The organism is Paenibacillus sp. CCS19, from assembly GCF_033239625.1.
GTDB lineage: Bacteria > Bacillota > Bacilli > Paenibacillales > Paenibacillaceae > Paenibacillus_T.
Genome location: NZ_BTCK01000034.1, coordinates 1 through 57,671 on the forward strand (window position 1 = coordinate 1; position 57,671 = coordinate 57,671).

The 57,671-nt window shown below is 48.7% G+C and carries 51 protein-coding genes (1 of these 51 running past the window's edge); 10 read left to right on the top strand and 41 right to left on the bottom strand.

Annotated elements, in window-relative coordinates; genetic code table 11:
• Nucleotides 1-300 (top strand): hypothetical protein (locus SBI19_RS20630; protein WP_317971404.1); only part of this gene is annotated, 300 nt, incomplete at its 5' end.
• On the opposite strand, the gene SBI19_RS20635 is transcribed toward SBI19_RS20630, so the two are convergent.
• The 3 genes from SBI19_RS20635 to SBI19_RS20645 are packed head-to-tail and all read right to left on the bottom strand — an operon-like array spanning nt 268 to nt 5,409.
• On the bottom strand, nt 268-1,881 hold the full coding sequence (locus tag SBI19_RS20635) for a GTPase (protein ID WP_317971405.1): 1,614 nt from the start codon (nt 1,879-1,881) through the stop codon (nt 268-270). The two genes, SBI19_RS20630 and SBI19_RS20635, sit on opposite strands and share 33 nt — an antisense overlap.
• Nucleotides 1,878-3,668: a dynamin family protein gene (locus SBI19_RS20640; RefSeq protein ID WP_317971406.1), complete on the bottom strand. Its 1,791-nt coding sequence runs from the start codon at nt 3,666-3,668 to the stop codon at nt 1,878-1,880. Before SBI19_RS20640 ends, SBI19_RS20635 begins: the two co-directional genes overlap by 4 nt.
• A 13-nt stretch (nt 3,669-3,681) precedes the next feature.
• Nucleotides 3,682-5,409 (bottom strand): GTPase, encoded by a 1,728-nt coding sequence (locus tag SBI19_RS20645; RefSeq protein WP_317971407.1) that lies wholly within the window; start codon nt 5,407-5,409, stop codon nt 3,682-3,684.
• 247 nt (nt 5,410-5,656) lie between these two features.
• Between SBI19_RS20645 and SBI19_RS20650 the strand changes: the two genes are divergently transcribed.
• The 4 genes from SBI19_RS20650 (at nt 5,657) to SBI19_RS20665 (ending at nt 9,461) form a co-directional block, all read left to right on the top strand.
• Entirely contained in the window at nt 5,657-6,631 is a 975-nt protein-coding gene (locus tag SBI19_RS20650; protein ID WP_317971408.1) for an ATP-dependent DNA ligase, read from the top strand.
• 284 nt (nt 6,632-6,915) lie between these two features.
• Nucleotides 6,916-7,821: a non-homologous end-joining DNA ligase gene (ligD, locus tag SBI19_RS20655; protein ID WP_317971409.1), complete on the top strand. Its 906-nt coding sequence runs from the start codon at nt 6,916-6,918 to the stop codon at nt 7,819-7,821.
• Nucleotides 7,822-7,945: 124 nt separating this feature from the next.
• Nucleotides 7,946-8,941: a M23 family metallopeptidase gene (locus tag SBI19_RS20660; RefSeq protein WP_317971410.1), complete on the top strand. Its 996-nt coding sequence runs from the start codon at nt 7,946-7,948 to the stop codon at nt 8,939-8,941.
• Between the two features lie 22 nt (nt 8,942-8,963).
• Entirely contained in the window at nt 8,964-9,461 is a 498-nt protein-coding gene (locus SBI19_RS20665; RefSeq protein ID WP_317971411.1) for a bactofilin family protein, read from the top strand.
• 107 nt (nt 9,462-9,568) lie between these two features.
• On the opposite strand, the gene SBI19_RS20670 is transcribed toward SBI19_RS20665, so the two are convergent.
• The 33 genes from SBI19_RS20670 to SBI19_RS20830 form a co-directional block, all read right to left on the bottom strand.
• Nucleotides 9,569-10,366, bottom strand: a complete 798-nt coding sequence (locus SBI19_RS20670; protein ID WP_317971412.1) for an ABC transporter permease — start codon at nt 10,364-10,366, stop codon at nt 9,569-9,571.
• Nucleotides 10,359-11,273 (bottom strand): ABC transporter ATP-binding protein, encoded by a 915-nt coding sequence (locus tag SBI19_RS20675; RefSeq protein ID WP_317971413.1) that lies wholly within the window; start codon nt 11,271-11,273, stop codon nt 10,359-10,361. The genes SBI19_RS20670 and SBI19_RS20675 overlap by 8 nt, the downstream gene beginning before the upstream one ends.
• Before the next feature lie 123 nt (nt 11,274-11,396).
• Nucleotides 11,397-11,723, bottom strand: coding sequence for a hypothetical protein (locus tag SBI19_RS20680; RefSeq protein ID WP_317971414.1), 327 nt, complete (start codon nt 11,721-11,723; stop codon nt 11,397-11,399).
• Nucleotides 11,724-11,863: 140 nt separating this feature from the next.
• Nucleotides 11,864-12,358 carry a hypothetical protein gene (locus tag SBI19_RS20685; RefSeq protein WP_317971415.1) on the bottom strand — a complete coding sequence of 165 codons (495 nt, stop codon included), beginning with the start codon at nt 12,356-12,358 and terminating at the stop codon, nt 11,864-11,866.
• Nucleotides 12,359-12,457: 99 nt separating this feature from the next.
• On the bottom strand, nt 12,458-12,865 hold the full coding sequence (locus SBI19_RS20690; RefSeq protein ID WP_317971416.1) for a hypothetical protein: 408 nt from the start codon (nt 12,863-12,865) through the stop codon (nt 12,458-12,460).
• Nucleotides 12,862-13,335, bottom strand: coding sequence for a hypothetical protein (locus SBI19_RS20695; protein ID WP_317971417.1), 474 nt, complete (start codon nt 13,333-13,335; stop codon nt 12,862-12,864). Before SBI19_RS20695 ends, SBI19_RS20690 begins: the two co-directional genes overlap by 4 nt.
• A 94-nt stretch (nt 13,336-13,429) precedes the next feature.
• Nucleotides 13,430-14,305: an LCP family glycopolymer transferase gene (locus tag SBI19_RS20700; protein WP_317971418.1), complete on the bottom strand. Its 876-nt coding sequence runs from the start codon at nt 14,303-14,305 to the stop codon at nt 13,430-13,432.
• A gap of 81 nt (nt 14,306-14,386) precedes the next feature.
• Nucleotides 14,387-16,186 (bottom strand): ABC transporter ATP-binding protein, encoded by a 1,800-nt coding sequence (locus tag SBI19_RS20705; protein ID WP_317971419.1) that lies wholly within the window; start codon nt 16,184-16,186, stop codon nt 14,387-14,389.
• A gap of 4 nt (nt 16,187-16,190) precedes the next feature.
• On the bottom strand, nt 16,191-16,634 hold the full coding sequence (locus tag SBI19_RS20710; RefSeq protein ID WP_317971464.1) for a lasso peptide biosynthesis B2 protein: 444 nt from the start codon (nt 16,632-16,634) through the stop codon (nt 16,191-16,193).
• Nucleotides 16,635-16,703: 69 nt separating this feature from the next.
• Complete coding sequence (locus tag SBI19_RS20715) at nt 16,704-16,988, bottom strand: lasso peptide biosynthesis PqqD family chaperone (protein WP_317971420.1); 285 nt, start codon at nt 16,986-16,988, stop codon at nt 16,704-16,706.
• Entirely contained in the window at nt 16,988-17,923 is a 936-nt protein-coding gene (locus SBI19_RS20720; protein ID WP_317971421.1) for a phosphoenolpyruvate carboxykinase (ATP), read from the bottom strand. Before SBI19_RS20720 ends, SBI19_RS20715 begins: the two co-directional genes overlap by 1 nt.
• Nucleotides 17,924-18,001: 78 nt before the next feature.
• Nucleotides 18,002-18,145 carry a paeninodin family lasso peptide gene (locus tag SBI19_RS20725; protein ID WP_317971422.1) on the bottom strand — a complete coding sequence of 48 codons (144 nt, stop codon included), beginning with the start codon at nt 18,143-18,145 and terminating at the stop codon, nt 18,002-18,004.
• A 32-nt stretch (nt 18,146-18,177) separates the two neighbouring features.
• The gene (locus SBI19_RS20730) at nt 18,178-20,109 is read right to left on the bottom strand and encodes an asparagine synthase-related protein (protein ID WP_317971423.1); all 1,932 of its coding nucleotides are present in this window, start codon (nt 20,107-20,109) and stop codon (nt 18,178-18,180) included.
• Between the two features lie 237 nt (nt 20,110-20,346).
• Nucleotides 20,347-21,390, bottom strand: coding sequence for a glycosyltransferase family 4 protein (locus tag SBI19_RS20735; protein WP_317971424.1), 1,044 nt, complete (start codon nt 21,388-21,390; stop codon nt 20,347-20,349).
• A gap of 49 nt (nt 21,391-21,439) precedes the next feature.
• A complete protein-coding gene (locus tag SBI19_RS20740) occupies nt 21,440-22,627 on the bottom strand; it encodes a nucleotidyltransferase domain-containing protein (RefSeq protein WP_317971425.1) in 1,188 nt (395 codons plus the stop codon).
• Nucleotides 22,628-22,659: 32 nt separating this feature from the next.
• Nucleotides 22,660-23,997, bottom strand: a complete 1,338-nt coding sequence (locus SBI19_RS20745; protein ID WP_317971426.1) for a UDP-glucose dehydrogenase family protein — start codon at nt 23,995-23,997, stop codon at nt 22,660-22,662.
• A 221-nt stretch (nt 23,998-24,218) separates the two neighbouring features.
• Nucleotides 24,219-24,770 (bottom strand): acyltransferase, encoded by a 552-nt coding sequence (locus SBI19_RS20750; RefSeq protein ID WP_317971427.1) that lies wholly within the window; start codon nt 24,768-24,770, stop codon nt 24,219-24,221.
• Between the two features lie 497 nt (nt 24,771-25,267).
• A complete protein-coding gene (locus SBI19_RS20755; RefSeq protein ID WP_317971428.1) occupies nt 25,268-26,644 on the bottom strand; it encodes a sugar phosphate nucleotidyltransferase in 1,377 nt (458 codons plus the stop codon).
• Nucleotides 26,645-26,665: 21 nt separating this feature from the next.
• On the bottom strand, nt 26,666-28,153 hold the full coding sequence (locus tag SBI19_RS20760; RefSeq protein ID WP_317971429.1) for a lipopolysaccharide biosynthesis protein: 1,488 nt from the start codon (nt 28,151-28,153) through the stop codon (nt 26,666-26,668).
• 75 nt (nt 28,154-28,228) lie between these two features.
• A complete protein-coding gene (locus SBI19_RS20765; RefSeq protein WP_317971430.1) occupies nt 28,229-29,392 on the bottom strand; it encodes a glycosyltransferase family protein in 1,164 nt (387 codons plus the stop codon).
• A 370-nt stretch (nt 29,393-29,762) separates the two neighbouring features.
• Nucleotides 29,763-30,590 carry a hypothetical protein gene (locus tag SBI19_RS20770; protein ID WP_317971431.1) on the bottom strand — a complete coding sequence of 276 codons (828 nt, stop codon included), beginning with the start codon at nt 30,588-30,590 and terminating at the stop codon, nt 29,763-29,765.
• Nucleotides 30,587-31,693, bottom strand: coding sequence for a glycosyltransferase family 4 protein (locus tag SBI19_RS20775; RefSeq protein ID WP_317971432.1), 1,107 nt, complete (start codon nt 31,691-31,693; stop codon nt 30,587-30,589). Before SBI19_RS20775 ends, SBI19_RS20770 begins: the two co-directional genes overlap by 4 nt.
• 29 nt (nt 31,694-31,722) lie before the next feature.
• On the bottom strand, nt 31,723-32,862 hold the full coding sequence (locus SBI19_RS20780) for a glycosyltransferase family 4 protein (RefSeq protein ID WP_317971433.1): 1,140 nt from the start codon (nt 32,860-32,862) through the stop codon (nt 31,723-31,725).
• 36 nt (nt 32,863-32,898) lie between these two features.
• A complete protein-coding gene (locus SBI19_RS20785) occupies nt 32,899-33,807 on the bottom strand; it encodes a glycosyltransferase family 2 protein (RefSeq protein ID WP_317971434.1) in 909 nt (302 codons plus the stop codon).
• An 18-nt stretch (nt 33,808-33,825) separates the two neighbouring features.
• Complete coding sequence (locus SBI19_RS20790) at nt 33,826-34,401, bottom strand: acyltransferase (RefSeq protein ID WP_317971435.1); 576 nt, start codon at nt 34,399-34,401, stop codon at nt 33,826-33,828.
• Nucleotides 34,402-34,414: 13 nt separating this feature from the next.
• Nucleotides 34,415-35,680, bottom strand: coding sequence for a glycosyltransferase family 4 protein (locus SBI19_RS20795; RefSeq protein ID WP_317971436.1), 1,266 nt, complete (start codon nt 35,678-35,680; stop codon nt 34,415-34,417).
• Between the two features lie 28 nt (nt 35,681-35,708).
• Complete coding sequence (gmd, locus tag SBI19_RS20800; RefSeq protein ID WP_317971437.1) at nt 35,709-36,695, bottom strand: GDP-mannose 4,6-dehydratase; 987 nt, start codon at nt 36,693-36,695, stop codon at nt 35,709-35,711.
• 21 nt (nt 36,696-36,716) lie between these two features.
• Nucleotides 36,717-37,655 carry a GDP-L-fucose synthase family protein gene (locus SBI19_RS20805; RefSeq protein WP_317971438.1) on the bottom strand — a complete coding sequence of 313 codons (939 nt, stop codon included), beginning with the start codon at nt 37,653-37,655 and terminating at the stop codon, nt 36,717-36,719.
• 20 nt (nt 37,656-37,675) lie between these two features.
• Nucleotides 37,676-38,368 carry a sugar transferase gene (locus SBI19_RS20810; RefSeq protein WP_317971439.1) on the bottom strand — a complete coding sequence of 231 codons (693 nt, stop codon included), beginning with the start codon at nt 38,366-38,368 and terminating at the stop codon, nt 37,676-37,678.
• 24 nt (nt 38,369-38,392) lie between these two features.
• Nucleotides 38,393-39,283, bottom strand: coding sequence for a UTP--glucose-1-phosphate uridylyltransferase GalU (gene galU / locus SBI19_RS20815; protein WP_317971440.1), 891 nt, complete (start codon nt 39,281-39,283; stop codon nt 38,393-38,395).
• A gap of 242 nt (nt 39,284-39,525) precedes the next feature.
• Nucleotides 39,526-40,218 carry a CpsD/CapB family tyrosine-protein kinase gene (locus tag SBI19_RS20820; protein ID WP_317971441.1) on the bottom strand — a complete coding sequence of 231 codons (693 nt, stop codon included), beginning with the start codon at nt 40,216-40,218 and terminating at the stop codon, nt 39,526-39,528.
• Nucleotides 40,199-40,948, bottom strand: a complete 750-nt coding sequence (locus SBI19_RS20825) for a YveK family protein (protein WP_317971442.1) — start codon at nt 40,946-40,948, stop codon at nt 40,199-40,201. Before SBI19_RS20825 ends, SBI19_RS20820 begins: the two co-directional genes overlap by 20 nt.
• A 33-nt stretch (nt 40,949-40,981) precedes the next feature.
• Nucleotides 40,982-41,740 carry a tyrosine-protein phosphatase gene (locus SBI19_RS20830; RefSeq protein WP_317971443.1) on the bottom strand — a complete coding sequence of 253 codons (759 nt, stop codon included), beginning with the start codon at nt 41,738-41,740 and terminating at the stop codon, nt 40,982-40,984.
• A 267-nt stretch (nt 41,741-42,007) separates the two neighbouring features.
• Here SBI19_RS20830 and SBI19_RS20835 point away from each other — a divergent pair, with 267 nt between their 5' ends.
• On the top strand, nt 42,008-42,385 hold the full coding sequence (locus SBI19_RS20835) for a helix-turn-helix domain-containing protein (protein ID WP_317971444.1): 378 nt from the start codon (nt 42,008-42,010) through the stop codon (nt 42,383-42,385).
• Nucleotides 42,386-42,783: 398 nt separating this feature from the next.
• Here SBI19_RS20835 and SBI19_RS20840 read toward each other — a convergent pair whose 3' ends face one another.
• On the bottom strand, nt 42,784-42,909 hold the full coding sequence (locus tag SBI19_RS20840; RefSeq protein WP_317971445.1) for a hypothetical protein: 126 nt from the start codon (nt 42,907-42,909) through the stop codon (nt 42,784-42,786).
• A gap of 449 nt (nt 42,910-43,358) precedes the next feature.
• Entirely contained in the window at nt 43,359-47,954 is a 4,596-nt protein-coding gene (gltB, locus tag SBI19_RS20845; protein WP_317971446.1) for a glutamate synthase large subunit, read from the bottom strand.
• A 441-nt stretch (nt 47,955-48,395) separates the two neighbouring features.
• On the opposite strand from gltB, the gene SBI19_RS20850 reads away from it, so the two are divergent.
• Nucleotides 48,396-49,703: a stalk domain-containing protein gene (locus SBI19_RS20850; protein WP_317971447.1), complete on the top strand. Its 1,308-nt coding sequence runs from the start codon at nt 48,396-48,398 to the stop codon at nt 49,701-49,703.
• 662 nt (nt 49,704-50,365) lie between these two features.
• On the opposite strand, the gene SBI19_RS20855 is transcribed toward SBI19_RS20850, so the two are convergent.
• From SBI19_RS20855 to kapB, 3 genes are all read right to left on the bottom strand, one after another.
• Nucleotides 50,366-52,441: a YhgE/Pip domain-containing protein gene (locus SBI19_RS20855; RefSeq protein ID WP_317971448.1), complete on the bottom strand. Its 2,076-nt coding sequence runs from the start codon at nt 52,439-52,441 to the stop codon at nt 50,366-50,368.
• Between the two features lie 138 nt (nt 52,442-52,579).
• Nucleotides 52,580-53,170, bottom strand: coding sequence for a TetR/AcrR family transcriptional regulator (locus SBI19_RS20860; protein WP_317971449.1), 591 nt, complete (start codon nt 53,168-53,170; stop codon nt 52,580-52,582).
• Nucleotides 53,171-53,480: 310 nt separating this feature from the next.
• A complete protein-coding gene (gene kapB / locus SBI19_RS20865; protein ID WP_317971450.1) occupies nt 53,481-53,873 on the bottom strand; it encodes a sporulation phosphorelay system protein KapB in 393 nt (130 codons plus the stop codon).
• A gap of 505 nt (nt 53,874-54,378) precedes the next feature.
• Between kapB and SBI19_RS20870 the strand changes: the two genes are divergently transcribed.
• The 3 genes from SBI19_RS20870 to SBI19_RS20880 all read left to right on the top strand — a co-directional run.
• A complete protein-coding gene (locus SBI19_RS20870) occupies nt 54,379-55,500 on the top strand; it encodes an MGDG synthase family glycosyltransferase (RefSeq protein WP_317971451.1) in 1,122 nt (373 codons plus the stop codon).
• Between the two features lie 117 nt (nt 55,501-55,617).
• Nucleotides 55,618-57,033 (top strand): NAD-dependent malic enzyme, encoded by a 1,416-nt coding sequence (locus tag SBI19_RS20875; RefSeq protein ID WP_317971452.1) that lies wholly within the window; start codon nt 55,618-55,620, stop codon nt 57,031-57,033.
• Between the two features lie 212 nt (nt 57,034-57,245).
• Nucleotides 57,246-57,671, top strand: partial view of a hypothetical protein gene (locus SBI19_RS20880; protein ID WP_317971453.1) — the start only. It continues 1,761 nt past the right edge of the window; the window shows 426 of its 2,187 coding nt (coding positions 1-426); its start codon is at nt 57,246-57,248; its stop codon lies off the right edge, out of view.

Here is a 57,671-nt window from a genome sequence, read left to right on the forward strand (position 1 = left end):
CTTCGCGGCAGCAGCGAAGCCTGCCGCGAAGCGCAGCCGCAAGGCGGCTGGCGCCGCAGACGCCGCGGCTGGCGGCCCGATCGCGAGCGATGCGGGCGTTGGCAGCGCGGCGCCCGATGCGCCAGCGCCGAAGCCGCGCAAACCGCGGGCGCCGAAGAAGGCGGCTCAGTAACCGCTTCGGTGCGAATAATATTGGACATAAACGTGAGAGGGCACTCCATTACAGGAGTGCCCTCTCACAGGTTATACGTATATTTTACTTCCTTATTAGTTGACCAGTGTTGCACGGAAGGATTCTAGCTGGTCGATTAGCCGCTTCGCCTCTGCCATATCTCGTTCCAGCTCACGTCTTTCTTTGCCCGCCTGTTGAAAGCTTGCATGCAGACTCTCTTCGATTGGACCGAATAACGCAGTAATTCCTTCCGCGATCGTGCCCATTATTTGCTCCTCTGCCTGATAAAGCCCGATTCGAATCTGTGTATGAAGCTCCTGCAGAGCTAGGAGCCGCTGCTGCATCAACTGCTGCTGATTGCGGTTAGCCTCCTCAACCTGAAGTCTGAGCCGTTCGTTCTCAAGTTCAAGCTGTTTATTCCGGGATACTAGCTGGACGACCTGCTCGACAATCGTGATGACAACAGGGAGCAATATCTTCACTGGCGGGGGTGCAACGATCATCGGAAGCACTTTAAGGGCGGACGATAAGCCTCCTGCAAGCACGGAATGATCATCCGATTGACCCCCAAGGTCTGCGAGCTTCGATGCCTTACCTTCCATTCGCTCGAGTGCAGCAATGTTGAAACTCGCGCCAGCAAGCCGAATACGAACGGGTTCATTGCTTGCTAGGTCCGATTGGAGCATATGGCTCATTTGATCAAACTCATTCGATATTAGCTTCTGCAGTTCTTCATGCATCAGCTCGAGGCGAACATTCGGATCATTCCCCACGGCAGCCAATTGATAGACCTCATCTCCTGCCGCAGCTAGACGCCGTCTTACTTTGCCTTGAAGCGATTGCCGGAACTGTGATTGGCGTTCACCAAGCTCTTTCAAATAAGCCAGCGCAGCTCGCTCCGACTGATCATCGGTCTGATTCGCCAGCCAGCTTGCCAGCTCCTTCACCGATTGGATGAGCTGATCGGTTGGAGCAGCGAGCATGCGCAGTCCATCCATCGCTTTCAACTGATTCAGCAATTCGATCTCCAAGGCTGTAATTCCACTATTGGTAATCAGCACAGGTTCATCTTTTATACGACCCTTGAATGCTTTCGCCGCATTAACCGAAACGAAGCAGTAATGCTGATCCACCTGAGCAATACCATGCTTAACTGCCTCTCTCTGAAGATTCGCATGGAACTGCGATCGAATCGCCTGATCAAGCCTTTGGTCACCTTCATCCGAGAAAGACTCCATCTTGCGATTGATGACCGTAATAAGCGGCTTGCCTTTCAGAATGATCTTAATCGCTTCTTCCGCAACTCTCTTACTGTCATGTGACTCGCTATTATCGATGACGAAACAGATGACATCATGCTTGTCCAGCTCATGAAGCGAGATGATATAATCTTGCTCCGGTCCATTAATGCCAGGTGTATCGACAATCCGATAACCATTCCATTCATACTCGGTTACCTCAGCTGTAACGGGGATATCCCCTGTCTTCGCTCTCTCTTCACCGAATATCGCGTTTAATAGCGTACTCTTACCTGCATTGTATACACCATAGAACATCAGGGAAGGCCGGAACAGCAGCAGCTTCTTGCGAATGTCTTCTTCGACACCAACAAGCTGCTCCTCCTTGCCGCGATGCGCAAACAGATTACGCGCCTCCTGGACATAGCTTTCCAGCTGCTCTTTGTAATTCAACAATACGTTACGGCTCATACCGGAACCTCCTCTTGAAATCTCATCGTGTGCAGCTCCGCTTCGAACGATTCAATGGCATCCTGCAGCTGCGTCAACATGCTGGACTGCTCAGCGACATATTGATCCGCCAATTCATGAATAACCGATTGCACATGCGGAGCCAACTGCTGTTCCATCTGTTCGAGAACCTGCTCGAGCAGCTGCGCACTGTTATTGCCAACTCTCACCTGGCGTATCTCTTTTTTCTCGTCGATTCGCAGCTCTGTGAATTTCTTATCTAAGAATAGCGATTGCAGGTTCTCGACCAGCCCACGAGGATCTCTGCTTACTTCCTTCGTCGCATATTGCGTAAATTCATGCTCTTGATAGCTCCCCTTGAATTCGGCGTTGATTTGAAGGGGCATGGATTGAATTTGCTTATGTTGAAAATCGCTTAAGCGATCGCCGACTCGCCGCGCTATTAACTGATTAAGCTCTCGGAGCGCATGTTGCTCGATCAGATTGTTGATTTGATGCGATGTAATTGACTCACCTTGGTCGAATCGGAAGCTGAGCGCGGTTAACTCAGATTCAATTCGCGCTTCGATATTCATACGCAGCTCGCGGAATAGCTCTGTGTGAAGCAACCGAAGCTGCTCGCCGGTTCGCAGTAGCTCATCCTGAACGCTCTTGAACTTTTCACCCATTTGAACAAGTCCATCCACTCGTGTACCCTTGCTTACGAATCCCTCGCGAAGCTCCCGAATTAACGTGTTCATCTCAAGCCGTGGACGCTCCGTCTTCAACTCGATCGCATGCTTGCTCAATACTCCGCCTAATTGCTCATATAGTAATGGATATCCGCTTGCCTCGAATTTGTCGACGTCATTCGTTCGCAGCGCCTCTAGTGCCAGATAAGAGGAAAGGCTTACGAATCGAGGGTCTCGCAGATTACGGTCAATGCCTCTGCCATGAATGAGCTTGTCCATATATTCCTCTTGCTGTCTGCGATCAAAGGAGCTCTTCGGCACGCGTGTTTTCACTTCGACGCCATTCACGACATCACTTTCCGTTCGATCCGATTTGGTAATCGCGACAAGCAGCTGCTTCTCTTTCTGAGTCAGCCGCTCCATCTCGGCAATCTCGTCTGCCTTAGCAGGCGAAGAGGAGGAACTGACGAACAGGATGAGATCCGCATAATTCACATATTTCTTCGCGAGATCTTCGTACTCCGCATCCAGAGAATGAATGCCTGGCGTATCTACCCAGGTGAGCCCATTATCGAGCGTAAAATATTGGATCGTGCTTGTCTCCTGCACCTCGTTCTCCCGAAATCGATTGGCCGGAAGCGGACGCTCCCCGCGGTCGCGCTGCCCGTCGCTCCAATCGTATACATAGAACTGAGGCGCTTCAGACGAGTATGGGACTTCACGATCATCTACGCCATCGCGAAATGGGACGCCGGCAATAAAGTTGCCAAGCGTGCTCTTGCCAGCATTAACCGAACCGAATACCGCCAGAATAATGGACTTTTCGAACTGGTTCATGAATTCCTTACCCTCGATTCGTTCGACGATAAGCGTCGACCACTCTCGAAGAATAAGACGATAATGGGACAGGCTCTCCTGCAGCAGCTTCTTAATTGGAGATGCTTCACTTGACGCATCGATGCCTACACACTTATCAAGTGCCTGTGTCAGCCGTTTCACGCCGCGTAATATATCTTGCTCCCTCGAAGCTACTAGATTGGAGAAATCCTCTAGCTGCTTTCCTGCTGCTTGAACCTTATGAATGAACGGGTCTACGTACTCCGCTATGGTTGTCACAATACATTCACTCCTACTGCTTATCATCATTTCGTTGCATGATTTGCTCTGCAATCATTCGCAATTCATTTAACTTGGAATCAGCGAGCTGGTTGTGCTCCTCTACCTTGTTTATTCGCTTCTTGACGTCCGCTGCCAACTGGTCCAATTGGTTTTTTACTGCGGCTATTCGTTCCGTACACCTGGCTTGCAATTGACTGATGAAATCGATTGCTGCCCTCTTATAGGAAGCATGGATGTAATACTCGGCATTCTTAATGTTGGTAGTCATCTGCTCCAGCAGCTCTCGCCTTGCATCGTAAAAGCTATATTTATATTTTCTCTTGTATTTGGCATTGCCGAGCCAGCTTTCACCCACATAATCGTCATAGTAGTCCGTGTCGATATTGGCTCTCATATACCAATCCATACCATGATGCTCGTACAGCTCACGGCTGAAATCTCCGTAGTAATCGACGTCCGCTTTCTTCAGACGAAGATCGGCCGTCTTGCCGTCGCCATTCTCCACTGTAAAAACAGTCGATATTTTGGGATAGGATGATATCGCATAACGCTGAAGCTTCTCAACAACCGCTGTATTGATATCGCCAATCCCTTTAACCGCTTTCTGAACTGCGTCATAATAGGGCATGCCCGGCTCAGCGATGTAATGATCAAGCTTGTCATAATGCATTTTGATCATGCCTTTGGCAGTGTCCAGAGAAGGATGGAATTTGTTCCAGCACTGCTTCTCAAATTGCGTACGAGCAGCCTGCTCGGCAGAATACTCAGAGGAATATACGTAGCTGGAATTGTAATCATAGCCGAAGGGCTCTACAGGTGCGTGATACCTAGCTATCGGATTGCTCTGCAAAGCGGCAAGCTCATCTTCGAGCGCCTTCGCCTTGGTCCGCACAATTGAATGACATTGCTCCATTGCCGATAACAGCTTGTCTGCTTCCGGATCGGAAGCGTAGGCTTCGCTTGCCCGCCTTGCGAGCTCCTGATCGAAGAGCCGCTGGAAATTCTCTCTACGATGCTTCCGTTTATCCTCCAGCCAGGATAGTTTCTGGTCGGCTAATTGTCTCGTTCTCGTTTCAATATGATCCAGGAGTAATGGGATGCAGCTGTTATCGATGAGTACTTGCTGCTGCCTCCCAACGCCTCGCAAATAGGTCAATGAATCCACAACGAACATGGCTGCAGGCTCCCGAGACCACCGCTTCAGAAACTGCTCTCTGATGCTGTGGGTTATACGCATCAATTCCGCGTCTTCTTTCTGCCCCGCATTGGTCAATACGAGAATAAATCGGTCCCAGAAGGAAGAATCATTGCCCGTCTGGTCCAACAATAATTGAATCCCTTCCATTTCCTGCTTTACAAGCTCGCCATCGATTGCGTTATGTACAAATAGTAAGAGATCCGCATTCGCATAGGCCGATAGCGCCTCTTCCGTATCTTCTTCATTTGCCTGGATACCTGGCGTATCGCACCAAATGAAACGGCCGTTATCCACGTTTTGTGCCTGAACGGTAGTACGTATCTCTCCAGTAGCGAACGGTTGCTGATCGAAACCGCTTAACGCATTGAATAGCGTGCTCTTCCCTGCCTTCACCATGCCGAAATTACATACGATGACTTTCGAAACAAAACCGTCCTCAAGCTGTCTAATTGACTCCGCTGCCTGCAGAACAGCCGGCGGAAATAATTCGTATTTCAACTTCGTGATGCCATTAATTCGTTCAACATTCAAGTTCCTCATGTTGCATGCTCACCTCATAAGAAGATAGATAGGCCATTACTCCTATATCGGATCCTAACATCTGGGAGTGAAGGGCTATTATTACTTCTTAATCTACAGATAGCTTCTGACAATACGTTGTCACCAAATGTTTGTTCGCTATTTTGGGGTCTGATCCTACCCGCCATTCAGGGCGTGAGTAAACGTTTGGTCCGCCTTTTATAGGTCGATAATAGCAATAGCATTGGAATGTGGAGGAGGAACCACGATGGCAAAGGCAGTACCGTGGTCGGTCGACCAGCCGATCGAGCCGTTCGAGCCGATTGCGGCGGAGCGGCCGCCTGAGGGGGATTGGTTGTATCAGATCAAATGGGATGGCGTTCGGATGCTGGTCTATGCGGATGGCGACCGATGCGAGCTATTTAATCGACACGGCAATCCTAGGTCGGCGTTATACCCCGAGCTGCTGGATTGGCGGTCGTATTGCTCGGCTTCCTCTTCCGTTCTGCTCGATGGCGAAATTATCGCGCTCGGCGCGGATGGGAAGCCATCCTTTCACGAGGTGATGCGGCGGGATGGCATTAGGCGGACCGATCGTGTGAAGCAGGCCGCGCGTGAAGTCCCTATCACTTATATGGTGTTCGACCTGCTCTACTGTGACGGAGAGTGGTGGAATAACAAGCCGCTGGCGGAGCGGATGCGCAAGCTTGAATCGCTGCTGCACCCCAGTCGTCTCGTGCAGCTTGTCCCCTCCTATCCGGATGGCTCCACCCTGTTCCAAGTAACGAAAGCGCAGAATCTTGAAGGAATCGTCGCCAAACAAGCGGACAGCACTTATTCATTCGGAGGCAAAGATGGCCGCTGGCTCAAAATCAAACATTGGGGAGACGTTATCGCAACTATTGGCGGGTATACAACCAATGCAGGCATCGTCAATGCATTGGTCGCAGGCGTGTTTGATGACAAGGGAGGGTTTCATTTTATCGGGAAGGTTGGCACGGGGCGTCTCAAACGTTCGGAGTGGGCCGCGCTGGCTGACGTATTCGCTCCGATCCGCCGCAGCACCAGCCCGTTCATCGCCTATCATCGAGATATGGCCGGCGCCAACTGGGTCGAACCCCTGCTCACCATGCGCGTCCAATATGCCGAATGGCGCTGGCAGGAAGGCCGCCAGCTTAGACAACCGATGATCGAGGCCTTACTGGGAACAACACCGGCCCCGCCGTTCTTCACAACTACCTGATTCATAAGCGCACAATTTGTGCCGCATGCGTTTTGCATCCTCCCCCACTTCGTTCTAACGGACTGAGAGGACGCTATCCATCGTAAACCATCGCTTTAAACTTCTAACGGACTCAGATGCAACTATTGACTGAAATTTACTCTAACTATGCTGCTATCCTACCCAATAGCGTCATTGTAGTCCGTTACGTCACAAACCGAGCACCTTATCAACAAATAGCATCACTATAGTCCGTTACAGCAACAAAGACAAACTTTACCCCGCTCGAACAAGGAGGGATTACCATGTCAGCAAGCTCGAAAGGCACCATCGTCATCGACGGTGAGAAGATCACGATCTCCAATCCGAACAAAGTGTTGTGGCCGGAGCCGCGCATCACGAAGGCGATGTATCTGGAGAAGCTCGTTTTGCTGGCTCCCTATATTCTCCACCATTGCAGCGGACGTTATATGACGACGATTCGATGGCCGGACGGGATTGCTGGGGAATCCTTTTATCAGAAAAATTGTCCCGCGCCCGCTCCCCCATTCGTCCACACTGCCCAGCAAGGCGATATCCACTACGTGCTGCTTGACTCACTCCCGACGCTGCTGTGGCTCGGCAACCTTGCCTGCCTTGAATTTCATATGTCCTTCGATCGAATCGGGGAAGCCGTCTATCCAACGGAGTGGATCATTGATCTTGATCCTTCGTTAGAGGAAGAGCCCCGCATCATGGAGGCGGCGGTTATCGTAGGCGATCTTCTGCGAAGCATCGGCGTGGAGTCGATGCTGAAAACTTCAGGCGCAACGGGCGTCCAGCTCATCATCCCTTCTGCCGGCGACGTTACCTTCGACGAGCTGCGAGTGATGGGTCGATTCGTCGGCAATTATCTCTCGCAAGCGCACCCGAAGTTGTTCACGATCGAACGGATGAAGGCCGACCGGGGCGATTGTATTTACGTCGATTATTTGCAGCACTATCCTGGCAAAACGATCGCGGCCCCCTACTCGCCTCGCGCACGTGCGGGAGCGACACTATCAACGCCGCTTACGTGGGAGGAGGCACGCGCTGGCGCGAGGATCGCAGATTATAATCTTCTCACAATCGGCGACCGGCTAAGCCAATTCGGCGATCTGCTCTTTCATATCAAACCGCAGCAATTGCGGCCGATTTACCATTTTGTGAGTAAAAACACATCAAATGGTTGATCCTCCAGCCTGCTCAACAGGTATGCTCACCTTCCTATTTTGCAGACATGAATTGTAGACAGCCCGAATAAATAGGATTAGAACGTTCGAATAATCACTCGCCGGCAGAAAGGAGAACAGCCCAGTGAAACGGTCACCTAAGCCGAAGTGGTCCTTCGTACTGATGCGCGGCGCTGACAAGTCGGTCCGGCAGTTCAAGGTATCCAGGCGGTCTATCGTTGCCGCTCCGGCCGTCGCCGTCCTTGCGCTGTCAGGCTGCATTGCGGCGCTCCAGATTCGCTCCGCCTACAAGATCGATACGCTGCAAGACGAAATGTCCCAACAGTCCAACTCGTTCACCCAGACGGTCAACGGGAAGGACGATTCAATCGGATCGCTCCAAGAGGAGATCGATCGATTGAATCGACAAACCGAAGATCTGAAAGGCAAGATCAGCGATCTTCGCGAGCTGGAGAGCAAGCTTAAAGTTTTTATTGAACAATACGGGCGGCTGACCGAGACGTCCTCTTCGAGCATGCCCGCAAACGCAGACTCCGCAACGGTAGAGGCATTGTCTGCCCTGCAGCAATCAAGCAATACCCCTTCCCCGGAGGAGGCTAGAAGGCTGATCGGGGTCGCCGAGCAGTCAGGGCTTGATTTTCGCCAGATTAGCTCGCTTGTCGATTCGATGGAATCAACGATGGAGCAATCGGTGAAGCAAGCGCAAGCCCGTCAAGCCATACTCGACGCGCTCCCGACGGGCTGGCCGACGAAGAGCTCATCGAAGATGACGTCGGGCTTCGGCTATCGAACGGACCCGTTCACCGGCAAATCGACGTTCCATGCCGGCATCGATATCGGAGGCAAAGTCGGCGATCCGGTATTCAGCGCGGGAGATGGAACCGTCATCGAAACGGGCTCGAGCAGCGACAAAGGGAATTATGTCATGATTGATCATCATAACGGGCTGAAGACGGTATATATGCACTTGTCGCGCATCGAAGCTCATGAAGACGAGGATGTCGTTCGGGGGGAGAAGATCGGCTTGATGGGCAGCACGGGACGAAGCACGGGGGCTCATGTTCATTTTCAGATTATGCAAAAGGATGAACCGATCAACCCGCTTCGTTATTTAAATTAAAATCCTTTTAGGAGGTTTGCCGATGTTCAAGGATTCATCGAAAAGACTCAGCTTAACGGATACGTTGATCGGTCAGGGCACACATGCCGAGGGTAAAATGGAATGCGAAGCCGGGCTTCGCATCGAAGGAGAGTTTCGCGGCGATATTGACTGTCATGGCGACGTCATTATCGGGGAATGCGGCATCGCCCGCTCGAACATTAACGCGCGCGATGTGACGGTCGCCGGCAGAGTATACGGCGATGTAACGACGAAGGGTCGGCTGACCATTACGGCAACCGGTCAAGTGCATGGCAACATAAATGCGCAGATTTTCGTTATGCAGGACGGCGGCATATTTACCGGTGCGTGCCGGATGGAACGAACGCAGGACAACAGTCGTTCACGCCCGCTTGTCGAAGCTGAGCCTACACCGCAGCAAGCACAAGGGCGCGATACCAAGCAGGAGCAGCATAATCATGGGCAGCACCCGAATCAGGGTCAGAACGGCAAAGATAAACGGCAGCAGCAAGCCGGTTAATCCTATACTTACAGCGTTATATGCGCACAACAAAGAAGCAGCCCAGTCATCAAGACTGGGCTGCTTCTTATGTGCAAGGCGAGTAATCGCCATCGATCTAGATTTGATTAAGACGTAATGTCGCGTCTCGTGAACTGCCACCAAGTGATGCCCATGAACACGACATAATAAATCGCTAGAATGCCGAGCGAGAAATAGATCGTGTGCTCATGCGTCACACCTTCGCCCGAATTGAGATATTGGGTGAGATTGCTCTGCATGAACCAGAAATAATCTACCCACGGCTTATCAACCAGAGACAATAGACCGCCTAGCGTATCGCTCATGAACATGAGGAACAACGAGAGACCGATCGACAGACCGCCGCTGCGGAACACGGTTGACAGCAAGAACGAGATTGTGACCGTCGTCAGCATCATACTGACGAACTGGAGGCCCAGCCCCGACAGAATATAAGCCCATACCGATCCTGTCGCCGACTCATTCGTCAGCTCCTGCATCGAACCTGACGAGAAACCGAAGAACAAACCATTCCATATATACGTCCATACGAACAATACGGCAAGGAAGAAAATCGCAAATTGGATGAGCGAAATGTACTTGGACAACAGCACCTTGGATCTGGACCATGGACGTATGAGCAGCAGCTTAATCGTACCTGTGGAGAATTCACCCGCTACACTGTCTGCTGCGATAATAACCGTGAATATCGTAACAAGCGCTGTACCGGACAACACTTCGTTCAACTGAATCGACCACATCGATTTCACTTCTTCGCCAAGCGACAGCACAATAATCGATGCCGCCAGCATAATGACGAGCATAATACCCATCATAATCCACGTACGAAGACGGGAGTAGATCTTCATATTCTCATTGCGAACAAGCTCCATGAAGTTACCCAACCGTCTCACCCCCCGTTACTTCCAAGAACTGCTCTTCCAGCGATTTGATATGCGGACGGAATCCGTATACCTTGAAGCCCGCCGAGACCAGCTGTGCATTAATCCATGCTGCCGTCTCGCGATCCGTATCGAGCTCAATGCCATCCTGCGTTACTACAACAGAATGCTGGGCCAGAAGCTCAAGCGCTTCAGACGGACGATCAACTTCGAACCGATAGTGGTTTACCGCATCCTTCGCCGGACCATCCTGATGAATAACCCGTTCGTCGATCAGCTTGCCATTCTGAATAATGGCAACGCGGTCGCACATGAGCTCCATCTCGCTGAGCAAGTGACTGGATACGAAGACGGTAATGCCTTCGCTTTTCGCCAGGTGACGCAAGTAATCGCGCAGCTCGCGAATACCGACAGGGTCAAGGCCGTTCGTCGGCTCATCCAGAATAAGCAGCGACGGCTTATGCATAATCGCTTGCGCGACGCCAAGACGTTGACGCATGCCGAGCGAATAGGTCTTCACTTTATCGTGGATGCGCCCTTGCAATCCAACGAGCTTCACGACCTCATCGATACGCTGACGCGTAATGCCGGGCACCATCCGAGCGTAGTGGATCAGGTTTTTGTAACCGGACATATATTTGTACATCTCCGGGTTCTCGACGATCGCGCCGACCTGGCGAATCGCTTTCTCGAAATTATCCGTGATGCTATGTCCCTTGATCGTAATTTGACCTTCAGTGAGCTTCATCAAACCAACCATCATCCGGATGGTTGTGGTCTTGCCGGAACCGTTCGGTCCTAGAAATCCGTAAACTTCACCAGGGTGCAAATCGAGTGTTAGACGATCGATAATAGTTCGATTGCCGATTCGCTTCGTCACGTTCGACAATTGAACAATCGGTTCACTCATTGCGCTGCCTCCTCAAATATAATTACCAATTTTTTAATTATACACGAATTGGCAGCCTCAAGAAATTGATTTAATAAAACTTAAGGTCCGCCGGCACACTTGGACGGTGTGGACGGCGAACCTTCAATGGTATAGATTCATCGTTTTCTTAGACTCCGCTTGATCATTCCAATAGAGCGGTACATCAGAGCCGGATGCAATCCGGTGTACGCCTATCCCTGCACTGCCCATGTCGGTCAAAGGCTCGATACGGAATACTGGCGAACCCGTAATTAGGCGCGGATGATCCGGCAGTTCGGTCGTATGGCGCTCTCTCCGCTCGCACGCGACGCAGCATCCCAGCGGATAGACAACCCGGAAGTAGCCCGTTCGGAACAAAATATCTGCTTCTCTTTTTCTCAACAACTGATTGCAGCAAACGCAGTAAAACTGTTCGTTATATTCGTGCACAGCCGCTCATCTCCGCTTATTTTGACATTTTTGTATACTATACGTATCATATTCTAACGAATCCGATACAATCCGTATCTTTTAAGTTAAATTTATGACAAATATCGATGAATGTCAAGAGAGACGCCCGAGTTTTGTCGTTATTCCTTGCTCGTCTTCCATAGCATTGACCATTCACCGTTTTCCTCCGCCACATAGCACATTTGAACCAGTTGAATGGGGCCATACAGCGTGTCGAAATCCTGTGTTACTTCAACGGCATAAACTTGCTCAAGCTCCGTCTCCTTGTCGTTCTCCTTCAATGAAAAATGCGATACGGGCTTTGACTTGCCAACCTCGTACAAATACGATTCCGATTTGAAATCCTGCATAAAGATATGGGCGCGCTGCTGGATGTAATGATCCTTCGGATATTGCTCTTTCATCGAGGAATGAAGCAGCTCCCACGAGCTTCCGTAATCGCCTTCCTGCTCCAGCTTATAGAATTCGTCGACGACGTGCTCCGCTTCCTCCGCCCGTCCCGTTGCGAACAGCATCTGCAGCCCTTTCGTGGTCAGCCACCCGCACACGATGACGATGCCGATTAGAAGGAGCCATTGCTTCGCATAGCGGCGTCTTCTGGATCGCCAAGCCACATGCTCTCCCTCCCGTCCAATACAGGTTTGTCCCTATTATTGTATGAGAGAAGATCGTATTCAGAACTTCATCGATCATCCAAGTTATCTCGCGATTGCTTATGTCGTCTCCTGCCTGCGGTATAACGCATGCACAAAAGCAGCAGTCGGGTTCATCCGCTGCAAGGTTTGTTCCAGCGCCCGCACGATCGCCTTGCGTATATTCGAATCCGGCTGAAGCGCGCATTCGTAAACATATTGATTCCCGTCCCGCTTCCAGATCTGCGCTTCCAATTGACCGATCAGACTGAAGTGCCATTCATGAAATTGCAGGTCAAAATGCAGTTCCAGTCTCTTGCCGACCGGCAGCTTCAAATAAGTCATGAACGCAATGCTGTCGCCGCTCAAATAATTCACGAACACCTTCGCAGCTCGTGTATGCACCGGTCGTCCATCCACGCTGCATATCGATACATGGGCGATCGTTCCGCTCTCCATGCGGATTCGAATCGATCGACGGCTGCTCATCCGATCACATCGACCAGCAGACCGCGGCCTACGCCTGTATCGAGCAGCAGACTGCTGCGTGCATAACTGCGGCGGCGTTCATCCGTCGACATCTGCATCCATTCTCTCCACGCCAGCTGAAGATTCCAATGCAGCCGCTTAAGCTGACCGCCTGTGAACTGGCAGCTGTACAGGAACCCCTTCTTCGCCTTCCGACTCCACGTCACTCGGCCTAACAGCATCGTCTGGCGGCCGCCAATTGTAATCTGAAGCGACACCGTATATTGCTCATTAACGGGAAGATTGAGGGGCGACAGAAACTGCAGACTGGAGTCGCTGATCCAGACCGGCTTCACCTTGGATTCGCCGGACTGAACAGACTTACCGCGGACGCTATCAATCGACATGAGCACAACCAGATCGTTGCTGGCCAACCATTCTTTCTGAATCGTGCTAAGCTTGCGACCGGCTTCTACAGATACGTGGGACATTAGGATTCTCCTTTGTGCTACATATTGGATTGAGAACCATCGAATCTTCAAAATGATAGATACAATTCGTATCACTCAAGACATAGAAAGGCCTTTACTTCGCCTGCTGATGCTCTTTGAGCATATTGTGGATGTGCTCCACTTCTTCCGGCTGAACGATATAATACCAGATCTTATCGATCGTTTTACCGCTCCCTTTAATCTCGACTGTATCGACGTGGCCGATAACGGAACGGTATTTGGTCGCAAATGTTTTCATCTCATCAAAGGTAACGTTCGTCTTCACGCCGCTGCCGACCTGATCCAATATGGACTGAATCTTGGTCATGTTCTGGATGTTGGCTGAGTGATCCAGCAACGATACGATGATGTCTCGTTGTCTGGAGTTTCTGCCCAAATCTCCTCGCGGATCCTCGTACCTCATACGCGAATATAGCAGCGCATCTTCGCCGTTCAGCTCTAGCTGTCCTTGAGGAAAAGCATGCCCAACGCTTTCAAATGCAAAAGGGTTGTCAACTTTCACGCCGCCAAGCAAATCAATAATCTTGCTGAAGCTCTCCATATTAACCTTCACGTAATAGTCGATTCGGTAATCGAGGAAGTGCTCGATCGTCTGCAGCGACATATCGACGCCGCCGAAAGCGTAGGCATGATTAATTTTGTCCGTAGTCCCGTGCCCGATGATCTCCGTCCGCGTATCGCGCGGGATATTGAACATCAAGATAGAGTTTGTGCTCGGGTTGACCGATAAGATAACGATCGTATCGGAACGGCCCGGATCATTCTCGCGCTGATCGACGCCAAGCATCAATACCGTGAAGGAATCCTTGTCCTCTATGGAGACAGGCTTTGTCGGGATCGGCGTTGCCTCAGGATCCTTGCTGATATAGACCGGACGGGTAGGCTCCTCGTAAATCGTGTGAACCGTTTCTTTGATTTGCGAGTATACGTAGGCCACATAGATAGCCACGATCAGGATAAGGGTCCCCACGGAAGCAGAGACCCAAATGACGATTTTCTTCCACTTGCGTTTAATAAGCGAGCCCCCCTTTTACACCGCACCCTGCTGGTAGGACAGTAACTTGCTGAATGATCCTCTTAGTTCCATCGATAGCTGCATATAAGAACCCTCCTGCACAACCTGCCCTTCATCAATGACGATGACCTGGTCAGCATTGCGGATCGTGGACAGTCGATGTGCGATAACGATGATCGTCATCTTCCCTTTCAGCCGTTCAATGGCTGCTTGAATCTTCGCTTCGTTCTCGTTATCGAGTGCACTCGTCGCCTCGTCCAGCACAAGAATGGACGGCTTGCGAAGGATCGCTCTGGCGAGCACGATACGCTGCCGTTCGCCGCCGGACAATCGAATGCCCCTGTCGCCAATAATGGTGTCCAAGCCTTCCGGAAGCTTGCGTACGAATTCATCTGCCGCCGAGAAGTTTAGCGCTTCCCACATTTCGTCTTCGGTTGCATGAGGATCTACAAGCATCAGATTGTCGCGTATGCTGGCATGGAATAAGAAGGGTTCCTGCGAGACGAAGCTGAACATGCGGCGAATGGTCTGCATATTGTTCTCTGTAAGCTGTACGCCATCGAACAACACCTCGCCTCTCTCAGGCTGGATGAGACCGATAATCGAATCGATCAGCGTGCTTTTGCCTGCGCCGGATTTGCCGACGATTGCCGTCATGCTCCGAGCAGGAATGGTTATGTTCACATCGTTAAGCGCATATTCGCTTTGGTCCTCGCTGTATCGATAATACAAGCCCCGGCACTCAATGCCGTGAGCCATCGCGATTGGTTTGTAGCTGCTTGCAGGCTTGAATAGATCCATCTCTTGGGCTTGTTCGCATTCCCGCTCCAATGTTCTAAGACTCTTGAACGCCGGCAGCGAAGATAAGATAGACTCCCAGCTGTTCTGAACCGCAATGAACTTCGGCCATAATCGAGAGAAAATAACGACGATGAGCAGCAGCTGGCCCGCCTGAGAATGCAGCACTTCGAAGGAGACATATATTAAAGCACCAATTAGAATCGCCGACGTAATTTTGTAAAATTGCTGCGTATTCGATTGCAGGCGTACGAATTGGGTCATATTCGACTCTAGTTGTTCACATAGTTTCTTGAACCAGCCATAATGCTGGGATTCCAGCGTATTCGTCTTAATGTCCTTTATCCCATTGAAATGGTCGGTAATATTAGCGATATACTGCCTGGACAGCTCCGATGTTTCTTCCCCGATCTGCTTCGCGCGTCTTGAGAAGCGGCGCGAGAATAATGCAAGAAGAAGTCCGCTTGCCAGGACAAACAAGGTCAGCTTATACGATAACCAGATTGCAAGAGCGAGCTGGATGGCCATAAAGACGAAGGTGGTCATGAGCTTCAAGACTAGATTGGTGCCCATAATAATGCGGACAAGCTCGTAGTTGAGAATATGATTGATGTCTGATTTCCTCGTCCGAAGAAATAGACTCCAATCCGATTGAATCAGATCGGTATACGTTTTGAGACGTATATCGCGGATGAAGGATTGCTGGATATGACTGCTTTGAACGATTTGATTTTTCTGTATGATGGATTGCACGATGATTAGAAGGATATAGACGGCAAGCATCGTAAGGAGGCGAGCGTGCGGAGGAATATCTTGCACCACTCGGTCGATATGGTGAAGAAAGGGGATATTCACTGAACCGATGCTTACAAGGCCTGTAATGCCGAGCAGCGGTACGAGCAGATAGATGCTGAAGCCTTCGATCGAGCTAATGACGAGCATCGTAATCAAGTTCAGATACAGCTTCATCCCCGATACGGTATGCATTCGCTTCATATAATAGATAAGATCAGACATGCGATCACCTCATGGTCTGTACGATATTCGGCTCTTGTTCGACTGTGTTGCCGAATAACGCAACGACAGTAAAGTGCTGCATTTGTTCATAGCCTGTCAAGTAGATCTTGCCGCTGCGCAGCCATGCATGAGCAATCATTTGGCCCGACGAGTCTTTGCCTGTTCCAAGGTATAGCGTACTGGAAACGCCGCGACGCTCCAGCATCTTGAGCGCTGCGATCGCTTGAACCAAGCACATGCTTTCCCACCAGGTGTAACGGCTCATGCTTCTCACTGCCTGCGAGACGCTTCTTACGGTTTGCTCATCCGCTGCGCCTATACTATCGAATGGCGTCTCCAACATCTTCGCGCCCAGCTTCGGAACGACGTTGGCAAACGGGAACATCTTCAATATGCGAGCCCAGCCCAAACTTACCCAAGCTTCAACATACAACCATTTGCGTTTCATCGGCCAAGCTGCGACAGCCTTCAGTTTGCTTAACAAGGGGCACTACCCCTTCCTAGTGGAATAAAAGGATCAAGATGCTTGAACAACGATGAGCTGCTCCTTAGCCAGTTGTGCCAAGAAATCGACAACCTGCGTCTCGCATTGCTCCTCGGAAACATCGAATTCACTAGTGAGCTCGGATACGATCGCATCTACCGTCTTGGGCGATTCGATCAAACTCCATATCCGGCCGCCGATTTGTCCGAGATTGAAGTACTTGCCGGACTCGATGCGGAACATGACCGTCTCACCGTTCATGTTGCTTGCCAGATTGCCTTGCGCTTGAACAACCGTCTCATGCTTAGCGATTTTCATTATACGGATACCCCTTCCAAGGTTTCATTAAGTAAGATGGACACCAGTTCATTCACTTGAAATCCGGTTGTTGGCCGATTCAATCGGAATAAGCCTGCGGTCTCCGAAATACGGGTTGTGAATTGAAAATGCCATTCCATCAGCCCCAGCAATGGAATGTGGAAATTGCGGTAAGTATGATGGAATAAAAGCGGCAGACGTTCAAGGCCGCGCAACGGCTGGCACGATGGATAAGGATCCCCTGTCTGTACAAGCTCGATAACGCCGGCCAACGGAATGCATTCGCTGGCGAATTGATCACGAACCGGTATCGCATATTTGGGCCGATTGTCGTTCCGATATAACGTCTCTAATCCGCTGCTGGTCATCTGCAAGCCGGCTACGCTTTCTTCCCACAGCTTCTGCTGCGGATATGAAGGAATGACCATGGGTTGGCCTGTATTCGAGTCCAGCGAGATCGCAATAACGTCATCTGTAAGCAGCTTATAGCCAAGGCGCAGCAAAGCTGCTGCAAGCGTTGACTTGCCTGCTCCAGATTGTCCAACGATCGCGTAGGCTTGTTCGCCAATAACAACCGCGCTGCCATGCAAAGGCAAGAGATTCCGATACAGAAGCATCACGCCCATGCAGCTGCCCAGCAAATATAAACGAAGCTTCCTCATGCTATATCCCGCAGATGGAGATACCGTGATGACGCCGTCTCTCGAAACTCTGAATATTCCGACATCTGGAATGTTAAGATAGTAGCTGTGATCAATGTAAGTGTAATGTGCCCGTCTCACATCCAACGATTCCCACGTCGACTGCAGATCTCCGAGTACAATGTCCACATCAGGTATCCCATCATAATGGTCGACGGCATACAGCTCCGGGAGCGGAATCTCGCTCCTCAGAATAAAACCGAAAGCTTGATAGACGGCCCATGCCTGACTCATTGCTAAATCCCCCTGTTGGAGTGATCTAATACAGCCCAAGCTGTATTAGATCACCGGTTAAGTACGGATGAATGAAACTTAGGAAGGATCGTACAAGTCAGCGTCGATAACGTTACCGTCTTTATCGAACACTACGCTGTCAGTAGCTTTGAGACCGAAGCCTGCCATCGTTTGGCTTACTTCCAATACTTCAACTGCTGGAGCTTCCCATACTTTTTTCATATTTTTCACCTCCCTTCAAGGCGCGTTTATGTTCAGGCAAGCCTTTTCAAGAAACGATATAAGACTAGACTTCTGATCACGATCTTCATATCCGGATCGGTCGCGAGCTCTGCCCTTGGCTGCTGATTCACTTTGGCGAATGCGGATCGAACGCGATCGATATTCAGATACTGCGACACTAAGCCGCTGCTGCACAGCTCGTCGATCTCCGCCGCGAACGAATGCCATTGCGGCAAGATGCGGTGAACCCAGTCCGAGCCTTGCACGCCGCGAGAACGCTGATTTAATCGAACCGCATCTGCCAGCAGTCCATTCATAGACCGCCGGACGAGCGCTCGATCCATTCCATTCTGGACGAATTGGTCAAGCGGAAGCGATAAACAGAAACGAATCACTCGCGGGTCATTGGTCGGATCTCGCTCGATCACGCCATACCGAAGCGATAGCTTCGTCGCCACTGTTCCCTGCATCCCGACTACTGCGGCGTTCTCATAGAACTTCTGCCGTTCGTTCATCATCGTTAAGGAGAATCCGCCAACGCCTACTTCATAGGGCTTCAGCCGCTCATACACATTGGTTGATCTAGCAAATGCAGGATTAATGAATTGATACTCATCATTCACGGGTCCAGGAGAACCCGCTGCTCTTCTAGCGAATGCCTTCTCACCGATAAACTTCAGCATCCATTTGCGCCCAACGCCCATGTTCTGTGAATACTGCTTAAGCTCCTGACCGAACTTCAACATCCTGAACCGTTTTAACAGATGGACATAATAATCAGTGGCATCTCCCCAAGAGATGGAGTAGTTGCCCCCTGCCCCCATGAGCATGAGCGCTACGCCTTGGTCTGCAGCAAACTCCTTAATACCTTTGAACCAGAACGAATTCTCAATAAACTTGTAAGGCATCTCCATAATGTCAAGCCACTCGTTCATCTCCGAGAGCGAGCTCTTGCCATCAAAATCAAGATAATGGTCCGCGATATTCCCGGCGTTCCGAACCGTCTCCTTAATAAAAGGCCGTTCATCCGGCAGCCGCGTCCGCTTCGTCCATGGTATGAAATCCTGCGGAGGAATATAGCTGTACGTATGTAATGGTTTGTTCGCGCTCGCCAGCTCACGCGATGCGATGCTTACGACCGATCCTGAATCAAGCCCACCGCTGAGCGTTGCGCCAATCGGCTGGTTCGTGCGGAGCCTCGCTCTAACCGCTTGCGAGAATACATCCCGAAAAGCTTCTTCGTATTCCGCATTCGACTTCAACTTCAGCTTCTGTTCCGGTTCAACCGACCCGTACTTCGACAGCGTCACTCGACCATTCTTGACGAGTAAACGATGCGAAGGCGGCAGCTGTTCGATGTCCTGATACACCGTTCCTTGCGTATCGACACAGTCGAGCACGAGCGGAATCGTAATGAACTCCGCCAGCCACGACTCCCGAACACGCTTCGTCACGCCCTTCATCATGTGCAGCGGCTTCATTGTTGAAGCAAAAGCAAACCGGCCCGCATCATGATGGAAGTACAACGTCCGAGTCCCTACAAGGTCTCGTGCGCCGAACAACGTCTGCTCGCGTTGATCCCAGATCATAAAAGCAAAATCACCATATAGATATCGAGGACAGTCATAGCCCCATCGTTGATAAGCGCGAATGATAAGCTCACAGTCCGAAACCGTAGAGCTTCGTTCTCTGGCAATTCCTAACCGTTCGAATAATTCTTCACGGTTGTCGAGAATGACGTCGGCCGTGATCACAATTCCGCTGTCATCATCTAGATAAGGCATCGGACTGTAGCATTCATCGGCCAGCAGCCTTCTCTCGCCGCACACAAGCACGATCGAATCTCTGTGCCAGCTCCCAATGGCGTCTACGCGATAATCTCGGATCGACTCCATCAGCTGCTGTGTGTCTTCATCAGAGATGTTGTCGTGATTGTAAGTATGAATACCTAGGATAACTCCCATACGGCCCTTCCTCTCCACACCAAATTGCCTAATTGGATTATAGCGCAAATGATACAATTTGTAACTATTTATTTTCAGAAGTATACTAATTGTATCACAACGAAGAGGACAACTCCGCTTACCCATTCGTAACTTTGAACATTTCTTTTTTCCTACAAAGAATGAGAGGTACTTATTAATAAATAAACCTACATTTATTACTTATTTCGTTTAGATAACTATATATGAGATTAATCATCAATTTATAAGTTTCTCATATAATTCCTGATGATTTTGAATAAAAGCACCAACCTCTAGACTTTGTCTATATTGTTCACTTAGTTCATTTACCTGCCATTTATCATTTATAAAATGCTCAATAGTCCTTGCAATCGACTCTATATTTTCGCTTTCAAAGGTATAACCAAGTCGATGACGATTAATTAAAGCACCTATGTTACCATGACTAGGACCAATAATTGGTATCCCCTGATACACTCCTTCAGTCATTGGACCACTATTTCCGTTAAATATAGTGCGATAGGGTAAAATTATTGCATCGGACAATTTTACATTTTGATAAAATTCTTCGTCAGATAGTAAACGTAATACTACTCGACTCTCAATATCTAAGCTACTCAATGTATGATTGATCTGTTCTTTCGTAATATTCTCTTCTTTACCAGCAATATTTATAATTAGTTTGTCATGATACTCCTTACCAATATACTTTAATGCTTGCAAGAGTAAATCCAGTCCCTTATCAGATCTTGTTCCTCCAAGTGCAGATATCACCATTTTATCTTCACTTAGACCAGCATTTACTTTCATTTCATTTCTACTTATTTGTAATCCACTGTTATAAAATACCGGATAATTAATTACGACATAATTAAAAATCCCAATCTCTTCCAATTGAGCTCCTGTAAATTCTGAATGAACTATTACATATTCTAATCGTCTACAAAACATTCGCAGTAGCTTTTGCTTAATGCTGCTCTGAGGAAATTGATGAAGTGTTCCAATTAACTTACAATGTTTAGGAAAACGATATGCCGCACCCGCCACATACAAATTATCAATGTAGAGGAAGTGGAGCACAGAAAATCGATGATTTACTTCCCCAAAGGCATATCTAAATACAGCAAATCTCTCTTTCATATATGGAACTATTGACCTTATCGGGCTAATTGTCATCATTTCTTTAGAGATATTATTTGTTGCTGGTATTTGATTCAGAGTTTTTAAATATGCTGTATGATGTCCATCTAGAATATTATCCATCAAACAAATTTGATTCATTTGATCTACCCCTTAAAATCATGTAGCGTAAAACCATTTACCATCATAGTTATACAGTTATTCTTTTTTTCTTTCTCCAAAACCACAAAATTGGACGAAGAGGAAAATACATAAAGTGAAGCCATCTTGGAAGGGTAAGCAACTTAATATCTAGATAATTTGGATAAAATCTGTTGATTCTTCGCTTCCATTGTTGGCGGGGTGTCAAAATCAAGGCGTTATATGTTCTAAAATATGCCTTTGCTGCTGATGGAGATTGTTTTCCCAGAAGATAAATATATTCGTCGATGATCTTAACAGCTTCCTCTGCTAACCTTCGAGCCTTCGCATGGTCCGCCATTGTACGACATCGTGAATCGAGCGGTACATCAAACAGTTCGGACAGCAGCACCATCACTTGTCCAGCGACATGCATCAGATCAAGTTTCCGACAGTACTCGGATACGGTATTCCATTTCATCTCGGAACGCATCATGCATTCGATATCTGCCAGCCAGCGCAGCCTGAACCAAGCATGACGGGCTCCATGTGATATCAAATAAGTAAACAGGTCCTCATGGCCTAAGTAATTAACAGGTTTACTCGTCTTCTTCGTCTGCCTTCTGCGCTCCCATAGTTCAGCGAAGGTAAACTCTCTGAACGAGTCCGAGCTCATCCGCCAGTGCAGCTCCACTTGTATGCGGCTCTCTGGATGGGTGTAGCTGAGATGATGTTTATTCCTTTTCACCGCATTCAATGCTCTAGGAACATGCTCATCCGGCTGAAAACCAAGCTGCAGCAATAATTGCTCCGCCTGCTCGAAGCTCTCCTCTGGGACAAGCAGATCAATATCCTTCGAGGTGCGCAGCGAGAAGTCGCCAAATAAGGCTTCAGCGAGCACAGGACCCTTCAGGACGAGCGATTGGATATCAGATTGCTCCATCGTATGACAGACCTTCTCCATTACGGCTGTCAATTGAAGCATCTTCATCGTATTGCGAACAAACATCTGGTTAAGTTGGGAAGTGACCTGCGCAGGAATGAAGGAAAGATTGTATTTATTGATATTCGCATACACGATTGGGTACAACCGATGCTCTTTAGTCAAATCAAGAAACCGGTCCCAGTCGATGTGGGGTCCAGCCATTGCCTCAATGACCTCTGGCGATACGCTGGACCTATCCAGCTTCATGATCGACAGAATCAGCTCCAGTTCAATTGGGAGACGGTGGATAATCTCATGGGTTCCGGTCTTCATCGTATGAGCACCTCTTTATTAAATGTATAGTCTTATAAAGACACTAGCGGAATCTGCTCTCTTACGCCTCGATTCAAGCTAGGACGCCCGACCGAGTAATAGACAAAATCTGTCCCTACCAATTGCTCTTCACTGTACATGTTGCGTCCGTCAATTAAGTTCGGCGATTTGAGCCATTGTTGAATTTCTTGCAGCGAGATTTGCTTAAACTGCTTCCATTCGGTCAATAAGCACAGCGCATCTGCATGCAGTGCCGCTACTTCTGCAGATTCGCAGTAGATAACGCCTGGGCGACCGAAGGACTGCTCGAAATTGTGTGCGGCTATTGGATCATACGCCTTAACAACTGCACCCTTATCCAGCAATGCCGATATAATCTCGAAAGCTGGGGCATCACGCACATCATCCGTTTCAGGCTTAAATGCAAGACCCCATACGGCGATCGTTCTGCCCTCGAGATCACCGAGGATCGTCTCAAGCTTATGAATAACGTTAAACCGCTGATCGCGATTGACCTCTACGACTGATTTCAGCAGCTTGAAATCATAATTGACATGACCTGCGATCTGGATAAGCGCCTGCGTATCTTTAGGGAAGCAGGATCCGCCATAGCCGATACCCGCTCGCAGAAAAGAAGAGCCGATCCGATGATCCAACCCCATGCCGCCAGCGACTTCTTCTACGTTCGCTCCAACCTTCTCGCAAATATTCGCGATTTCATTAATGAACGAAATCTTCGTTGCGAGGAACGCGTTAGATGCGTATTTAATCATCTCTGCACTCCGTACGTCCGTCACCGTAATCCGTTCAGTCAGAGGTGCATGAAGCTCGCGCAGCGCTTGCGCAGCCCTATCGCTCTCCGTACCGATGATGATGCGATCCGGATTCAACGTATCCGACACTGCAGTTCCTTCACGAAGGAATTCGGGTACCGATGCGTAATCGAAAGGAACCGATGCATGCTTCTCGATAATGGCTGCAACCTTCTCATTCGTACCAACGGGAACCGTGCTTTTCACAACGACGATTTTATAATCATGAATCTCGCGGCCAATTTCTTCTGCTACCTTCTCGATAAACGTGAGATTCGCCTCGCCGTTCGGCAGCGAAGGGGTTCCCACCGCAATAATAATGATTTCCGCCTGATTAATCGCCGCTGTCAAGTCCGAAGTGAACGTCAGTCTTCCCGCATCGGTATTGCTGGCGATCAGTTCCTTGAGACCCGGTTCATAGATGGGGACTTCCCCTTTATTCAATCGCTCAATCTTGGATGCGACATTATCGACACAAGTGACTTCATTACCCAACTCTGCGAAACATACGCCGGACACCAATCCTACATATCCCGTTCCGATAACCGCTAGTTTCATTGTCCTACACCCCTTACGTTTTGTTCCAAATATGAAAGAATAGCCTACTGATCTATGACGTTTCCTCCAATATAAAAAGGCCACTCACAATGGAGTGCCTTCTTTATCATATAAATCAGAGGGGAGTAGTCATGCCCTCATAACTTTAGAGGGTCTCTTTTGCTCGCATTAACACGTTTATGTAACAACACTTACTTGCATTTCTGCTGGTTTTGCCAAACTTATGTTAATTTAATCGGTAAATCATTGTTCGACAGGGTTTTCTCTCGGTCATATGGAAGATCTCTAACCCTTTTCGCTGGTAGACCTACATACAAGCCATCAGATTCACAATTTTTTGTAACAAGGGAACACGCACCTATCATAACTCCGTTCTCAATTTTCACACCATTTGACAAAGTGGATTTTGCACCAATCCAATTGCCATCGCCTATTGTGTAATCCCAATGAATACCCTTACCAGCTCTTTGTGAACTATCACCCATCAAATGTGATCCAGTTATTATTGTTATATCAGGTGCAAAAGCGTTATTGTCTCCAATTGCAATTTTCCCGTTTCCATGAATTCTTAAATTCGTTCCTATCCAACAATTACTCCCAATGGCCAAGCTTGCTTCACTGCTAATTGTTAGCGGGCCAACAACTTTGGAGCCAACACCAACAGTTATTCCTATCATATTCAATAAACTTCTTTTAACCCCGAAAAACCTCGTTCCCTTAAACAAGGTGTTACACAGACCTAAAACTACTAGAAATATTATCTTTCTTGCCAATGTTCTCACCCTTCTTCTCGTTTTAGTAAAACATAGGTGATTTTTTTCATTTTCAATTACTCATTTAAACAGTTATTGATGTTAAGTTAGATAAGATAAGTTGCCTCCACACTAACTAAAAATTTTTTATGAATCAAAAATACGCAGTTGCACCATGCCTAATTGGATATCCCTACAGAAGTAACTCCACCTTCATATGTGCTTTTATCGTAATATAGAATATATTAGCAATGACATATCCTAGTCGTTCCATACGAAGAAAGTTAGTCCTCCCTCTCATTTCGATTGGGTTGTATATTGTGATGTACTTGCTCTTAAATGTCTCGATATCAGGCTATTCTTATACTTTTGTCCATTTAGAGAAACTAAAACAAACGACAATACTTTATCCGTGAATAGACATCTGGCGACCTACCATACTGTTGCACTGAAGCAGCGTCCGAACGACGGCTATGCCTCTTGCCGAATGACCGAAAAATAGTAGGCTCTCGTTGTAGTCATCCCATTGAAACATTAAGGCAGTTTTCGGACATTTCCGACCATTTCGTATACAGCTCCATTACGGTATCTTCATGGGAGTGGCCGCTATGTACGATAATAATCTCCATATCCGTGCTGGCACGTAAGCCATGCAAAGTTTTCATTGGAATGTGAAGCACGTTTCCGGCTTTTACTATGATCGGAATTCCGTTCTGGACGAACTCGCCTTCGCCTTTGACAACCGTCCATACTTCTTCGCGATACAAATGCATGAGATAGCTGAGATTCCGGCCCTCTTTGATCGCTACACGTTTCGTAACGACGCAGCGGCCATCTTCATACTTCTCGTTGTCGAGAATCCGAATCCAGCCCCATTCCTTCTCTTCGAACATCGGGCCCTGGTCATAGTTAATGAAATCTTTGATCCGCGGGCTCGCGCTCTTATCCGTTACCAATATGCCATCCGGACTTACTGCAACGACTACATTCGATACGCCCAGAATGGTAACCGGAATCTCCAGCTCATTGACCAGATGGGTATTGGCGCAATCTTCGCTTATCGTTCCTCTGCCGATCTGGTTCTGCTTCATTTCTTCCGTCAGCGTATTCCATGTGCCGAGGTCTTTCCAATACCCGTCGTATGGAATTACAACAATGTTGTTTGTCTTCTCAACAACCTCGTAATCGAAGCTGATCTTCGGCAGCTCGTGGTATTGTTTAACCAGCTGATCATACTCGGTTGGATAACCTTTCGCCTTCAGAATGTTAATGAGGTACCCTAGCTTGAAAGAGAAAACGCCGCAATTCCACAGCGCCTTTCTTTCGATTAGCCCGACAGCAGCTTCTTCGGTAGGTTTCTCTTGAAAACGGCTCACGCGAAGCGAGCCTGCAACAGGAGACTGTTCAAGCTCCGGAATAATATAGCCGTATTTGGCCGAAGGATAAGTCGGTTTTACACCAACAAGCGCTAGATCCGCGTTCGTTGCTTGAATCGTCTCCTCCAGCTTCTGAACGGCATAAAAAAAGTGGCCCTCAACATAAGGGTCCACTGGTAGAATTGCAACTATTTCGTCTAGATCAACATTCGCAACGGAGTATAAATACGAGGCTGTGAGCGCGATCGCCGGGAACGTATCCCTGCGTTCAGGTTCAATGATCAGCGGCACCGTCGTGCCAAGCTGGTTGTGTACCATTTCGATTTGCGCTTTTCCAGTCGCAATATAACTGAACGCTGCCAAACCGCACTTTTCGATTTGTCCCCACACACGCTGAACCATCGAGATCAGCTCTTGATCCTCATTCTCCAGCACTTTCAGGAATTGTTTCGAACGAGCGTCATTAGACAGCGGCCACAGCCGTTTGCCTGATCCACCGGATAACAGTACAATTTTCATATAACATCTCCCCTTCTCCTATCAATTTATATCTGTGGCTTTTCTTTTCATCCTGAAACCAAAAGACTTAACTCTAAATTTCGCAGGTATCAAGATATTAAAATATTTAAGTTGCCTTGTAACTAACATTCCAATGAGATACATAGTGAAGCAAATTAAAAACTTATTTAGGAACGACAAATAAATGTTATTCCATTGCATATTCCGGAACAATATCATCGCGCCTATCATCAATAAAGCAATAATTATTTCTGGAACATTTAGAATTAGGAATCGAATGACTGACTTTTTAAAGGCTTTACCGATTAGATAGAAATATTCAATAAAGAATTTAATCACGAAGCTCATACTAACACTCCACGATAATGTCACAATATTCTGACTCCACACACCAACAATAATCATAACCAATTGGATAGGAACGTACAGCATTACGCTTCTAAACATAATATTTGTTGATCCTAAACTTCTATAAATACTGCCACAGCTTGAAGCTGTCATTTGAAACCAGATGGAGACACCTAGTGCCGCCATACATGGAACTACTTCATTCCATTTCGGCCCATAAATGATGTTAATCAGTTCGGAAGCAGCGAAATAACATACCACTGAAACGAAAACACCAAGTAACGACAGCAACTTATATATTTTTATATATTTTTCGTAAATATATTCTTTATTATCTTGATGTTCTGATAAGATCGGATGAAGAATAGGGGTTATTACATGTGTCAAATTAATAACTGGATATAACATCAAATTATAAGCCCTGCTGTAAAAGCCTAAAGCAGCACTACTAATAAACTTACCCGTCAATATACTATCCATATTTCGTGCAAAGTAATTTATCATATTGAATCCAAAATCATAAGCTGAAAAACCGAATATTTTGTTGATAGCATTCAACTTAAAATTAGCAATGAATTTAAGTCGCGTACTGGATATATTAAACATAAACGTTACAATCGACATAAAAAGTGATTGAGCAACCAGAGCATAATATGCAAGCCCAAAATACGCCAGTGAAATACATACCAACAGACTTAACCCTGATATTGCAACTGTGCGAATACCCACTAACTTAAATCTTTTTCTTTTCATTAATAACGCATTTGGAACAATATTCACTGTTGCGAAAAGCACAGTAAGGGACAACAATGAAACTATTGGAACAAACACGTCATTATTATAAAACCAGGCAATTGGAAAAGATAATAATAGAAACAAGATCATTAGAATAAAGCCTATATAAACAGTAAGTGAAAATATACTATTGTTATCCTCAGATGTAAGTGTCTTGTTCTGAATTATTCCAGCGCCAATTCCCATATCAGAAAGTAATATGAAAAAACCTATAAATACCTGCACGATCGCCATAATTCCATAATCTTCCGCACTAAGTAACCGAGCTAATAATGCATTGGCAACAATCTGTATGACGATATTCGAATATCTTGCTATAACGTTGATCATTGCAGCGGATTTAATTGACAATTCCTTTTCTTTCACAAAACCACCTACTCTTCTAGCTCATAATCCGCTTTATTTTATTTAATGGTCAAAACATGAATTTATCCCTCTCTCTTAAACACTTTCAACAATAAACCTCATTTTTTGCTCCCATGTTAAATGGTTTTCAGCATACCTACGCATTTCTTTGGAGTAGTCTAGATGATTATTCTTTAACTTTTCGTAAAACATAATGATGCTCAAGATATCGATTGCAGACTCATCAGCAGGAACCTTTTTCAGATATGCATAATCTGAGGGAAAATCACTATCGTTTAATGCGGTAATGAAAGGAATTCCTCTTGCACAATACTCTCTTATCTTAATAGAAGTATCAGCAAATACTCCTATTCTATGGAAACCTAGATTTCCAACTGCAATGTCCATGCTATCGAAAACCTCGTCAAGTTCCACTCCCCTTAATACTCCATGAAACTTAATGTACTTGTTCAGATTATATTTATTTACTTGGTCTATTAAAGGCTGTACATTTCCATTACCCACCATATGAATCTGTACTATCTGCTTTTTGTTTACATGTTCTGTATCATAATAGTTCCTTAACCCTTCAATTAAGCGGTCATATCCGTGCCAATGGTCAAATGTGGCTACACATATCAGGTTGATTCCTTCATGAGGGATATTTTTCTTTAAGAAAACACTCCTTACATTGACACCATTCGTAGTAAAAATAAAACCCTTTTTCTGTAACCCCTCTTCAGCAGCGATTGCCACGTTATTGGTAAGGAATCTACTGATATACCGATGCATAAGGTTATAGAATAGATCCTTAATATTCTTCGCTTTCTCATGGCTTTTTGAATATGTGGGTATTTCCCAATACACCTTCATATTTTTTTTCGATATCGATCTAATAAAAAAAGCTACACTAGAAGTGATAGGCTGGATATTGCGAATATAAACCGATTCTGGTTGATGCTCATTTATCATCTGTTTTGCAAAATTGAGGAACTGATTTAAACGAATTAAACTTGATAACCCTTTAAAATACTTGCTTCTATTTTCATCAAAGCATCCAGTTTGTGTATATTTCATTTGATTTATCTCTATTAAATCTCCATTATTCACTTCATATAGTACTACACTGTCATTTCTTGAAATGATCAATCCCGTCGAATACCCAAGATTATTAATCGCAATACATTGCTGCCTGATCTTGTTTAATATTCCTATAATTTCAGACTCTTCTCTAAGGAAACATATATATATATTTTTCATAAACCTATTCCTTTATTTTTAGATTTGTAAAAATCACAACCCAAAATACCCAGGAGATTAATACGCCAGGCAAAAACATTACGTTTTCCGCACCTGAATAAAATAATAGTACAATCAACAAAGATATGACTTTGTATTGGTGATGCTTAAGTGAATAAAAAGTAACAAGAATAATATTAAAAACGAAAATGGCCATACCAACAATTCCAAATTGTATTAGATGAGTAACATACCAATTATCAGAATATGTTAGACCTTCGATAACACCAAGCCCAGATGCATTGACTGGCGCCACTCCAAAAATAACCGCATGTTTTTGTACTAGAACATTAATGTTATTTATTAGATTCGAACTTCTACCACTCGTATCTTAAAAGAAGCTACTGTAATTAAACCTTAATAAAAACATAGTTAAAAAAGGCAATAGAATCCCGAATAATATTGAAAGCTGCAACTTCACATGAATTTTTGATGCCATGTATAAGTACATATTAATAATAAGAAACAATACTGTACTATATACTGCCGTTCTCGAACCCGTCGCTAACAAAAATACTGAGAATACCAATATAGACAAAAATAGAACTGTTTTATTTATATACTTTAACTTGTAAAGATAGAAAACAAGAATTAATTCTAAGAAAAAGAACATGCCGGCAGTGTTGGGATGTGAAAATCCAATATTCCCCCTTGCTTCTCTGATTCCTGTTGTTAACCAACTATAATTCTGACTATTAATTTGGTTCAAATTCGTCAGCATATTGTAAACGAGGATAAGACTATTCCCAACAAACATTGCCAATATTACTTTCTTATAATTTGCTTGATTAACAAAAGAAATGGTCCCTCTGATCGCTGCTATAAAAATCAAAAACAATATTATATAAACCAAATTTTGAACAGACGAATAATTAAATACAGTAAGACCGATGAACGGCGAAATCGTGTATACACAAGTGAACAAAATGAAAATTAATTGAAAAGGTTCTCTCTTATCAAACATCTCTCTACAAAAAATAAACAACAGCACCATTCCAATAAAAGGTATATATTGGACATAAGGCAAGTTAATATCTTTGATATTTATTAACTGATTACTGAAAGGGACGGCAGCTATTAGCAACATCATATAATTTCGATTTCGATTGGTCATTTCAACCTTCATATCAAAATTGGCACCTTCGCTGGTATTTTTCATGCAATTTTCCTAATTTTCATAAACACTTCAATATGCCTTACAGCCATCTTCTCTATCGTATATTCATGAGATGTATTCAAATTATTAATGCATCTCTGATCGTAATTTACACTATTCAACAATTTAACCATTCCAGTTTGAAGCTGATCAACATCATTAATAGGGATGATTAGTCCATTTTCTTCACCATTTATCATCTCCATACCAGCCACACATTTACTTGTGGTTATAATCGGTAGTCCTTGTGACATAGCCTCATTTATTACCAATCCCCATATATCCTCGCGGGTTGGTAATACAAATAAATCAGATGCTTGATAATATTTGGCCAATTGGGGAGGTTTCATAAAATCTATAAAATGAACATTAGTAAGTTCAAATTCATGCTTCAAACGAATGTACTCTTCTGTCGGCTGCCCTCCAACAATATATATTCCTATGTTGTTATCTAGGTCCTTACATGCTTCCAACAAAACGTCATAGCCCTTCCGGTGTATAAATTGCCCAACCGACAAAACTATCTTATCTTCGAGCATGCCAAGTTCCCTTCTGATTTTCAACTTTTCTTCGGTTGAAAGGGGCTTTTCCAGGATCATTGCTTTCTTTATAGAGGTGAACGGATAAACATATATTTTTTCTTTTTTCGCTCCATAATACTCCAAATACTCATTTGTTATTGCTCCTGTGCTAAGCCAAGCGCTTGCCGAGCTAATAAAATACTTTTTGATCCTGTAGTTTATTCTGTGTTCAGTCTTTTTCATACCTCCATCCGAACTAAGAATAAACGGTATATTTCTCATCTTTAAATATTGAATTGCCATCATCCCAGTTGGTGTATGATAGGCACCAATCACAATGACATCATACTTTTTAAGTGATAAATATTTAAGCACCTCAGGACAAAAAGCATCTGCACTACCCTTTTTTATGCCCTTCATAAATACAGCATTGAACTTTGTAACCTTATCTGCAAGCCAGTTTGCATCTCTACTCTTATCAGTCTGGCTTTCAAACAAAACCGTCAAATCACAATATTTTCCTAACTCATTAAAGAAATCCACTCTATACGGTGAAGGAATGTTTGTTGTAAACAGGACTCTCATCGATATCCCCCGCAGCTTTATAAATCAGATTAGAAATCAAAAACCTTGTGATATCCTGTGTGGCTCACTTTAAGCTCGTTATTGTTCATCACGTACGCAATGACATCCTTCGTTCTGCGGCTGAATTGTTCATGATTGAGCTGTGAATACCGTTCAATCTCGTCTACAAACCCTTGAATGTCATCGACTCGAAACACTTTCCCGGCTCCGTACCGATTCAGATCCTGCCATGGCGTCTGATCGCTCAATAAAGTGTAGCAGCCAGCTGACAACGCTTCTTGGATCACGTGTCCGTAGTTCTCGCCCAGTGTCGGAAACAAGAATACATGGTGCTCTCTCAAGGTTTCGACGACCTGTTCGGAGTCCACATTGCCGGCATACGTCCACTTCACATTAGACGGCAGCTGCTGAAGCTCAGCTTGGCACGCATCCCAATACTTCGGCTCGTGAATCGGCCCATAGATGGTGAATTCAATATGGCTGCGGACCCGCTTCAGCACTTCAATTGCGCCGATAAGGTTCTTCTTAGGAGCAATTCGGGAAATCCATACAACCTTTAGATTCCCTTCTGCCTTGGCCTTATCGATCACTGTATCTTCCACCTTGCGCGGAAGGTCCTCCGCGATGACGAAGTTGTCGAACGTTCTGACCTGCTCGCTTATTTCCTTGACTTCCATCTCAGAAGTAGCGGACCAGTAAATGTTCTTGAACATGCCCGTCATATTGAACAAGGTCGTAAACAGCTTCTTCTTCTTATACTTGAGCCTGAATTCCATAGGGGAGAACAAGCCCATCGCAGCAACGAACACTGGTTTCTTGATCTGCCCGATCCGCTTCAGCAGCAGCGTGTTGATGGCATAATCGCTGAAGCATCCGCATACGTAAACAAGATCAACCTGACTCGCAAGCTTCTTAATAACGCTCCGCGTAAAGCCCTTCGGCGGTACGTAGTAAACTTGTGCATTGCCAACCTGATTCCAGTCATGCACCTTGACGTTCGGATAAGCTTCCGTATCGCCATGGTCCCGATCACAGGTAAGAATATTAAAGTTGTACTGGTCTCCGAGGTAATCAACGAGATTCTTGATCGACCGAACAGGACCGCCGTCTTTGTAACCAGGCAAGTACCTGCCTGTAATAATCAAGATATTTCGTTTATCCTTCGTCATGCGATTCTCTTGTCTCCTCGATTATGTAGTAGCGGCCTACGCCTTGAGGTCTCCCTGCATCTGCATGGGCCGATCGTACTTCTCGCATTCATACATCTTGGCATCGACCAAGAATCGGTACCAATAAGCCTGCAGGAAGTGAAAAATTCTGCCTTCCGGTCCATCCAGAAACCCGAGCTTCACATAGTACCGGTAAAAAAAATAGAGGTGTGCGCGAAAGAATTTGGGAAGTCCGTAATATCCCCGATTCTTCACGACCCTCTTCATCTTGGCCTGCTTGGATGAAATACCGTTCTCCAGCAGCGCCGCTGCTTCCATGGCATGTTCGACCGTCATCTGGTGGTCCAACACTTCGCGGTTGCTGTACCAGTTATGCTTGTTGATCCACCACTCGAGATCCTTCTGATTATTATCAATGAGATCATGCTTGAAGTTTACCGTTGCGCCTTCCTGCAAGATCATGTGTTCATCCATAATCTTCTGCTCGCACATCGCCTTGCCGGTTCGGAATATACGCAGCAGCAGCTCCGGATATCTTCCGCCGTGCTTGATCCAACGCCCCATGAAATAAACGCGTCTGCGCAGAACAACGCCGGTAACGCTATCTGCTAGCGTTGGCAGTTGACTGTTGATTTCTTCAGCCAAGTCCTGCATCAGCTCTTCGTCTGCATCCATACGCATCGACCATTGCGTCGTAATGTTCGTCTGCGTCAGGCCCCAGTTCAATTGGGTCGCATAGTCGATCCACTTGTTCTCGTAGAAATCAAGGCTGCTGCCTTGCGCTTGAAGCTCAAGGTTTAACTGGGTGCATACTTGCTCCGTCGCATCCGTACTGTAGCTGTCCACGATAACGAACCGCTTGGCAATGCCTCGGAACGATTCGATGCATTTCCGAATGTTTTTCTCTTCGTTCTTCGTTAGAATCACGACTGTGAGATCTACCATAACGAAATTCCTTTCTAATTAAGAGGGTACACTCTCATTAGCGTTTAGTTTCTTTACGACCCTGGCCGGGTTGCCGGCGATAATGCTATTGTCCTCATATACGCCGCTGACGACTGCCCCGGCGCCAACGACACAGCCATCGCCAAGCACTGTCCCCTTCAGGATGATGGAGTTGCAGCCGATAAAGCAGTTTTTCCCGATCGTGACGGGCCTCGTCCTGATCTTCTCTTTGATATCCGCGTTGCGCGCTTCTATCTCTAGTGGGTGGAAGTCATTGTCCAGTATCTTCGCATTGCCGCCGATATTCGTGTAGTCGCCAATCGTAATGGAGCTTCTTGCGTAGATCGTCGCACCGGAGATGCCGACATTGTTCCCGATCTCGATCTTCGCCTCAGGCGTTCTTGTCATAATAATCGTGCGCTGATACAGCCCTACTAGATTCGACAGGAACGATGAATTAATCGTTACATGATCGCCTATGATGAGCTGCGCGCCTGATTTGTTGAAAATGACAGGTACGCCCTTCAGCCTCAAGCCTTTCCCATACTTCACCTTCGTGGCGCGCAACAATAACTTAAACCAATTGCTGTTCATAGTGCAGCCCTCATCATAACAAGATTGAGATCTCTTCCGTATATTTTCGAATCGATACTTCCTTCGTCAAATGATTGACTAGATAAGCTCTCGCCCGCTCGCTCATGCCGGATGGAATGGCAGAGTCACGTTCGGCCAAGAACCGTTCGATGATCTGTTCAACCTGATCATAGTTGCCTGGTTCGGTAACATAGCCGGATGTCGTTTCTTCAATAATAAGACGTGCCTCCGAACCGGGCTCCAGCACGCCTAATATCGGCTTGCCTGCTGCCATGATGCCATACAGCTTGCTAGGAACGGATACGCCCTTGATCCCTTTCGCATTAATGCACCAGTGGACGTCGCCTGCGTTCAGGCTGTACACCAGATCGGATTTGTCCTGGTAAGGGATGAAGATGACGTTATCCAAGCCATGCTCGTTCTTATATTGGACCATCCGATCTCGAATCGACCCTTCGCCTACAAAAACAAAGGCTACATTATCGCGAGCTTTGAATCTCGCAATGACGGGCATTAGATTTTCCAGATCATAATAAAGGCCCAGGTTGCCGGAATACATAAATACGAATTTGTTATCCAATCCGTACTTCTGCTTGAACGCTGCGACCTTCTCATGATCACTAGGCAATGGATAGATTTCCTTCTCATCGATCCAGTTGTTAATGAATACGTGGTTCGGCACCTTCCTGCCCTTGAACCTGTCTTTCAGCGTATCGACCATATCTCTTCCAACGACAATGACTTTATCGGCCCGGCTGCAGCTGAACTTATCGAACCCCATCATCGCTTTCAAAACCGGCTTGTTCTGACTATAGCCGACGGCTAACGTCTGTTCCGGATTAAAGTCTTGAATGTTGTAGATGTACTGAGCGCGTTTCATCCATTTGCCCCATACCCCAAGAAGACCTCCCAGAATGGGAGGCTGCGAAATGGAGTATACAAAGTCCATAGGACCCGCCTTGAACGTCGCGATGAGAGCGCCGTAGAAATAAGCGATTATGTTGCGAATGCGGCTCAGCTTATTCTTCTTCGTAAATTCCGGAACTCGGATCCGAATAACCTGCACGCCGTTAATGTTTTCTTTATAAAACATCTTCCGTTTATAGTCTTTGTCAATAACTCCCGTATAGGAAGGGACGACGCAGATGACGGTGATGTCGAATGTCTGCAGCATGCCTTCCGCCAGCTCCTTCAGAATCTGGCCGGTGGATGCAACGTCGGGATGGTAATAGTGAGCATAAATGAGCAGTCGGCTCTTCTTAACGATAGGAGATTCCATATTTAAGCACCCTCTCTTCCGGCGCTGTTCACCGTGGAGTTGCTGCAATGCTGAGCTGTTGTCTTGCCTTCTCCAGATCGCTGTCGACCATCATTTCGATCAGCTGCTTGAAGCTCACTTCAAGTTTCCAGCCAAGCTTTTCTTTCGCCTTGGAGCAATCGCCAAGCAGCAGATCGACCTCGGCAGGGCGAACGAACTCAGGATCGATCACAACATAATCGCGATAGTCCAAGCCAACGCGGCCGAATGCAACTTCCAGCAGCTCCGTAACAGTATGCATTTCACCCGTCGAGATGACATAATCGTCCGGCTCATCCTGCTGCAGCATCAGCCACATCGCTTTCACGTAGTCACCAGCGAAGCCCCAGTCGCGAAGTGCATCCAGATTGCCCATCCGAAGCTCATTCTGCAAGCCTAGCTTAATTCGGGCAGCTGCATCCGTTACTTTACGCGTAACGAATTCAAGACCGCGGCGCGGGGATTCATGATTGAACAGAATGCCGGAGCAAGCGAACATGTTGTAGCTCTCCCGATAGTTCGTCGTAATCCAGTGTCCGTATACTTTAGCAACACCGTATGGGCTGCGCGGATAGAACGGCGTCGTTTCCTTCTGCGGCGTTTCCACCACTTTACCGAACATCTCGCTGCTAGATGCTTGATAGAATCGTGCGCTTGGCTTAATAAGCCTTACCGCTTCTAGCATATTCGTTACCGATAATGCAGTCATCTGTGCAGTTGCAATCGGCTGCGGCCAGGAAGCAGCGACGAACGATTGAGCTCCCAGATTGTATACTTCATCTGGATCCGATTGACGAACTGCTTCGATAAGGGAAGCCAGGTCATTCAAGTCGCCGGAGATCCATTTGATCTTATTCTTGATATGCTCAACATTCTCATAGTTCGGCGTGCTCGTACGTCTTCTGAGACCATATACTTCGTAGCCTTTCTCGAGCAGAAGCTCTGCCAAGTAAGAGCCGTCTTGTCCTGTTACACCTGTAATTAATGCGCGTTTCATAGAATTATCCCCTTTCGATATCTAGATCGTAATCTCGATTTGTTTGCAATACTCGTTATATACGGCGCGAATGCCGGCATCCAGCGGAATGGAAGCCTTCCAGCCCATTGACTGAATCTTGCTTACATCTACCAGCTTTCTTGGCGTTCCGTCCGGGATTGAGCTGTTGAACCGAAGCTCGCCATCATATTCAACGATCGATTGGATCAGTTCTGCCAGCTGCTTGATCGAGATATCCTCGCCTACACCAACATTCACGATTTCGCTGTCTTCGTAGTTATTCATGAGGAACAAGCAAGCATCCGCGAGATCGTCAGCATGCAGAAATTCGCGGAGCGGCGCTCCCGTTCCCCAAATTTCCACGAACGGCGAACCCGATTGCTTCGCTTCATGAATCTTACGAAGCAGTGCGGGCAGCACATGCGACGTATTCAGATCGAAGTTATCATTCGGGCCGTACATGTTCGTCGGCATAGCCGAAATAAATCGAGTGCCGTATTGCCGGTTGTACGATTGGCACATCGTAATCCCCGCAATCTTAGCTATCGCATATGGTGCATTGGTTGGCTCCAACTCACCCGTCAACAAGTACTCTTCCTTCAATGGCTGAGGCGCATATTTGGGATAAATACAAGTCGAACCAAGGAAGAGCAGCTTCCGGACTTGACTCTGGAAGGCAGCATCAATGACGTTGGTCTGAATCAACAAATTGTCGCGGATGAAATCAGCGGGAAATTCATTGTTCGCACGAATGCCGCCAACCTTGGCAGCCGCAAGAAACACATAATCGATATCCTGCTCGCCGAAAAATTGGAATACAGCATCACGGTCTCTTAGATCCAACTCGCTGCTGGAGCGCGTAACCAGATTCGTATATCCTCTATTCTGTAAGGCCCGCAAGATCGCGGAACCGACAAGACCTCGATGGCCGGCAACGTAAATTCTAGCCTGCAAATCCATATCTTCACCTCAAATAAAAATTAATAGGAGTTCTTCGAGCCGAACAGTAATAGTACGGTTCTTATCATGATCTTGATATCCAGCCAGACGCTGCGTTCCTTGATGTACTGAAGGTCCAGCTCCACCATCTGATAGAAGGTAAGGTTGCTTCGTCCGCTTACTTGCCAGAGTCCTGTACATCCAGGAATAACCGTCAGCCGCCTCTTGTCATAAGCGGTGTATTCCTCGACCTCTCTCGGCAGCGGCGGCCGCGGTCCGACAAGGCTCATGTCGCCCATCAGAACATTCACTAGCTGCGGCAGTTCATCAATGCTCGTCTTGCGAATGAAGCGGCCGATTCTGGTCACGCGAGGATCGTGCTTCATTTTGAACATGGCGCCTTCGATTTCGTTCTGGCCCAGCAGACTTTCAAGCAGCTCTTCCGCATTGGACACCATCGATCTGAATTTATACATGCGGAACGGTGCGCCATGCTTGCCGACTCGTTTCTGATGGAAGAAGATAGGACCTTTGGGATCTTCCAGCTTGATAATAATCGCTACCCCAATAAAAACCGGTAGAAGAACAAATATCCCGACAGCGGCTCCGATAATGTCGATAGCTCTCTTCGCAACTAGATACGCCCGTTTGCTGGTGCTTCGCTCGAGCGCATGCGATGAGTAGTACGCATTGCTTTCCAATGCGACCTCGACTTCATTCCCTTGCGGCGTCATTGCCTCGTACCCCTTTCATAGCGATCAAATAATATACTTCTTGACTTGCTCACGTTGAACGATCTCGTCCAGCGCTGTCAGCAGGGGTGAGCGAAGCTCATTGTTCTGAAGCGCGAATTCCAGCACTGTCGTAATAAAGCCCAACTTCTCGCCAACATCGTACCGTTTGCCTTCAAAGTCAAACGCATAAACGCCTTCTTCTTCATTCAGCTTCTGAATGGCATCCGTCAGTTGGATCTCGCCGCCAGCGCCAAGCTCGTGACGATCAAGGAATTCAAAGATTCGCGGCGTCAACACATATCTGCCCATAATAGCCAGATTAGATGGCGCAGTACCAAGCGGCGGCTTCTCGACGAACTTCTTCACTTGCACAAGACGGCTGTCCGTCTCGAGCGGATCAACGATGCCATAACGATCCGTCTGTTCGATGGACACGGCCTGGACACCGATGACCGACTTCTCCGTACGCTCGTATTGTTCGATTAACTGACGCGTGCAAGGCGTCTCGCTCTGCACGATATCATCGCCAAGCAGCACAGCGAACGGCTCGTCGCCAATGAAGTTCCGCGCACACCAGACCGCATGACCAAGCCCTCTCGCTTCCTTCTGTCTTATGTAGTGAATCTCTACGTTCGAGGTTTTCCTTACTTCCTCCAGCAGTCCGAGCTTGCCCTTCTCCAACAGATTGTGCTCCAGCTCGAATGCCGAATCAAAATGATCTTCTATTGCCCGTTTGCCCTTGCCCGTCACAATAATGATGTCTTCGATTCCAGAAGCGATCGCTTCCTCGACAATGTATTGAATGGTCGGTTTGTCTACGATCGGGAGCATTTCCTTCGGCATTGCCTTCGTTGCAGGGAGGAACCTCGTTCCCAGTCCCGCAGCCGGAATGATTGCCTTGCGAACTTTTTTCATTGCTCTCACCCTGTCCTTTTCTCTATTTGAATAAAAACACGAGTTAAACCACTTTCCATGAAAGCGGTCTAACTCGTATTTCTATGCCTATTCGTTTGAGTAAATGGGGCATCTAACCCCGCCTCACATCACACCTTCGACAATGCATGTCTAAGGTCATCTGACCCACGGCGTGACCGAGTGCCTACAGTGATAAAGGTTCAGTAGACATTACCTAAGCACACAAGCAATTTCCTATGACGCTACTCATTACCGCCGTAATAGAAGTAATAGTCGTCGTTTGACTTGTTTCTGCTGTTGTTATTAAGCACGACGCCAAGCAGCTTAGCCTTCACATGATCCAGATTGGATTTGGCTTTCGCTACAAGCCCCTTCTTTACTTTGCCTGCATGGACGACAAGGATGACGCCATCACAATAGGAGGAAATGATCGCACTGTCGGTAACGGCTAACACCGGCGGCGTGTCGAAGAGGATGACATCGTACGTTTCTCTCAGTTCTGCCAGAAGAGCGACCATGCGCTGCGAGCCGAGAATCTCCGATGGATTCGGCGGGATCGGGCCTGAAGTAATAAGCGACAAATTGTCTACGTTCGTGTCACGAATAACTTCTTGCAGGAGCTGTTGTCCGCACAGCAGACTAGTCAAGCCAACGCGGTTCGTTTGCTGGAACAGCTGATGGAGGGAAGGCTTGCGCAAATCACCGTCAATAAGCAATACCTTCTTTCCTTCCTGTGCGTAGGTCACGGCAAGGTTGGACACCGTAGTCGTCTTGCCCTCGCCCGATTTAGCGGAAGCCACCATTAGTACTTGAACACTATGGTCATCAATCGCAGAGAACTGTATATTCGTGCGCAGTACGCGATACGATTCAGAGATAGGCGACTTCGGATTAACCTGAGTAACCAGATGGTTCTCACTGCTTTGCTGCCGCATATGCACCTTCACCTGCCTTTTGCTTAATGCCGCGTGAACTGCGGGCCTTCATCTCTGACTTATTAATCTTCGAAATATAAGAGAGCATCGGAAGACCGAGCGTTTGCACAACATCCGACTCCGTTTTAATAGTGTCATCCAAGTAGTCCAACAGAAAGGCAATGCCAACAGAGATCATCAATGAAATAATAAAGCTGATAACGATCGTTAACACTGCGCTGCTGTTCACTGGCGCGCCGTTGGCACTCGTATCCGCTTCGGACAAGATCGTGACATTATCGACATGCATAATCGATTGGATATTTTCCTTGAAGACCATTGAGACTGCATTCGCAATCTCAGCTGCCCGCTTATATGAGCTGTCAACGACCGTAATGTTCATCACCTGTGAATCGTTCGCCGCGCTGACGGTCGTCTTCGCGTTGATCTCACCTGGCGATGCTTGCAGATCCGGATACTTCTCAACAACTTTGTTTAAGATAGCGGAAGAATGGATAATCTCTTTATAGGAATTAATGAGCATTATATTCGATTGGATGAGAGACATATTCATCACCTGCGTCCCTTCGACTTCAAAGGACTGACTAACGATCAGCTTGGCATTAGCCCGATAAACGTCTTCCGTGTAGAGGAAGCTTTTAATGCCGGTTATGACGCATACAGCAATCACGATTAACGAAATAAGATACATTCTCTTGCGTAGAATATGATAGAAACGCTTTAATTCCACACGATAACCTCCTGAACTGAACTATAGTTTGTGTTACCAGAACAGCAGCTTCCTGCGTGCCTTGACTGGCGCATCAACGGTAATTTCTTCATTGGCCAACAGACGCCGACTGTTATCCTTCAGACGATTCATCCCCCCTCTGCCAACAACCCGCTCAGCTAGACGATAAGCTTCACGCAGAGCGAATGTACGGGTGACGCTATTATGAGCGTCCGATGATACAAAATGTATCATTTTGCGTTTGAGTAATTGCACGGAAAGCTTCTGGATCCTCCGGCTGAATTGCCCTGTAAGTGAATGGGCAGTTATTTGGCACAACGCGCCTTGTTTAATCCATTGTTCGAGCAGGTCTGGCGTTTCACCAACTTCCTTATTTCGTTCCGGATGCGCGATTACGGGGACAAGGCCGCGGATGGAGAACTCGTAGAGTAAGTCCATTAGGTAGGCTGGCACGTGGTTATGAGGCAGCTCAAGCAATATATACTTACTGTTGGCTACTGTGAGTAGTTCGTTGTTCTCCCACTCATCAATCAACCCAGCGTTCACACGTATCTCTTGGCCCGCATGAATCGTTACTTGAAGCCCATGCCAGCCAATGAACTCATTCATCTCTTCCACCTGCTGGAGAACAACTTCGCGAGGGGCTTCGTAGACGCCATTCCCATGATGCGGAGTTGCTACAATGTGCCGAATGCCTTGTTCGCTTGCCTGAAGCACCATCTCCAGTGCCTCTTCCTTACTGCGCGCTCCATCGTCGAGCCCGGGTAAAATGTGCGTATGTAATTCGATCATATGCGTCACCTGACTGTGTATTTTATGGATTTGTTATGTGTAACTTAATGATCAATAATGTTTAAACGGCCGACTTTTTGTCAATAATAGTAAGGTTTATGTCGATACAATTTGTATCCTTTATATCCCTAACTCTACGATACAATATGTAACATGTCAAGCGTTTTTCATATGTGTTTTCAAAAAAAATGCGACGTTTTGTTGCAAGCGCTGTATTTATTTCTAATCCATATTATTATGAAATTATTGAGTGATAGGAGGGAAAGGATGGACATCGGAACGCGCATCGCACAACTGCGTGAGCAGCGTGGCTGGACGCAAGAGCAGACCTCTCATTTGTTAGGAATCTCACGTGCTGCTTTGTCGCATTATGAGAAAAATCGCCGTGAACCTGATACGGAGACGCTTACGAAGTTCGCCGATCTGTTCAAAGTGTCGATCGACTATCTCGTCGGTCGTACGAACCGCCAGGAGGTAGTACTTGATTCGGATGTTCGCGACTTCGTGCAAGACGCCGACCGAGTTGAACTCTCTGAGGATGATATATTAGAGAAATTTGCTCTTAGCCTGGACGGTATGAAATTGTCAGCCGAAGAAGCGAAACGTTTCATCGCCTTCATTCGTGCAGAACGCTCCTTACGCTAAGCCTGCAATACAATAACTCACAAACATTAAATAAGGTCATACAGACAGCCTATCGCCAATGCGGTAGGCCTTTTCTATCTTGGAGGCATACATTCTCAAGACAAAGAAAAAGCCCCGTCTCCGAGGCTTTTCTCCTATTGCTTAAAACGTATTCAGCGCTGCCCTCCAACTCTCTCAAACACTACTCTCAAATCCTCTGGCAGGCGTGTCGGTTCGATACCAAGCTGATCCAGAAGGGCTCTAACATCCAGTTGCACACGGTCAGACGCTGGGCTTTCTTCTCTTGGGGAATGGATTGGATTCATCTCTCCGACTCTCCTACTTTCTATATTCTCTGTAAATTTTATGTTCTATGTTGTATTGTATATGTATGTACAGAATGAATGGGGCAGTACTTCCTATGAATGAAACTTCTGCCACTTCTTCGGATCGATGCCTAACTGCTCCAATATGATACGGATATCGACCGTCTTGCGATCCTCTTGCTTCTCATCTTCACGAGCTCTCTCAAGCATTAACAGCACAATACCTCGCTCCTTTACCAGCCACAACCCTTGTGTTCGAAATACGATAGTCCTATTATATAGGGCGCAAAGTACAAATACTGTCGAAAGGCCACTCGATGTAAGCGTTTGCTAGACACTAATTTTGTCGAATGTCAAGACTTTAACAAATCTTTATATAATTTTCCATTGAATCCATTGATATAAAGAACACTCTATTATTTCCACATGATCGACCCTTAACTCACCTCTAGCATGCAAATGCTCGCAATTCTTGCAGAACGGCCCCCTAGTGGATTCAGAGTAATAGATACTATCCGTAACAATTATACACAATGTGATACAAAATGTAACCATTAAGATAAATTTTTCCTTTCCTTTATATATGCACATCCAGCGATCTCAAAACAAGACGAAGAGCCCGCCGAATCGCTTCAGCAGGCTCTTAATCACTTCCTCTATATTATCCCTTACACTCGTGCCAGCTCGCGTTTGTTCGCCTCGAACGCTTCCAGAAGCGCTTCCTCGCCCTCGTAGCCGTTGTCCTCGGCCTTGCGGATCTGGTCCAGCATCTTCTTGTAGTCCTTCGGAATAACCTTCACGAACTTCTTCAGGCTCGCTTCCCAGTCGCCTAAGACGCGTGTGCCTGGCGCGCTGCCCGTCAGCTCGACGTGGCGCTCGATCATGCCGCGAAGCTCTGCTTCATCGCGTGCTTCCTCTACGCGCTCCAGGAGCACCATCTCGAGGTTGCAGTTGCGGTAGAAGTCTCCAGCCTCATCCAGCACGTACGCGATGCCACCGGACATGCCAGCCGCGAAATTGCGGCCTGTGCCGCCGAGTACGACGACGCGTCCACCGGTCATATATTCGCAGCCGTGGTCGCCTACGCCCTCTACGACGACGTTAACGCCAGAGTTACGTACAGCGAAGCGCTCGCCCGCGATACCGCGTACATAAGCCTCACCGCTCGTTGCGCCGTAGAACGCCGTGTTGCCGATGATGACGTTGTTCTCCGCCTCGAACGTAGCCTTCGGTGAAGGCGCCACGATGATCTTACCACCGCACTGGCCTTTACCAACATAGTCGTTCGAATCGCCTTCGATGGATAGCGTGATCCCGTTCGGAATGAACGCGCCGAAGCTTTGACCAGCCGTACCAACGAAGTGGAATTGAATCGTATCTTCAGGCAAGCCTTTCGCGCCGTAACGCGTCGTCACTTCGCTGCCGAGTATCGTACCTACTACGCGGTTCGTGTTCAGAATCGGGAAAGTGCCGCGCACTTTCTCACCATTCTCCAGCGCCGCAGCAGCAGCCGGGATGAGCTTCGTCATATCAAGCGACAGCTCGAGCCCGTGGTTCTGTTCCTGTACGTTGTGACGCGCTGCGCCTTCTTGAACTTCGAATTGATGCAGCAGCGGCGTCAGGTCAAGCGTGGATGCCTTGCTGCTCTCAACAAGCTCCTTCGTCTCCAACAGGTCGACACGGCCGATCATTTCGTTCAACGTGCGGAAGCCGAGCTCTGCCATAATCTCACGAAGCTCTTCTGCGATGAAGCGCAGGTAGTTCACGACGTGGCTAGGGTCGCCCATGAATTTCTTGCGAAGCTCAGGGTTCTGCGTTGCCACACCGACCGGGCACGTATCGAGCTGGCAGACGCGCATCATAACGCAGCCAAGCACGATCAGTGGAGCCGTTGCGAAGCCATATTCTTCAGCGCCGAGCAATGCAGCGATTGCTACGTCGCGGCCGTTCATCATTTTGCCGTCCGTCTCGATAACGACACGGTCGCGCAGGTTGTTCAGCATGAGCGTCTGGTGCGTCTCCGCAAGACCAAGCTCCCATGGCAGACCCGCATGCTTGAGCGAGTTGATCGGCGATGCGCCTGTACCGCCATCGTAGCCGCTGACCATAATGACGTCAGCGCGGCCTTTCGCTACGCCAGCTGCGATCGTACCAACGCCAACCTCGGATACGAGTTTTACGTTGATGCGTGCGCGCGGGTTCGCATTTTTCAAATCGTGAATCAGCTCTGCCAAGTCCTCGATCGAATAAATATCGTGGTGAGGAGGCGGCGAGATCAGACCTACACCCGGCGTTGAACCCCGAGCGTTGGCGATCCATGGGTACACCTTCAGACCTGGCAGCTGACCGCCTTCGCCTGGCTTAGCGCCCTGCGCCATCTTGATCTGGATCTCATCCGCATTCACAAGGTAGTTGCTCGTTACGCCGAAACGACCCGATGCAACCTGCTTGATCGCGCTGCGACGGGAATCGCCGTTCGCATCCGGAATGAAGCGTTCCGGATTCTCGCCGCCCTCGCCCGTATTCGATTTGCCGCCGAGACGGTTCATCGCGATTGCAAGGCTCTCGTGCGCTTCTTGGCTGATGGAACCGTACGACATTGCACCGGATTTGAAGCGTTTCACGATCGATTCGATCGACTCGACTTCTTCCAGCGCCACTGGCGTGCGGCCCTGCTTGAACGTGAGCAGCGAACGAAGCGTCATATGCTTGCGGTTCTCGCCCTGCACGAGCGAAGAGAATTTCTTGTACAGCTTGTAGTCGTTCGAACGCGACGCCATCTGCAGCGTGTGAATCGTCTGCGGGCTGAACAGGTGGTCCTCGCCGTCTTTACGCCATTGGTAGTCGCCGCCGGAATCGAGCTCGCGCTCCGCTCCCTCTTGCTCTGCGAAAGCGCGGTTATGATGCTTCAGCGTCTCCTCGGCAATCGTATCGAGACCGATACCGCCGATACGGGATTCCGTCCAAGTGAAGTATTGATCGATCAGCTCTTGGCGCAGGCCGACTGCTTCGAAGATTTGTGCGCCGCGGTACGATTGGATCGTCGAGATGCCCATCTTCGACAGGACCTTAACAACGCCTTTAGTTGCCGCTTTGATATAGTTCTTCACTGCTTTCTCATGCTTCACGCCGCGCAGCATGCCTTCGTTGATCATGTCGTCGAGCGACTCGAACACGAGATATGGGTTAACTGCGCTCACGCCGTAGCCGAGCAGCAACGCATAGTGATGCACTTCGCGCGGCTCGCCGGACTCCAGCAGGATGCTGGCGCGCGTACGCGTGCCCTGGCGGATCAGATGGTGATGCAGCGCAGATACAGCCAGCAGAGCTGGGATTGCTGCGTTGTCACGGTCGATGCCGCGGTCGGACAGGATGAGAATGTTATGGCCTTTGGCAATGACACGGTCTGCTGCTTCACACATGAGCTGGATCGCTTCACGCAGACCTTCCTCGCCCTTCGCGGCTTCGAAGAAGATCGGAAGCGTAATTGCCTTGAAGCCTGGACGGCGTACATGGCGCAGCTTCGCGAATTCTTCGTTGCTTAAGATAGGCGTTTCGAGCGTAATGTGACGTGCGCTCTCCGGCTCTGGATTGAGCAAGTTGCGTTCTGTACCGATCGTCGTCACCGTCGACGTAACGAGCTCCTCGCGGATCGCATCGATCGGCGGGTTCGTTACTTGTGCGAACAGCTGCTTGAAGTAGTTGTACAGACGCTGCGGACGCTCAGACAGGACGGCCAGCGGTGCGTCGTAACCCATCGAAGCAAGCGGCTCTTGACCCGATGTTGCCATCGGCTCGATAACTTTGCGAATATCTTCGAACGTGAAGCCGAACGCCTGTTGACGCTGCTGCACGGTATCATGATCTGGTTCTGGCACTTCCGGTGCTTCCGGCAGATCCTCAAGCGTCACCAAATGCTCGTCGAGCCATTCCCGGTAAGGATTCTCTTGCGCGATCTTCAGCTTAACTTCTTCGTCCGACAGGATCTGGCCGGCTTCTGTGTCAACAAGAAGCATACGACCTGGACGGAGACGATCTTTGTACAAAATGTCTTCAGCCGGAATCTCAACCGTTCCTGCTTCCGAACCGAGAATGATATGGTCGTCCTTCGTTACATAGTAACGAGCTGGACGCAGACCGTTACGGTCAAGCGTTGCACCGATCATGCGGCCATCCGTGAACGCCATTGCCGCAGGTCCATCCCATGGCTCCATGAGACATGCATGGTATTCGTAGAAGGCTTTCTTCTCGTCGCTCATCGTCTCATGGTTCGCCCATGGCTCTGGCACCATCATCATCATCGCGTGCGGCAGCGAGCGGCCGGACAGGTACATGAACTCGAGCACGTTATCGAACATTGCCGTATCGGAACCGTCTGGGCTGATGATCGGCTTCACTTTCGGCAGATCTTCGCCGAACAATTCCGTCTCGAACAGCGATTGGCGTGCATGCATCCAGTTGATGTTGCCGCGCAGCGTATTGATCTCGCCGTTGTGAATCAAATAATGGAATGGATGCGCGCGCTCCCAGCTCGGGAACGTGTTCGTACTGAAGCGCGAGTGCACGAGGGCGATTGCCGTTACGACAGCCTCGTTGTTCAGCTCTTGGTAGAACGAACGCACTTGCTCCGTCGTAAGCATCCCTTTATATACGATCTTCTTCGTCGACAGACTGGAGAAGTAGAACCGATCCGCACCTTCGCCGCCGCCGAAGCGGATCGCCAGCTCAGCGCGTTTGCGAATGACATACAGCTTGCGTTCGAATGCCAACGTGTCCTTGAGTGCCGCATTGCGTCCGATGAACACTTGGCGTACAAAAGGTTTCACCTTCAGTGCCGATGCGCCCAGCTTGCTGTCGTTCGTCGGTACCGTACGCCAGCCGATCAGCTGTTGACCTTCTTCTGCGATAATCGCCTCGAGCTTGCGCTCTTGCTCGCTGCGCTGCGCTTCGTCCAATGGCAGGAACAACATCCCTACTGCGTACTGCTCTTCAGCTGGCAGCTCGATCGACTGCTGCTTCAGCTCCGCCTTGAAGAACTCATGTGGAATCTGCAGCATAATACCTGCGCCGTCACCTGTGTTAGGCTCGCTGCCTTGACCGCCGCGGTGCTCCATGTTCTCTAGGAGCGTCAGTGCCTGGCGGATGATCTTATGTGATTTCCGTCCCTTGATGTTCGCCACGAATCCCATACCGCATGCATCTTTCTCGTACTGCGGGTTATAAAGTCCCTGCTTCGGAGGCAAGCCAAACATTGTCTCGCTCATCGCACTCAACCTTTCTATATCGAAAATTTAGGGTCTACTAGTCGGTCAGTACGAACGAGTCGAATGTCACTTCATTTCCGTGGGGATTTATCATAGAATGGAAATAAGGTGCCGGGGTAAACTCTGTCGCCATCCTGTTGCCGACGCTAGCGAGTTTCATTCCCGTAAATCCAAGAATCCAATAACAGGAATAAGCTGGCAACTTATACTTTCTTGGATTTTGAAAATATTCGTACTGCATTCGTGTAATTGGTGCATGCCCGTAATCCGACGGTTTATTTAATAATCTTATCATTGTAGCAAATTCCGCGCAATTTAAAATTTTTTAGGCCCTGATAAACGTTTCTTTACGCTAAATCCGAACATTTACTAGATTATGAGATTTTATGTACGGGTTTTTATGTTTAAAAATTTTAACTTTAGACGGGGAAGTGAAAACAATTGGTCAAAAAGTTCATGGAATTTTCGCGCGTCACAGCAGTATCCGTTTTAACCGCCTCTATCATCCTTGGCGGAGCATCTCTGACTTATTCTAGTAATATAGTTGAAGCGCAGGAAGTTTCTTCAATTTCTGCAACGTCTGTGCAGACTGTCGACGACTATCATATCGTCGCGGTTGGTGACTCATTGACCGTCGGTTACATCAATGGAATGGAGAAAGAAGCCAATCCTGTTCCTTACGGTTATGTCGAGCGGGTGTACGAGCAGGCCTTGTTCCACGGCCTTCGTGCTTCGGCGGCCAATTATGGCATCCTTGGTCTGACGACCGAAGGGCTGCAGCATTACATAGAAGCTGCCGAGAACGGTACGTCCGTCAAACCTGCTGATCTGCCATTCGGGACGACGAAAGACCCTCGCATCGAGCAGCTTGCCGCTGCAACGCCGCAGCTGTTCGCCGATCTGGCAGACGCTGACCTCGTGACGATCACGACTGGCTCGAACGATTTTCTAACCGTATTCGATAAGTTGAAGGATGGCACTGGCGCTGAAGCCGTTGCCGCAATGCTGCCGGTATTCGAGCAGCAGCTGGAAGCTTCGCTTCGAGCCGTAATCGGCATTAATCCGAAGGCCGAAATCGTCGTATCCGATCTGTACAACCCGGCGCCTCACGCTAAAGCCATTATTAGTGAAGAAGCTTATCAAGCGCTTGTCAAAGCAAGCGAAGATATCCGATCCCGCATTGAAAATGTTGCAAAGAAACTCACTGGTGAAGGCTTCAATGTACGCGTCGCCTATGTTGGCGCTCCGTTCCTGGGCCACGAGCTGGAATATACGACGGTTGCCAAAGGCGATTTCCACCCGAATGCCAAAGGCTACACCTCGATGGGCAAATCGTTCGCGCAAGCGATCTGGGGCGACTACCGTGAGGCCGCACCACGAGCAGCCGATGTTCCAATCTCCGTCGTTGTAGCAGGCAAGGAGCTGCAAACCGCTAACAAGCCGGTGCTGAAGAACAACAAGACATACGTTCCGATGCGCGATATTACCGATGCGATGGGGGCGCTGCTTAAGTGGGATGGCAAAACGCAGACAGCTACTGTAACGCTCGGCGACCGTGTCGTCGGCATTACGATTGGCGCCAAGACGATGGTTATCAACGGCAAGACAGTCGCGCTCGACACGCCAGCCTACCTCCAGAAGGTCGGCAAGGAGACGAAGACCTACCTGCCGCTCGCCGCATTGTCTGACGGACTCGGCTTCCAAGTGATTTATCGCGGCACCCTTAAGACAGCATTCATTAATAAGTAATCATTTATCCATATGAGCATAAAGCTCGACCCGTGATTGTACGCGTTCCGAATCGGAACCGTGAACCACGTGGTCGAGTTTTTTTGTTAATGGGAAGACAGACCAAACCACTAGGACACCTTCATCCTAACCCTCTTGTGCATACGATTCGACAGGCTGGAGTAACTTCGTGCTGGTGCTCGCTTTCTTCCTTGTGGGACATGCTCTACTGCGGAGCGTTCGGCGGGTTGGTCTCCGGGACCTTGTAGGATTAATTCCGCGATCGGCTCCCTGTCGGAGCTAGTTCAGTCCCTGCGGACACGCTTCCCTCCTTTTTCCCCGATACCTTATGCGTTATTAGCCTTGTGATTACCTTGCATAAATGCAAAAGTACATGAATTTCTAGCCCCCTCAGCACCTTAAACGGCAAACCTGCAAAACTACAGGAATCCAAGCTGAAGAGGCTAAGTTACTGCTTGTCAGGGCTTGATCACTGCAGATTTGCAGGTTTTGTGGCCAGTTAGTCTGTTTATACATTGGAAAGGTGTATATTTGCAGGAACCTCTTTATCTCCATCATTGTGTCGCATTCATATTGTGCTGCAAACAAAACTCCAGGTGCACGCACCTGGAGTTTTGTTTATAAAGATATGTTATCCATCCGATACACGTTTTGCCATGAAATTATGCCGTTACCGGTGTCTGCTGTGACTTGCTGTCGCCGCCGTTGCTGCGGGATTGTTTTTTGTGTTTGAGCACGAAGTAGCCCAACGTCAGCGCGGCGAAGATTACGCCGTAGATGGCGAGCGTACCCATGCTGCTGCGAACGAGCGCGAAGTCTCCGCTGGAGATCGCTGCTTTGAAGCCGGCTACGGCGTACGTCATTGGCATCCACTCGCCGATCGTCTGCAGCCAAGCAGGTACAAGCTCCTTCGGATACGTACCCGAGCTGCTCGTCAGCTGCAGGATCAAGATAATGATCGAGACGAATCGACCTGGCTGATCGAGCAGCGTGACGAAGAACTGGATGATCATCATGAACGACAAGCTTGTTACGATGCTGAGTGCGATGAACCAGCCAACACTTTGCACTTCAAGTCCGATGGCATAGAGCAGAATCACATCTGCAAGCAGTGTCTGAACAATGCCGACCAGTACGAACAACAACGCCTTACTTGTAAACCAGCTGCCGCCCGAACGTGGACGTCCTGCGCTGTCGCGCATCGGCAGTACAATCGTCGACAGCAGTGCACCAACGAACAAGCCAAGACCCAAGCTGTATGGTGCAAATCCTGTTCCGTAGTTCGGTACCGTCGTCAGCTTCTTCTCGCTCACTTCGACAGGACCAGCGAACATGTCGGCTTTCTTCTCGTTACTGTTATCATCGGTCGATACCTGACCCGATGTCGAGCTCGAGGCTTCGCCGAGCTTATCCGCGAGCTCTGCCGAGCCGTCGGCGAGCTTGCCGACGCCGTCCGCCAACGCGGCCGAGCCATCGGCGAGCTGCTCCGAGCCGCTCGCGAGTTCAGCGGCGCCCGCATCAGCCGCGGCTGCTCCGGCTGCGGCTTGCTTGGCGCCCGCCGCGAGCTTGGCGGCGCCGTCGGCAAGCTTCGCGCCGCCGGCCGCTGCGCCTTCGAGCTTCGCGTCGAAGGCGGTCAACCCCTGCAGCAGGGCCGAATTCCCCTGCTGCAGCTCGCTCGCGCCAGCGGCCAATTGGCCGCCGCTGGCCGCGAGCCCGTCTGCGCCGGCGGCCAGAGCCTTGGCCGCGGCAACCAGCTGCTGCAGCGCCTCCTGCTGCGCTGCAGCGTCGCCGCCTTCGGCGGCTTCACCAGCCGCAGCTGCGGATGCATAAGCATCCAGCTGCTGCGCCAGCTGCGCGGCGCCCGAGGCGAGCTTCGTCTCCGCCTCATGCGCCGCTTTCGCTCCCGATGCCAGCTTCGCGCCTGCATCGGCCGCTTTATCCGCGCCGGCCGTCAACTGGCCGGTCGCCTCATGCAGCTTGCCGAGCCCGCTTCCCAGCTCGGCCGCGCTCGAGCTGAGCGATGCCGCGCCGCTTGCGACCTGCGCCGCGCCGCCTGCAACTTTTTTCACGCCGGACTCAAGCCCCAACGTGCCGTCCGCAAGCTTCTCTAGATTGCGCTGCAAGGTCGCCGCTCCATCCTTCGCCTCCGTTGCGCCGCTGGACAGCTTGCCAGCGCCATCGCTTGCTTCTGCGAAGCCGTCAGCTACTTTGCCGAACTGCTCCAACATCGTCTCCGCATACGACTTCGTTACTTCCTTCGACAGCGAAGACTTCAGCTCCGTAACCGCGCTGCTACCGATCTTCGATGCGGTGAAACTAAGGCTTTCATTCGTCACATAAATCAGCTGCGACGGCGTCGGCTCAGCATCCATAAGCGTCGTCGCCTGCTTCGAGAAATTGCTTGGAATTTCGAGCGCAAGATAATAACGCCCATCCTTCACGCCATCCTCAGCTTCTTCCTTGTCGACGAAAGCCCACTTGAACTTATCGTTGTCCTTCAGGTTATCGACAAGCTCGCTGCCAAGCGCCAACTGCTTACCATCGAGCTCTGCTCCTTGGTCTTCATTGACGATCGCGACCGGCAGGTCATTCGTACGTCCATAAGGATCCCAGAATGCCCCGACCAACATCCCGCTGTACATAATCGGAATGAATAGAATACCGATGACCGAAATAAGTACCTTCTTGTTTCTAACAATATCGAGCAGCTCCTGCCCGAATAAGCGCATGCCCTGCATAGAGGCGTCCTCCTTTATTAGCATCGGCCAGAACATTCTGACCGTTTTGCTCATTTGGTCATTCCCTTGTTGAAAAATAGAGCGGAATCCGCTCTTTCTTCAAAACCTTACCTATCTATCTCAAACGCGGCAAGCTGATTAGCTCTTCGCGCAAATGCCATGCTGGAACAGCCCCGTCAATTGCTCGGCTACCTCTTCCTTCGAGAGCGGTGCGTGTCTGCGGCTCCACTCGGCGGCAAGCGCCAAGTACACCCTGATCATCATGAACGCCGTAATCGACGGATTCACATCTCTGAGTTCACCCTTCTCCTGCGCCGAGCGAATCTCCCGCTCGATGAAGCCGATAACAGCGTCCTCAAGCGCGCCAAGTCCTTCGCTTACAGCCGATGTCCCGACCTCGCGCTCCTCTTGCGTCAGCTTGACGACCAGCTCGTGGGTTTCGCGGAACTGCAGAACGCCGTACATCACATCGGTTAGATTCTCGAAGAAAGGGCGGCTCTCCTCGATCCGACCTACAACGACCGCCCTCATCTCCGACGTGAGCCGACGAATAATCTCGCCGAACAAGTCCTCCTTCGTCGCAAAAAACGTATAAATCGTTCCTTTGCCAACGCCCGCAAGCTTCGCAACCAATTCCATCGTCGTCGCTTTGTAGCCGAACATCGTAAACGACCTTGCGGCCGCGTCGACGATCAGCGCTTTGCGATCGACCGTTTTCTTCTCCGCCATCCGATCACCGCTCCTTTCTCCCACTAATGAACAAACCCTTCATTGCTTTGCCTTTGGTCGATCATCCAATACTAACTGACCATAATTCGAATCCGGTCATTCGGTCAAACAAAATGTTACCACGATTCCATGCAGCATTCAAGGTGCTTTCACCCACATTTTGCTGGCAGCTTCGCAATCCCGCTCCAAACGCGGCATTGTCTGGCAGTTATCACAACAAAACGCAGGTGCATCTCTGCACCTGCGCTTATACCTGTGCCAACGCAACCGCGCCTTACCAGCGGCATCATCATTGGCACCTTATCACATCTTACATTCCATAATCCCGCTTCACGATTGCCAGCGTATCAAGTCCACGCTCTGCCCAGCGCTTGAGACGATCCAGTTCGGCTGCTTCTTCTTCCAATGCACGTACGAGCGACGCCTTGTAGTCCGGCACCTCGCCATGGAATGGCTCGAGGTCCTGATACACGCACAGCGCTTTCTCCGTGTAGCTCAGCGCCTTGCGCTCGTGGAACATCGGTACATCCGGATCGTACGGATAGTGCAGATTGCCTTGCTGCGGATGCTTCAGCACCGCGAGCACCTGCACGACAGCACGCGGCCCTCCCGTCTCGAACACCTTGCCGGCATAAACGCCTGTCTTGTATGTCATGCGCACCAACTGATCCATCGCAGGCTGATTTTCTTGTGAATATCGCATCGTTTCCTCCACAACCTTTCCTTGCAGATATAACCTCGATCGAGGTTTTCCAATGATGAACGAACACGCTTTGAGACAGCCTAATAAGAATTTATTCTTTCCATATAGATCGGAAACCTTAAAATTCTTATGTATTAAAATGTCTCTCTCTACGTACTCCCGATCATCCATATGTAACCTTAACATCGTCCATCAAACGTTTTAACCTAAAGTTTAGCTTAAATTAATGCCTACTATTAATGCAAGCTTGAATTGTGATCTTGTGTTTACGGGCCCAAGCATCGTAATATGGTAATATGACTATCGCCGCGCATGTTTGCGGCCTTATTAATGATGCGGTCAGAAAACCTGAATCGAAGTCATTCTGGGATGAACGACCTACAGCTTTGCGGGGCAAGCGGCTTCGTAAACATGAGGTAGGTTTTATCGCCAATCAGAATTTGTTTCTTCCGGAATACATCGGAACCTAATAAATTCTTATGTGGATAGAAAAGTGGGTGAGTCCATGCGTAAGAAAAGAGTGCTGCTGCTCTCCGAAGGGTTCGGTTCCGGACATACTCAAGCCGCCTACGCGCTCGCAGTCGGCCTCCGTCTCTCGTCGCCGGAAATTCAGACGCGCGTCATTGAACTGGGAAAGTTTCTTAATCCAGTCGTTGGTCCATTAATTGTATCGGCATACAGGAAAACTGTCAGCAAACAGCCGAAGCTGGTCGGCATGATGTATAGAAGTAATTATCATAAATCGCTCAATCGGTTCACGCAGCTTGCTCTGCACCGAGTATTTTATACGCATACGTCCCAGGTTATCGATCAATTGAAGCCTGATTTGATTGTTTGCACTCATCCAGTCCCGAATGCTGTCGTCTCACGACTGAAGCGGCTTGGCGAGGAGAATGTGCAGCTTTGCACCGTCATTACCGATTATGATGCGCATGGCACTTGGATCAGCCAGGAGGTCAATCATTACCTCGTCTCGACGCCGAAGGTGAAGCGCAAGCTGGTCGAACGCGGTGTTGAGCCGGATCGGATCGAAGTAACCGGCATTCCGGTTCATCCGAGCTTCTGGCAGACGTATGACCGTGAAGAGGTGCTGAAGCAGTTCGGCTTGCGCGATATGCCTACAGTGCTCGTCATGGGCGGCGGCTGGGGGCTGATGGACGATGACGACCAACTGCTCGATTATATGACCGAATGGCGCAATCGCGTGCAGCTGATTGTATGCGTAGGCAGCAATGAGAAGATGAAGGAAAAGCTGCTGCAGGAGGAACGCTTCAATCATCCGAATGTCCACATCCTTGGCTTTACCCGCGAGGTAAGCAAGCTAATGGACGTAGCCGATTTGCTCGTGACGAAGCCTGGCGGCATGACATGCACCGAAGGCCTGAGCAAGGGGCTACCGATGTTGTTCTATAAACCGATCCCTGGACAAGAAGAAGAGAACAGCGAATATTTTGTGCAAAATGGTTTTGCCGAAATGCTCAATACGCGCGAAACGATCGACAAATGGTTTAAGCGCATCCAAGAACGCGAGGCATTCGCAGAGTTTAGACTAGCGCTGCTGGGCAAACGCAACGAACAATATGATCCGAAGGAATGTACGGACGCCGTCCTGCGATTTATGCAGTGACGGTTTTTTTCATTTATTATCCATTCAAAAAAAGGAAGGCGTTGCTCGTTCTCCTCGACAGGAATATTTCCAATCGCTGCAGGGTATAGTTAGCCCATAGGAACGGGAGGGGTACGGATGGACGGTAAAAGTTTAGATGGCAAAACGATTATTATTCGCCTTGAGATCGATACGCGTACAGTAGGATTTGGCGCGGCTGCAGCTGCACTCGAAACGGCTGGCGGCGATATTATCGCAATCGACGTTATTTCGACGGGACGCGATCGGACCGTTCGCGACTTGACGGTCAAAGTAGCCGAGACGTCCAGCATCGACCGCATTACGACGACGTTGTCGACGGTCCCTGGCATTCGGCTCGTCAACGTCTCCGACCGCACCTTCCTGCTGCACCTCGGCGGCAAAATCACAATACAACCGAAGACGCCGATCCAGAATCGCGACGACCTGTCTCGGGTGTACACGCCTGAGGTGGCGCGTGTCTGCCAGGCGATTCACGCTGACCCTTCTAAGGCATTCACACTAACCGTGAAGCGTAATACGGTTGCTGTTGTGTCCGATGGCAGCGCCGTTCTCGGCCTTGGCAACATCGGCCCCTATGCAGCTATGCCAGTCATGGAGGGGAAAGCGATGTTGTTCAAGCAGTTCGCAGACGTCGACGCTTTCCCGATTTGCCTGGATACGCAGGATACCGAAGCTATTATTACGGCTGTGCGCAATATTGCGCCTGCCTTCGGCGGCATCAACCTCGAAGACATCTCTGCCCCACGCTGCTTCGAGATCGAACAGCGGCTGCGTGACGAGCTCGATATTCCGGTCTTCCATGATGACCAGCACGGAACAGCCGTCGTGCTGTACGCCGGGCTGCTCAACGCGTTGAAGCTGTCGGGCCGCACGCTCGCCACCTCTCGCATCGTCGTATGCGGCATTGGCGCTGCAGGCACCGCCTGTACGAAGATGCTGTTGGCAGGCGGCGCCATAGATGTTATCGGCGTTGACCGCAGCGGCATTCTTAGCGCGGACAATACCTATGACAATCCGAACTGGCAATGGTATGCCGACCATACGAATCCACGGCGGCTGTCTGGCGGACTTGCCGAAGCAGTCGCAGGCGCTGATGTGTTCATCGGCGTATCCGCAGGCGGCATCCTAACCCGCGAGCATGTTCTCTCGATGGCGCCGGAGCCGGTCGTATTCGCCATGGCGAATCCCGAGCCCGAGATTCGCCCGGAGAAGGTCGAAGACATCGTCAGCGTCTTCGCCACCGGCCGGTCGGACTATCCGAACCAGATCAATAACGTCCTGTGCTTCCCGGGCATTTTCCGCGGGGCGCTAGACTGCCGGGCATCCACGATCAATGAGGAGATGAAGCTGGCGGCAGCCGAGGCCATTGCTTCGGTCATTACCGACAATGAGCTCAGCCGCATGTACATCATCCCAAGCGTGTTCAACGCACGCGTCGTCGAAGAAGTGCGCCGCCGCGTCATCGATGCTGCGCGGCGCTCCGGCGTCGCCCGCAGACAGCCACGGGAGTAGCTTAACTTTCTCTTCATAATTGGATCGCCTTAAAAGTACAATCCTTCTGAAAATCAAGATGGGTTGTACTTTTTTTGTATAGAGTCTCTTATCAATTTAGACGACAAGTGGTCAATCAACTATTTATACCGTATAAAACACCAATAACCGCTAGTTTCATATAATGTTCTAAAGAGAGGCCCTGTTTTCTTGGTGCCTAAGAGGTGAATAAAATGAGCGCGTTTACATCAAATATGAATATGAATGAGTGGGATAGTAGTACTAGTAATCCGCTAACAGATCAACAGTTAAATGAAAATTTCGAAGTACTGGACGATGAGCTTAATCAACGCGGTGTTAATATTCGTTGGAAAGGTGCAGATCCCAGCGGAATTACAAGCAGCTACTCAGCACTATTGGCTGCGATTCAGGACGATACAGATACGATATTTGTCCCGAAAGGCGTATATCTCATCGATCAGAACCTTACGATTCCAAGCAGTAAAAAACTTGTATTTGAGCGCAATGCTCGCTTCCTAATAGCAGCGAATAAAACACTAACGATTAATAGCGCAATTGATGCACTTATTACTGATTGGATCTTCGATATTTCATTAGGAGGCATAGTGGCAGGCGCTCCTCAGATAGCCTCCATATTA

Coding starts and splice junctions, on each gene's coding strand:
- SBI19_RS20635 (WP_317971405.1), bottom strand. CDS start 1,881: ATGAGCCGTAACGTATTGTTGAATTACAAAGAGCAGCTGGAAAGCTAT.
- SBI19_RS20645 (WP_317971407.1), bottom strand. CDS start 5,409: ATGAGGAACTTGAATGTTGAACGAATTAATGGCATCACGAAGTTGAAA.
- SBI19_RS20650 (WP_317971408.1), top strand. CDS start 5,657: ATGGCAAAGGCAGTACCGTGGTCGGTCGACCAGCCGATCGAGCCGTTC.
- ligD (WP_317971409.1), top strand. CDS start 6,916: ATGTCAGCAAGCTCGAAAGGCACCATCGTCATCGACGGTGAGAAGATC.
- SBI19_RS20665 (WP_317971411.1), top strand. CDS start 8,964: ATGTTCAAGGATTCATCGAAAAGACTCAGCTTAACGGATACGTTGATC.
- SBI19_RS20675 (WP_317971413.1), bottom strand. CDS start 11,273: ATGAGTGAACCGATTGTTCAATTGTCGAACGTGACGAAGCGAATCGGC.
- SBI19_RS20690 (WP_317971416.1), bottom strand. CDS start 12,865: ATGAGCAGCCGTCGATCGATTCGAATCCGCATGGAGAGCGGAACGATC.
- SBI19_RS20695 (WP_317971417.1), bottom strand. CDS start 13,335: ATGTCCCACGTATCTGTAGAAGCCGGTCGCAAGCTTAGCACGATTCAG.
- SBI19_RS20705 (WP_317971419.1), bottom strand. CDS start 16,186: ATGTCTGATCTTATCTATTATATGAAGCGAATGCATACCGTATCGGGG.
- SBI19_RS20710 (WP_317971464.1), bottom strand. CDS start 16,634: ATGAAACGCAAATGGTTGTATGTTGAAGCTTGGGTAAGTTTGGGCTGG.
- SBI19_RS20715 (WP_317971420.1), bottom strand. CDS start 16,988: ATGAAAATCGCTAAGCATGAGACGGTTGTTCAAGCGCAAGGCAATCTG.
- SBI19_RS20720 (WP_317971421.1), bottom strand. CDS start 17,923: ATGAGTCAGGCATGGGCCGTCTATCAAGCTTTCGGTTTTATTCTGAGG.
- SBI19_RS20725 (WP_317971422.1), bottom strand. CDS start 18,145: ATGAAAAAAGTATGGGAAGCTCCAGCAGTTGAAGTATTGGAAGTAAGC.
- SBI19_RS20730 (WP_317971423.1), bottom strand. CDS start 20,109: ATGGGAGTTATCCTAGGTATTCATACTTACAATCACGACAACATCTCT.
- SBI19_RS20735 (WP_317971424.1), bottom strand. CDS start 21,390: ATGAATCAAATTTGTTTGATGGATAATATTCTAGATGGACATCATACA.
- SBI19_RS20740 (WP_317971425.1), bottom strand. CDS start 22,627: ATGAAGACCGGAACCCATGAGATTATCCACCGTCTCCCAATTGAACTG.
- SBI19_RS20745 (WP_317971426.1), bottom strand. CDS start 23,997: ATGAAACTAGCGGTTATCGGAACGGGATATGTAGGATTGGTGTCCGGC.
- SBI19_RS20755 (WP_317971428.1), bottom strand. CDS start 26,644: ATGAAAATTGTACTGTTATCCGGTGGATCAGGCAAACGGCTGTGGCCG.
- SBI19_RS20765 (WP_317971430.1), bottom strand. CDS start 29,392: ATGAAAAATATATATATATGTTTCCTTAGAGAAGAGTCTGAAATTATA.
- SBI19_RS20770 (WP_317971431.1), bottom strand. CDS start 30,590: ATGAAAAATACCAGCGAAGGTGCCAATTTTGATATGAAGGTTGAAATG.
- SBI19_RS20775 (WP_317971432.1), bottom strand. CDS start 31,693: ATGAGAGTCCTGTTTACAACAAACATTCCTTCACCGTATAGAGTGGAT.
- SBI19_RS20780 (WP_317971433.1), bottom strand. CDS start 32,862: ATGACGAAGGATAAACGAAATATCTTGATTATTACAGGCAGGTACTTG.
- SBI19_RS20785 (WP_317971434.1), bottom strand. CDS start 33,807: ATGGTAGATCTCACAGTCGTGATTCTAACGAAGAACGAAGAGAAAAAC.
- SBI19_RS20790 (WP_317971435.1), bottom strand. CDS start 34,401: ATGAACAGCAATTGGTTTAAGTTATTGTTGCGCGCCACGAAGGTGAAG.
- SBI19_RS20795 (WP_317971436.1), bottom strand. CDS start 35,680: ATGGAATCTCCTATCGTTAAGAAGAGCCGACTGCTCATTTATGCTCAC.
- gmd (WP_317971437.1), bottom strand. CDS start 36,695: ATGAAACGCGCATTAATTACAGGTGTAACAGGACAAGACGGCTCTTAC.
- SBI19_RS20805 (WP_317971438.1), bottom strand. CDS start 37,655: ATGGATTTGCAGGCTAGAATTTACGTTGCCGGCCATCGAGGTCTTGTC.
- SBI19_RS20810 (WP_317971439.1), bottom strand. CDS start 38,368: ATGACGCCGCAAGGGAATGAAGTCGAGGTCGCATTGGAAAGCAATGCG.
- galU (WP_317971440.1), bottom strand. CDS start 39,283: ATGAAAAAAGTTCGCAAGGCAATCATTCCGGCTGCGGGACTGGGAACG.
- SBI19_RS20820 (WP_317971441.1), bottom strand. CDS start 40,218: ATGCGGCAGCAAAGCAGTGAGAACCATCTGGTTACTCAGGTTAATCCG.
- SBI19_RS20830 (WP_317971443.1), bottom strand. CDS start 41,740: ATGATCGAATTACATACGCACATTTTACCCGGGCTCGACGATGGAGCG.
- SBI19_RS20835 (WP_317971444.1), top strand. CDS start 42,008: ATGGACATCGGAACGCGCATCGCACAACTGCGTGAGCAGCGTGGCTGG.
- gltB (WP_317971446.1), bottom strand. CDS start 47,954: ATGAGCGAGACAATGTTTGGCTTGCCTCCGAAGCAGGGACTTTATAAC.
- SBI19_RS20855 (WP_317971448.1), bottom strand. CDS start 52,441: ATGCAGGGCATGCGCTTATTCGGGCAGGAGCTGCTCGATATTGTTAGA.
- SBI19_RS20860 (WP_317971449.1), bottom strand. CDS start 53,170: ATGGCGGAGAAGAAAACGGTCGATCGCAAAGCGCTGATCGTCGACGCG.
- kapB (WP_317971450.1), bottom strand. CDS start 53,873: ATGCGATATTCACAAGAAAATCAGCCTGCGATGGATCAGTTGGTGCGC.
- SBI19_RS20870 (WP_317971451.1), top strand. CDS start 54,379: ATGCGTAAGAAAAGAGTGCTGCTGCTCTCCGAAGGGTTCGGTTCCGGA.
- SBI19_RS20875 (WP_317971452.1), top strand. CDS start 55,618: ATGGACGGTAAAAGTTTAGATGGCAAAACGATTATTATTCGCCTTGAG.